This is a genomic window from Pseudomonas sp. B3(2017), assembly GCF_002113595.1.
Classification (GTDB): domain Bacteria; phylum Pseudomonadota; class Gammaproteobacteria; order Pseudomonadales; family Pseudomonadaceae; genus Aquipseudomonas; species Aquipseudomonas ekonensis.
Genome location: NZ_NEIU01000029.1, coordinates 1 through 47,166, shown reverse-complemented (window position 1 = coordinate 47,166; position 47,166 = coordinate 1). Strand labels below are relative to the sequence as shown.

Below are 47,166 nucleotides of genomic sequence, written 5' to 3'. Positions count from 1 at the left end.
GCAGGAACTCACCGACTACAGCGGCGAGATCATGTGGTCGGCCAAGTACCGCGCCTACGGCAACCTCGCCGCCCTCGACGTGGCCGAAATCGACAACCCCCTGCGCTTCCAGGGCCAGTACTTCGACGCGGAGACAGGCCTACACTACAACCGCCATCGCTACTACAATCCGGGGACTGGACGGTTCCTGACGCCGAACCCGATCAAGCTGGCGGGTGGGTTGAATAACTATCGGTATGTGCATAACCCTACTGGCTGGGTGGATCCACTGGGCCAAAGTGAGTGCCCAGGAGGAAAGAACAATGCTTCTGCGTCATCGCGGCCTGAAGAGAAAGCTAAAGTTAAGGATGGAACTCCACCGCCTCCGGTTGCTGACAAAAAATTCAAGCCAGGAGAAGACGTACGTCATTTTGAAAAGCATGGTGAGGAAATAAAACAAACACTAGGCGAAGACAACTATACACTTGAACAGTATGTAGCTGACGCAAATTCAGTAATTCGCAATGGGACATTTGCTCCCGAGCTAAATGCTTACGTCGCAATTCCAGGAGGAACGGGCAGTGCTAAGGGTCTACTTGTTGGCGTCGATAGAGCCACAGGAGAAATCACCACAATGCACCTCAAATCAATTTCATTTTTTGAAAACAAGGCTCCAAGTTTAGGCTGGAAGGCTCAGCCAAAGTCAGCCAAAACAGATACAACTGGGCCTAACCCACAGGTTGGATGGAAGTCTCCATATGGAAAACAAGCCGAGTGATGAAAATGATAGTTAAAAATATCAAGTGGATATCGGAAAGTGCTGAGGAAGCAGAGGTTGAAATTAGCGATGGAGAGTTCACCTGCGTAGCCTTCTCCCAGCCATGCGATAGAACTATTGGAGAGACAATAGATGAACCCTTGCACGTTTTTTCCATGAGGGATGCGATGATCTGCGAGAACGAACCTACTGTGGGAATTTGGAATATAGAAAACTCCGGACTTTCCAGAAGAGTTGTTGCCAAAGTAACAGACACCACCCAACAACTTATTGCCGTCGGAAAAATCAATCTAGTCATTGAAGATCACCTGCCCGGAGGAATAGAGAAAGATGACTTAATTGAGTTTAATTGTGGACGAATTGATCTCTGGTAGACAACCTCGCTAGGTTTTCCAATGACAGTCTAGACATGCACCAACACTAAAAATACAGCCTCAAGCAATTCTGAAGAATCTCTAGGAACATTTAGAATAAAAGACACTGCTGAGTTCATCAGCAAAATTGAGTCCTTTATGTTGTCATCGCTACTACAATCCGGGGACTGGACGGTTTTTGACGCCGGATCCGATCAAGCGGGCGGGTAAACTGGTGCAACGGTTACAAAGACCGCACTAAAAGAAGGCGACAATTCGCACATTTACTTTATAAAAAAATAACATGAAAACACTCTATGCCTGCGAACCTGGAATTAAGCTTTGGGAGCAGCCCTCAAGCCTTGCAACACCTGTATTTGTAACGTTCTCACTTATTGATTCCTCTATTGCGGAGATTTGGGAGACGTGGCTAAAGTTTTCAACTCCACTAGCTTCCGAATGGCCAACACTAATGAAATGGCGGACTGTAGGCTACTCTATAGCATCAGAGAAAGTTCAAGAACTACGCTTACGCAAAGAGATTGAAAAAACGCTAGAAAAAGCAGATCTTCTGGAAAAGAATGACGCCACCAAAATATACTCATACATTCAACTCAACAAAACGCAGAGCATCAGCTTCAACCCAAACGAACTTACACAGCACCGCAACACCATAATAATCCTTACGAAAGAAAATGTAGATATCCGTTCCACATGGGAAAAACTATGCAAAAATGACAACGGCATCACCTCACAAGGCTTACTGGATTTCCTATTAGAGCAGCATGAAACACTTATAGCTCGCTTCATTGAAAGCGACACTCATTCGGCAGCACAAATTATCACACCATCAACCTACAGCAACAAAATAGACGACACTCTTAACAACCTAAGACTAAAGAAAATTGATTCGATCAGAATCCCCGAGGCAATTCAAAGTCTCTAACGCCTTATACCTTCACGCAAAACAAATCTAAGGCAAACCATGAACAGCAAAGCGTATGAAGAATACAACTATTGGCTTGGGCCAAACGAAGACAGCAACTGGAATGAGTATATTACAGAGCAGGTAGCTAAAGGCGTACTGGAAAAATTCAGTACTGACGATTGGAAACAACTAAATGATTCGATTCTCTCAAAAGAAGAATATTGGCAGGAAAGAAGTGCTGCTGCACTTGGGGAGCAGCGTTCGACTTATGCAATTGAAATCTTAAAGAGACTTTTAGACTCTTCATTCATCGAAGTATCAATAGCTGCAGCATCAGAACTGGATTGGGCCGACACTCAAATCGAGAGCAAATACCTTGAAAGAATACAAGAAATTATTAATACACTAACCCGTGAAGACCTCGAATCCTATCCAGAGCTTGAGAGCCTGCTAGAAAAAGCACAGCACTCAAAGCTTTAAACCACAGCCTCAAAAAACATTAGATCAATTTATCCTCATAAAAACTTTGAGAGGAGCCAGCCCTGACTTGAAGTCTATTGAACTTTTATTTTCTCCCACAATCACTGAAGAAAACCGAATTCAACGATAGCTCCAGCGAACCGGTGACCGAGTACCAGCGCGCCGCCGGAGGCAGCCTAGTCAACGTCGGCGACGACCACTGGCTCCTCGCCTATGAATACGACCTGCAGGATCGCCTGATTGCCGCACGCCAGGGTGGGCGAACCCTACGCAACGAATACGACAGCATCGGCAAGCTCAGCTACATCGACCTCAACGGCTCGCGCCTCAACAGTCACCAGTACAGCGCCGATAATGTGGTCGGCCAGGTACCGCGCCTACGGCAACCTCGCCGCCCTCGACGTGGCCGAAATCGACAACCCGCTGTGCTTCCAGCGCAATACTTCGACTCAGAAACGCGCCTACACTACGACCGCCATCGCTACTACAATCCGGGGACTGGACGGTTCCTGACGCCGGATCCGATTAAGCTGGCGGGAAGCTACTACATTATTGACGGACATCATCGAGCGGCAGCAGCAAGGCGAACGCATACGCCCGTTAGCATTAGACTGATCACCGATTTGAAAGAATACGGCAACAAAAACTACGCAGCGATGGACGACATATTAGAATCAGCCAGAAATGTTGGAAATAATAGATTAGAGCGACCAAGAAGATGACAGACAAAGACTTCAGCTCATTAATTGCTAGCTTTCTAGAAAGCGTAGAGTCTTCCCTAAAACTCCTTGAAGATAAATTTGGCTCACGCGAGCTTCAAAAACTATGTCGACAAAATAAAATAGCTCAACGAGGAGAGATCACCGACACAATCAGCTACCAGCTACATGGAAATGGATGCATGGTAGAACATCCAGACTACTGTATCGATTTTGACTTCGCCCCAGATGAAAGAACCGATGGTTTTGACGCATGGCGTCTATATAATTACGCATGCGAATTCCCGGAGAAATACGCCTCCTATACAAACCTCAGAACAATCGAAACCATACTGAAAGAATACGAAGAACAAAAAATAATTCAAAAAATCGAAAACTCAACTTCAAACCTATACTTTTTACAATCAAACAACGCCGTTACAACCACAACACCCACGTCAACCTGATCCGCGAACGCCGCGGTGCCGGCCAGAAATTCGTCACCGTGCATCGCTACGATGCTCTAATGAAGCAAGGATAAGCCCCCCCTGGACTGCCCGCCCACGCAAGATACGATAGAAATCAAAGCCCTATCGTCAAAGTAGAGCAGCCTGTTGCAGGTCGAGTTACAAGTCAAATAGAAGAGATGCTCAAAACATTAACAGCGTAGAAATAAAACTCGAAAAATTTGACACGAATCGACCGCTCACCGCATTCCTCATCAATTAATGTTAACCACCTCAAAAACAACCATGCTTAAAGTTCCGTTTACAGACCTACCCTACAAACCAACTGTTGACTCTTTGTTAGCAGGACTCGACACAGAGTACAAAGATGACAGCTTCAAATCAAAACTATTAAAACTCAACCCAAACAACAGAGCCGACAGAGAAACCATTATCAAGAACTACATAATAAAAGACCAGGAACACCTATCATACAAACATAAATACCTATTGATAAAAGAGCTAGAAAAAGCCATAACTGACAAATACTATGATTTTTCAACATCCTTTGAGTATGATTACGAAACTGACGAATCTTCAGCATCTCCATGGCCCGCAGACGAGATCGACACTCCACGTGGTTTTTTTGAGGATATTTACCAAGTCGCTAAGAAAACCTGGGAAGCAGATCTTTCAAAGGCTGAATCTGAAGACCCTACAACGTGGTAATTCCACAACTAAAAAACCACCCATATCACAAACTCGAGCCACAAACAAAACAGCTAAAGAACATCTTACACACTTAAACATATTAATCTTGCAGCTCCTCTCCTCAACAAACAGGGCTATGACGACCGTGAAACTAACCGACTGGTAGCCAACTGCGCTACCGCTATGACACTCGCTTCTGCAGTTCACCGCCTACGAATACGACCTCAACGGCCAACTTCTGAAGAAAGCAACCATTAGGTATTTTGAGTAACCTGAAATGTGGACATCATCAATATCAAACAAAAGAATGTGGACTTCTACCTTTGGAGAAGACTACTCACCTGCCAGCATGCATATTTCGTATGCAATGCTAGACGGAAACTCCATATGCTTAAAACTGCACAACAAAATAGAACCAATTTCCGCACCAAAGAAATGGCTAGAAAAATATAACGAATACGAATTCAACCTATACATAGTCAGCATAGAAGACTTTAAGGTAGAAAATTTCAACTTCAGCGGCCCCACTACCTTAACAATTACACAAACCGATTCAAGCTACAAGGTCAAACTCGAGTTTGCAAACTCATGCATAGCCGTGTGTAACGCAGAAAACATTACCATAGCAAATATCAAGGCATACCATAACGACGGCGCGATATAATTTAAAGCTCAAGCCAATGACAGACAGATAAGCCATAGCAAATAAATTCTCTTTCAGGACAGACTTAACTAAAATGAAAACCTATGGACTTGACAAAATAGAGAAGCTCGGTGGAACAATCACCTTTGATGACATATCGAAACTCAACAAAACCATTGACATATCACTCATGATCGATGATTTAAAAGAGAACCTATTTCAAGCATCCTTCCCACTCGGCATGACAATTGATATCGGATGGTATCCCGAGTTCAGTGAGTACGGATCGTTCAGAATCACCCTCATTGAAAACTCTAACTGGGAGATACCTATCTACAGCAAGAGAGCAAAAAACTGGGAAGAGCTTGATAAAGCCATTATTGCAGCACTAGAAAAAATCAAGTGAAAAGGACTTCAAATGAAAAAAATCAATCGCATTGAAGCCATTGAAAAAATCACATCAGACGAAATAACACGACTAACCAACGAGGATCGCGAGTCGTATATTTTAGATTGGTGGGGCATAGATGAGAGCAACGAACACTTCAACAGCCTACCCCAAAAGCTAAAGCAGTTAATCATAGACAATGATGACCACCCAAGGGACATAGAGAATAGCTTATATGACCATCTAATCCTCATAGCTCAAAAATCCAGATATAGGGGCACCACCAATGAATACCTCTCAAAAATATTAAATGATATAAAAATTGAGAACTACACTGTTCATGGAGAAACTGAGCAACTGGAAGCCTGCCCTTGCTGTGGGTTTCGCACACTTTCCTCAATTGCAGAGTATGAGATTTGCGCTTTGTGTAACTGGGAAGACAGCGGAGTAACCGATCCGAACACCTACAGCCCCCAACCACATGACTCTCCAAGAAGCAAGAGATGCATTCAGGAGTAAACTCAATACACTCCCGCTAAACAAGTGGATAAAATCTGACCCTTGCCAGACCAGCATCAAGTGTAGTTAACCTGTGCGCTGTATGAATATAAATCAGTGGAGCCTGCTGAGTAGTGGTAACTGTATATAAACGACTATTCCCAGAACCATCAGGTATTCATCATCCACTCTTTCGCCGCAGAGGGCTGGAGACTTCATAGTGTTTAGAAAAACCTTGATGATTGGCTTAAGTATGCTATGGATACACATACCACCTAAAATTCAGAAGAGCAAAACAACTAACCTTTCAGATCCCCTCTGTAAATTTTGCTGGTACAGTATCAACAATGCACCGCCGCTACTACAATGCGGAAAGCTAATACCTAACTACTCACCCCAACTAAAATGCCCAGAATAGCAAAATGAATGAATTTTCCGCCATCGATGGCACGATAAAGAAAATAACAAGTACACCGAGGAAGATTTCCGTTGAGTTTCTTGATTGGAAAGAGCAGCTTTGGATGCTCACTTTTGAGAATGTGGTTAGTTTTCTGAGTTCTAGCGCAGAAGGAGCAGAAATCTCCGAAATAACAATAAACACCTTAGAAACCCTTAAAACAACCACAACAAACGAACCCACGATTAATTTACAAACATACACATTTCTTTGTGCATGGCACCAAATTCCAGCACTCACAGTAATTGCGAGTGGTTTCCACCAAACAAAAATCACACCTGACAGAGACACGCCTTCCAACGCACCTATACTAAGGCAATGAAATTAACGACATGCAAATTATTTTCTTCTGAAAAACCAGTTTATCGAAGTATCAATAGCTGACATTTCCGAACTGGGCTGGAGCGAAGAAAAATTGAAAAAACGACACGCCAGAACAATACAAAAACCATAGATTCCCTGACGGACGACACGAAATGAAGACCCTATCAGTACCACTTTCCATAGAAGCAATGCACCGACTCGATCTTGATGAGTGTTTGCCCGGAGACCTCGAAGAACTCCTCATCTCTGACGAAACACTTTACGAACTTTTTCGATCCGGAGTGTTTGACACAATAAACATCACCCTTGAAAAATCCATTGACGATTATGAAGACGAGTGCATTTCAGGACAGCGCGACCTTATGACCACCTTGCAAATACTGGATAGCGTTTCCCAAAACACAGAATCCGAAGCCATAGAAAAATTAAAGAAACTTACAGCGCTAGCAATAGAAATGGATACCGGCATATTTTTCCACTTCTGAAACTCATGTCGCCAGGTCACTCAAACACCTCCCCCTCCACCAAATACTTCACCACCACCCGATTCCGATAAAGCCGCTCCCTCTCCACCAACGCCCCCACCTGCCCCTTCTCCCGCACCTCCCGCCAGATCTCGTTCTCACGAAACACCCGCCCCCCCTCACGCACAAACCGATGCCCACGCTCAAACACGTGATACCGGAACGCCCGTTCCCGGTCGCACAGCAACTCCCCTTCCAATTGCTGTTCCCCCACGTTCAGCTTCAGCTGAAAGTGCCGGTCCGTGGGGTTGTGCAGCACCAGGTCGATGTAGTTGTAGAAGATGGCGGCGCCGGAGCCGAAGGGCAGGATGCGGCCGTCGTCCGGGAAGGGGTCGAAGCTGTGGTTGGCGCGTTCGGTGACCACCAGGGGGGAATGGATGGCCATCCAGTGGATCAGGTTGCTGAGTTGGCAGATGCCGCCGCCGACGCCTTGGCGGGCTTCGCCGAAGGACAGTTCCATGCCTTCGACGTAGCCGCGCCGGCGGGTCGGGCGGCCGACCAGGCGGCAGAAGGAGAAGTGTTCGCCGGGGGCGATGACGATGCCGTCGATGGACGCGACCGCCAATCTCAGATTGATGACTTTATTGTGCTGCAGGACTAGATCCGAGTCGCCGAGTTTGCGGATCAGTTTCGAGGTGTGCTTGAGGTGGCGAAACGGCAGGCGATCAGCGGTGCGCCGCTGCGCGTAGCTGCGGCTGGAGCAGTGCCAGGCGATGTGGCGGAACAGACGTTTTTGCCACACCCGCAGCCAGTAGAGGACGGGGTGGTAGAGGGACAGTGGTTTCATCCGTGACGCAACGGCATGGGCCGTTTTCTTCCTTGAGCTGAAATGGGGCGGCGCATCTTAACGCACCGCCCTGCCCGGCCGCCAAACGCCGTAACATCTGCGGCGCCCGCCGGCGTCGCAAAATTAAGTTTGAACTAAGGTTGCCCCGCTACCTTGCGCTCCAGAAGGCGGCGCCCATGAACGAATCGGCCGTCGCCCACCCTGCCATTGCCTTTCAAATGGGTCGTCATGATGAGCGCGTTGGATTTGCCCGCCGGACAGCATTCGGATTTCAGCCTTGTACTGGTGAACTACAAGACCCCGGACATCACCCGGATGTGCCTGGAGCTTCTGCGCCAGCACGTCGTTGAACATCGGATTCCGGTGTGGGTGGTCGATAACGACTCCGCGGACGAAAGCCTCGATTACTTGCGTTCGCTCGACTGGATCAACTTGATCGAACGCCCTGCCGTGCCGTCTGAGCCAGGCCATATCGCCCACGGCAAGGCACTTGATCTCGCCTTGGCGCAAGTGCAGACCGACTATCTGTTCCTGTTGCACACCGACACTTTTGTCTACGACCCCGCCATCTTCCCGTTGATGATGCGCGAGTGCACCAAGTTGCCGGAGATGGCGGCAGTCGGTTGCGTCGAGCAGATCGACCGGGGTGCGCTCAGGGATGCGTGGCGTTTATCGTCGCGTTACTTAAAGCATTACTTACGCCGGGCCAAACAACGCATCGGTTTGCCTTCCAGAGAACCCAAGCCCTACCGGGAAACGCACTTGAAGAGTTTCTGCACCTTGTGGAATGCGCGTTTGATCAAAGCCAACGCACTGCACTTCTCAATGGATGACCGGGTGCCTGGATATACCCTGCAAGACCGCATGGTCGGTTTGGGATACGGGGTGAAGTTTCTGTCGCCGCGCACGGTCTTCCGCTATCTGGATCATATCCAGGCCGGCACGGTGGCGGCTTCGGGCCGTTACGGCAACGGCCACCGGCGCACCAGGATGTATCACAGCGCGCTGAGTCGGTTTGAGTTGCGACAAGGCTTGGGGACAGCCAAAAGTTGAGGCCAATAAAAAGGGCGACTGTTCAGTCGCCCTTTTTTGTATACAAAATCCTGACGGTCAATGCCGGTCGAGGTGTTCGCCCAGTGTAATGGCCTGGCAATCCTTGCACCGGTAAAGAGCCCTGACACTGGGCGAACGGGAAGGATTTTAATGGAATTTGGCGGATATGTCGTGCTGATTGAACATGAATTTTATGTACGAAAAAGTTAACGGAGTTAAATCGTCGATATTTACCGGAAAACTTGCCTAACTCACCGGTTGGAACATTTTCATATGACTGTTCTCATACCATTACTTGTACAAGAACAGTCATCTTGTAGAGTCAATACTCAACTTTCATGTTCGGTGGTCACTTTTAATACATCGGTGTAAGTGACCACGACGCTTTGCCCGACTTTGAGGTTTTTAAGTTTGGCCCGGATCTCAGGCTTTTCGACACTGAGGGTTTTCGACTGGCCGGACGGGTTTTCCAGGGTGACCTGATTTTTCGCCAAATCAATTTTGGTGATTTTCAGTTCCACCTGCACCTGCCGGAACGCCTCGCCGCCGGGGTTGGGGGTGCCCGGGGCGTTGCGCAGTTCGCCGGTGCGCTCGGTGGCGCCAGGCAGACCTTTATCCACATCGGTGTCCAGATAAGCGGCGACGGAATGGGTGACTTCGAGGTTCACCTGATCGCCGACCTTGAGGTTGCCAAGGTTTTTCGCGTTGTCGCTGAGCTGGATGTGGACCTCGCGGCCTTCGGCGCCTTCCAGGACCACCTGATGCTTGGCCGCATCGACCGCCAGCACTTTGGTGGTGACCTGATCGGCCTCGACCGTAGCGGACAGCGGGATATCGGCGGCGTGCGCCGTCAGGCCGGCGGTGGACAGGACGGCAGCGAGGGCCATGGCTTGGGTGAGTGCGTGGAGCTTCATAGGCGGTACGTTCCCTGTGATGGATGGCAGCGCCCGGCGTCGGGCGTGGGGTTGAGCATAGACGCTGTCCCTGCCGACGCCATCGCCGGCAGGCTGGCTCCCACAGGTTCCGGGGCGCTCGCCTGTGTGATGTTTTCCCCTGCGCAGCCTCAATACCCGGTCATTTCAAGGTAACCCTGCCCGCCGTGGCTGCCGCTCAGGCGCACCGGGCCTTCCCAGTACGGGATGCGCAGGTTCATCCAGGCGTTGGGGTTGAGGGCGTCGAGGGTGAGGTCGAAGCGCTTGTCGGGTATGGCCACCGTCCAACGCACCGGCATCGCCCGGCCGGCGACCTTCGCCGTGTCTTTGGGGGTCAGGACGATCTGCGCGGCGGACAGCGTCTGCGGCTGGCCGTCGGCGCCGATCCACGTTCCGGTGAGGTACGGCGCGCCGTCCTTCTGGCGCATGCGGTACAGCATCACCTGCTCGCCGCTGTCCAGGTGCAGGGAGAACCAGTCCCAGCCGGTCTGGTCGGCGGTCAGGGGCTGGCTGCTCCATTCGCGGTCGAGCCAGGCCGGGCCGCTGACGGTGTAGCGCTGGCCGTCGATCTGCAGCGTGCCTTCGGCCCGGAAGAACGGCTGGCTGTAGTAGTACGACGCCTGGCCTTGCTCAGACTTGCGGCTATAACCGTGATCGCCCTGCAACACCAACGGACGATCCGTGGTGAGGTGCAACCGGTAGCTGAAGGATTGGTCCTGGGCGCTGAGCTGCAGGTCGTTCAACGCCTCCCCCGCTTGCTCGGCGAAACGCCACTCGTCGATCCACGCTTCGAACGGCGCCAGGCGCACCCCGGCCTGCCCGGTGCCGCCGCGGGCGTAGCGCTCGGCGGCATGGTGGACGTTGGCGGACGTCACCGCCGCATGGCCGAGCCAGATGGTCTGGTTGGCCCAACCCGGCTGCGGCGCAGCGGCGTTCAGGGCGCTGCGGAACAAGGTCCATTGCACGCCGAATTCGTTGCCCTGGCCGTCCTTGAGGTTGGCGGTGACGTACCACCATTCGATGCGAAACCCTTCGTGGGGGCCATGATCCACCGGGAAGCTGAACACTCGCCCCGGCACCACCGGCGTGAACCCCTGCGCCTGGTTGCCAAGGCCAGCGAAGCCCTTTTGCTCCGGCGCGGGCTCGCCGCAGCCGGCGAGCAGCGACACCACGAACAGCAGAACCGCCACCTCAATCCTCATGGGCAAAGGTCCTCAGCAGGTCCGCCGGTTGCGTGCGGTACAACGCGTACAACGGCCACGCCGATGCCAAGAGCGTCGCCAGTAGCGCCAGCCCCGTCAGTTGCAGCAACTGCAGCGGAAACACCCGCAGCGGCAGGCGCCAGCCGAACGCCTGCACGTTGATCACCGCGTCCAGGCACCACGCCAGCCCGATGCCCAGCGGCAACGCCACCAGCAGCGTCAACACCGCCAGCAGCCAGGTCTGGCCGAGGTTGAGCAGCATCAGCCCGCGCCGCGTCACGCCCAGCGCCCACAGCGGTGCGAGCTGGCCGAGGCGGCTCTGGCTCTGGGTCAGCAGGCTGATGAACAGCGCCACCCCGGCCACCGCCAGCGTCAAGCTGTTGAGCGCCGCCGTCGCGGCGAAGGTGCGCTCAAAGACCTGCACCGACCAACCTTTCAGCCGCGCCTGATCGACGATGCGGGAATCGTCGAGCCGGAACCGCGCCTGCAAGGCGTCGAGCAACGCCGGAATCTTCGCCGGATCGATCCGCAGGTTGAAGCGGTTCGGCGTCAGTTGCGGCCAGTTGCGCAGCAAGTGAGCGCTGTTGACCAGCACATGGCCCTTGGGGTTGCCGTAGTCGGCATAGATGCCCACCACCCTCGGCGACCACGGCCCGCCCGACGTCGGGATCGTCAGGCGATCCCCCGGGCGCACCTTGAGGCGGCGGGCCAGCTGCTCGCTGAGCATCACCGCGTCGTCCGCCGCCAGCGATGCCCAGGGATCGTCGCCCCTGGCCTCCAGCAACGGCCAATGCTGGCGGTAGTGCGGATGGTCGATCACGCCGAACACCTCCGTCGGCCAGCCTTGCAGCGTCACCGCCACCTGCCAGTTGGGCAGCACTGCCGTCACCTCCGCTCGCTGGCGCAGCCAACTGTAGAGCTCCCGGGACTGGGCCGGATTGGTCGGGCTCAAGTACAGCTCGGCTGTCAGGCGCTGTTCGAGCCAGTCGTTGAACGTTTGGCGGAACCCGGCGGTCATGCTGCCGGCGCCGATGTTCGCGGCCATGGCCAACAGCAAGGCCATCAGGGCCAGGCTCAGCGCCGGCAACTGCTGCCGGCAATCGGCGACGAACCATTGGCCCAGCACCGAACGGCTGCGCGCGGACAAACCGTTGAGCAGCGCACTGAGCAACACCGGCAGCGCCAACGCGGCGCCGAGCAGCAGACCGGCCAACACCACGAAGCCGCTGGCCAGGCTGTCGCCCCACAGCAATGCGCCGAGCGCCACCGCCCCCAGCACGAACGCCACCCGGCCCTGACGCCGCAGCCAGCGCGCATGCTGCTGATGCCAAGCCTGGGGATCGGCCACCGCCAGCAACGGCAGGCGCGCCGCCCGCAGCAGGCTGCTGGCCCCGGCCAACAGCGCGCCAAGCAGGCTCAGGCCGATCCCGCTGAACCACCACCAGGGGCTCAGCCGCAACTGTCCGGCCACTTCCGCCCCGTACAATCCGCGCAGGCTGGCCGCCACATCCGGCAGCAGCACACTCGCCAGCCAATAGCCGCTGACCACGCCCAACACCCCGCCCGCCAGCGCCAACGCGCCCAGTTCGATGACCAGGCCGGCGATCAGCAGCCGCGCGCTGACCCCGCAGGCTCGCAGGGTGCGCAGCAGCCCACGGCGCTGCTCCAACGCCAGGCCGATGGCGGCATGCACGATGAACAGGCCGACGACGAACGACAGGAACCCCAACGCGTCGAGGTTCAGGTGAAAGCTGTCGGTGAGCCGCGCCAGGTTGTTTTCTTCGCCGCTGCCCTTGAGCTGCAGCAGCCCCTTGAAGCCGGCCGGCAGATCGCCCTGGAAACCGGCGGGCAACCACAGGCGCGTCAGTTGCTCGGGCTGGTCGAGGACGGTTTGCGCGACGCCGATGTCCACCAGCAGCACGCCGGGGGCCATGTCCGCTTGGACTTGCAGCGGCGGCAAGGCCCGACCGTTCTCGGCCTGGGGCGTGTCGCCTTCTTGCAGGTTCAGCGCGTGCAGGGTTTCAGGCGCGATCCAGGTGCTTCCCGGCGGGCTGAAGAATTCGACGATGCGCTCGATCGGCATCGCCTGCCCCGCCACGGCGCTGTCCGCCGGCAACGACACCGGCTCGATGCCCATCAGTTGCAGGCGCTGGCTGTCGTGGCCCTTGAGGGTCAGACGGCCCTGCAGCACCGGCGACACCGGCCAGCCCTGGCGGCGCAGGTCGACGAACCATTGCTGCGGGAACGGCGCGCCGTTCGGCGAGGCAAGGCTGGCCTGGGGTTCGCCGCCGATCAGTCGGCTGGCGCGGGCGTAGCTGTCGCGGGCTTGGCTGTTGAGCGCTTCGACGCCGGTCAGCAGCCCGGTGGCCAGCCACAGGCCGGTCAACACACTGAAGAACTGCACCGGGTGGCGCCGCCAATGGCTGAGCAGCGCGGCCAGCGTGTACCGCAGCACCGTCACGTCAAGCGACCGTTGGACAGCACCGCCCGTTCGGCCAGCCGGGCCGCCACGCGTGAGCTGTGGGTGACCATCAGCAAGGTGGTGGGGGTGTCGTCGAGCAGTTCCAGCAGCAGGCGCAGCACCTCGTCGCTGGTGGTTTCGTCGAGGCTGCCGGTGGGCTCGTCGGCCAGCAGCAGGGTCGGCTGCGCCGCCAGCGCCCGGCCCAACGCCACCCGCTGCTGTTGGCCGCCGGACAGTTGCTCCGGATAGCGCAGGAGCAGCCCGCCCAGGCCCAGGCGCTGCACCAGGTGGTTCTGCCAGCGCGGATCATGCCGCCCGGCCAGCCGCGCCTGGAACGCCAGGTTGTCTTCGATCCGCAGGCTGCCGATCAGGTTGTACTGCTGAAACACCAGGCCGATTTCCGTGCGCCGCCAGCGGGCCAGCTGTGCCTCGTTCATCTCGTCGAGCCGGTGGCCGCCGCTGCGGATGCGGCCGCGATCGACCTTGTCGAGCCCGGCGATCAGGTGCAGCAACGTGCTTTTGCCGCTGCCGGACTCGCCCATCAGCGCCAGGCTGGTGCCGGGCCTGAGCGACAGGTCGACGCCTTGCAGCACGGGCAACAGGCCCTGGGGCGTGGGATAACTTTTGAAGACGTCTTGAACTTCGAGCATGCCGGCATCCGGGCGATCCGTGTGGGGCAAGGATAGCGGATCTGCATCCGGCGGCGACCGGGCCGGCCTCATCGCCAGCAGGCTGGCTCCCACAAGGGTTGCGGTTGCCCACCGCTTTTGTGAGCGTCACTGAATCCTGTGGGAGCCAGCCTGCTGGCGATAGGGCCGACACAGCCCCAAAGGCCCTACTGCCCCGCCGCCACGCTGGTGCCCGCCTCCCCCGGCGTCACGATGCTGCCCAGATCGATGTGCTTCCACTCGGGCTTGGCCCCCAGCCGCGCGTTGAAGCGGTAATTGAAGGTGAAGTCATCCGCTGTCGGCACGCTCAGCGGCTTGCCGTAAACCGCTTCGATGCCCGCCAGGTCGTAGCCCATCAACTGCAGCAGCGTCGGGAAAATGTTGTAGTGGCTGGAACGGTCCTTGTTCGCCGCCAGTTGGGCCGGCCAGTCCAGGGTCTGCAGGCGCTCGCCCTGGATCACCACCAGCGGCACCAACCCTTCTTCCTCCGCCGGGTCGCCGCCGCAATGGGTGTTGAGGCCGGGGTTGCCGCGCTCGTGCAGGTCCTGGCCGTGGTCGGAGGTGTAGATCAGCACCGCGTTGTTCAGGTCGGCCTGGGCGAACACCCGCGAAAAGAACTCGCCGACATTCCACAGCACGGTGTTCTTGTAGGCGTTGCGGTACAGCGCCCAGTCGTCCGGCTGGCCGTTGAAGCCGTCGCGTTTGCCGGTGTCGGCGATGTCGGTGAACTGGCCCCGCGGCAACGCCGGACGGTAGGCCATGAACGCATCGGGGTATTTGTCGTGCACTGGGAAGTGCGCGCCGACCTTGTTGATCACCACCAATTGCGGCGTGCCGTCGTTGAGCAGTTCGACCAGTTTGGCGGCCGCCGCCATGTCGCGGTCGCGCACGCTGGTCTGGTCGAACTGGACGAATTCGTCGATGTCCTTTTTCTCGGCGCCGTCCATCAGGTTCTGCAGGTTGCCGCCGGTGCGCTGGGCGTCGATGTACACCGTGCGCAACCCCGCGCCTTTGGCGTACTGCCAGATCGACGGCAGGGTGCTGTTGATCCGCCGGTAGTCGGCGCGGGTGCCGCCGTAGCGCAGGGTGACGTTGGTGTCGGCGCTGCAGTTGGCGATGGACGCGGCGTAGCCGTAGTTGAAGACCGCGACGCCGGGATGCGCCTCCTTGAGGTTGCTGTGCACGCCGAACGGCGCGTTGATGTCCAGGTAGTTGCCGGAAATGCTCTCGTCGATGATCAGCACGATGTCGTGGCCGACCGCCGCCCCATTGCGCGCCAAAGACACCGGCTCCCGCGGCCCGACCGTGTTGTGCAGCGCCTCGTAGGCGAACAGGTTGAGGTAGGCCAACGGCGTGTACATCACCGGCAGCCCCCGGGCGCCCTCCCCGGCACGCACGAACAGCACGGCGCTGAGCAGCATCACCCCGCACAGCGGCGCCGCCACCCGCAACGCATTCGGCAGCGGGAACGGACGCCGTGGCTTGAGGCCGATGCCGAGCAACAGCGGCACGCCGTTCAGCAGGCCGTGCACGATCGCATCCCGGTACTGGTACGCCGCTTCCTGGATGAAGCCGCCGGAGTACACCAGCGACACGAAACCGCTGTAGGTCAGGTAGTCGGCGGTCACCCGCATGTACACATCGAAGAACACCGCCGAGATGAACATCGCCAATGCGAACAAATGGCGAATGAAAGACTGACGTATATAGGCCGTAAGTAGTAATGCGAAAGTAAGCGCCAAAAACATAACGCCAAAAAGAACTACCGCAAAACCGACCCCGATAGCATTTAACCGATCCAGGTAATAATCGGAATAAAGCAGCAGATAGATAATTAAAAGCAGTTCTTTCAAATATCTGAACATGGCATTTCCGGGGGATATCGGCGGGCACCGGTCAATAGTTTGTCGGTCAATTTCTGACACTAGCAGCAGGCCATCAAAGCGCAAGAAGTGCCGGACTTTTGCTCAAAGCGTCAAAAAAACATTGACTCAAAACTGACACACCCAAGTCGTTACAGGCCTTGAATTTTGTGGCCTACGACCGTTTATCGTTTTCTTTGAAATGTGAAAAACATGTCAAGGACGGGACAAACCCAGATACAGCAAGTACTTGATGGCCTTTAGCCCCCAAAACTGGGGGTGTTATACACGTGCAACATGTCATTTTGCTGACATGCTTTTCCAACGCTGCGCTATACCCCTTTTGACAGTTCCAATTCGATCTTCCCCAGCGTCTTGCGAGGCACGCCAATATGGACGTGAGCGTATTCGGTACGGGCTATGTCGGCCTGATTCAAGCAGCGGCATTGGCCGATGTCGGACATCGAGTTTTGTGCATCGATATTGACCCGAACAAAATTAAACAACTTCAACAGGCGGTGCCGCCCATCAGCGAACCGGGCCTGTCGGCGACCCTGGAAGAGAACATCAAGGGCGGTCGCCTGTTGTTCAGCACCCAGGCCAGCGATGCGGTGGAACATGCCGAACTGATCTTCATCGCCGTCGGCACCCCGGCCGACGAAGACGGCTCCGCCGACCTCAGCCATGTGCTCAATGTGGCACGGCAGATCGCCGGTGTGATGGAGGCCGACCGCACGCTGATCATCAAGTCCACGGTGCCGGTCGGCACGGCGGATCAGGTGGCGGCCACCGCCGCCGAAGAGCTGCAGCGGCGCGGCAAGGGCAGCCTCAAGGTGCGGATGGTGTCCAACCCCGAGTTCCTCAAGGAAGGCAGCGCCCTGGCCGACTGCATGCGCCCGGACCGGATCATCATCGGCACCCGCGACGCCCAGGCCCGCGAGCAGATGAGCGAGCTGTACGCACCGTTCTGCCGCAACCACGAAAAACTGATGTTCATGGACAACCGCAGCGCCGAGCTGACCAAGTACGCGGCCAACGCGATGCTCGCCACCCGCATCAGCTTCATGAACGAACTCGCCAACCTCACCGAACGGCTGGGCGCCGACATCGAAGCGGTGCGCAAGGGCATCGGCTCCGACCCGCGCATCGGCTACCACTTCATCTACCCCGGCTGCGGCTTCGGCGGCTCGTGCTTTCCCAAGGACCTGCGCGCCCTGCTGCACACCGCCGAGCACAACGGCATGCCGCTCAAACTGCTGCGCAGCGTCACCGACGTCAACGACCGCCAGCGGCACATCCTGTTCAGCAAGCTCAAGGCGCAGTTCCCCGAAGGCCTGGCCGGCAAGTCCGTCGCCATCTGGGGCCTGGCGTTCAAGCCCAACACCGACGACATGCGCGAAGCGCCCAGCCGCTACCTGATGGAAGCGCTGTGGGCCGAAGGCGCCAGCGTGCAGGCCTACGATCCGGAAGCCATGGCCGAGTGCCGGCGCCTTTACGGCTTCCGCGACGACCTGCACCTGTGCGCCACCCGCGACGACACCCTGGAAGACGCCGATGCCCTGGTGATCTGCACCGAGTGGAAAAACTTCCGCGTGGTGGACTTCGACCTGCTGGCCGAGAAGCTGAGGGCGAAAGTCATCGTCGACGGCCGCAACCTCTACAACCCCGAACACGTGGCGGCGGCCGGCCTGCACTACAGCGGCATCGGCCTGCGCCACATCGCCCCCGAAGGCTTGCAGCCATGAAGGTCCTGGTCACCGGCGCGGCCGGTTTCATCGGTGCCCACTGCGTGCTGCGGCTGATCCGCGACGGGCACGACGTGCTCGGCCTGGACAACTTCAACGGCTACTACGACCCGCAGCTCAAGCACGACCGCGTGCGCTGGGTGCGCCACGAGGCCGGGAATTTTCCCCTGGTGACGACTGACCTGGCCGACGCTCCGGCCATCGAAGCGCTGTTCGCCCGCGAACGGCCGCAGGTGGTGGTGCACCTCGCTGCGCAGGCCGGGGTGCGCTACTCGCTGGAGAACCCGCGGGCGTACCTGGACAGCAACCTGGAAGGTTTCCTGAACATTCTGGAAAGCTGCCGGCGCCACCCGGTCGAGCACCTGATCTACGCCTCCTCCAGCTCGGTGTACGGCGCCAACCAGCACACGCCCTACTCGGTGCAGGACGGCGTCAACCACCCGCTGTCGCTGTACGCCGCCACCAAGAAGGCCAACGAACTGATGGCCCACAGCTACAGCCACCTGTTCGGCATCGCCTGCACCGGTCTGCGCTTTTTCACCGTTTACGGTCCCTGGGGCCGGCCGGACATGTCGCCGATCCAGTTCGCCCGGGCGATCAGCGAAGGGCTGCCGCTGAAGCTGTTCAACTACGGCCGGCACCAGCGCGACTTCACCTACATCGACGACATCGTCGAGAGCATCGCCCGCCTGATCGACCGCGCGCCCCACGCCAACGGCGCCTGGGACCGCGAGCAACCCGACCCCGCCAGCAGCATGGCGCCCTGGCGCCTGTTCAACATCGGCGGCCAGCACCCGGTGGAGCTCAAGACCTACCTGGCGCTGCTGGAGAAGCATCTCGGCCAGAAGGCCGTGGTCGAGCTCTTGCCCCTGCAACCGGGCGACGTGCTCAACACCTGCGCCGAGGCCAGCGACCTGGCCCGGGCCACCGGGTTCCAGCCCCGGATAGAGCTGGATGAGGGACTGGGGCGCTTCATCGCCTGGTTCCGCGAGTACTACCCCACAGCCTATCGCCCACGCGCCGCGCGCGGCTGATCATCCGCGGAGGAATCCATGACTGGACATGAGAAAGGTGTGCCGATCCAACAGCTCTACCGCGACAAGCGCATGGATCCGGAACAGCGAATGCGCCTGGACAGCGCGATCCACCGCCAGGGGCGCGGCTGGGTCACCGGCCGCGAGGGCGGACGGCCCTGGACGCTGTCGCGCACCAACCGCGTGGTCGCCTGCCTCGGCGCCCTGGTCATCCTGCTGCTGATTTCCCCGCTGCTGCTGGGCCTGGCCCTGACCATCAAACTCACCAGCCCAGGGCCTGTGATGTTCGTCCAGAAGCGCACCGGCTACCGCGGCCGCAAGTTCGGCATGTACAAGTTCCGCACCATGGTGGCCAACGCCGAAGAGCTCAAGGAGTCGCTGCGCCACCTGAACAAGCACGGCGCCGACGCCATCGACTTCAAGATCGACAAGGATCCGCGCATCACCGGCATCGGCGGCTTCCTGCGCCGCAGCAGCCTCGACGAGCTGCCCAACCTGTTCAATGTGGTGACCGGCGACATGCGCCTGGTCGGCCCCCGTCCGACCTCCTTCAACGCCTACCGCTACAAGGACAGCCACCTGGCGCGCCTGAGCATCTACCCCGGCATGACCGGCCTGTGGCAGATCTCCGGGCGCAGCGACGTCGACTTCGACCAACGTGTGGAGATGGATCTGAGCTACATCGCCGAGCAGAGCCTTTTGCTTGACCTGAAGATCCTGGTGAAAACCCCCTTCAAAGTATTCAGCGGCCACGGAGCAAGCTAATGGACGGTTCAACCAACAAAAGCCTGAGCATTGCCAGCCCCAGCGAGTCGAACCTGACCTCGACCGTGCTGGACCTGGATCTGCGGATCCTGTTCCTGACCGCCGCCAACCCCGGTGCGGGCACCACCACCAGCGCCCTGGCGCTGGCCAGCCAACTGGCGCAGATGAGCAGCGGCCTGGTGCTGCTGGTGGACGCCAGCCAGTCGGCGACCAATCTCACCCAGCAACTGAACCTGGGCAAGGAGCGCGGCCTGCGCGAACTGCTGTTCAACGAAGAGAACCCGCCGCTGCTGCAGGACTGCGTGGTGCAGGTGTCGAGCCTGCCGTTCCACGTCCTGCCCAACGGCCGGCCGATCCGCACCATGGAGCGCCTGACCCCCGAGCGCCTCGGCCCGCTGCTCGATCAGTTGGGCAGCCAGTACCGCTTCGTGGTGATCGACGGCGACGCGGTGTACTCGGCCGCCGACACCCTGGTGCTGGGCACCCAGGCCGACGGCGTGGTGTTTGTGGTGCGGGCCGAAGACACCCGCTGGGAAGTGGCCCAGGCCGCCGTGCAGCGGCTGACCCAGGCCGGGGCGAAAGTGGTCGGCAGCGTGTTCAACCGCCGCAAGTACTACATGCCCAAATGGCTGTACAAAAACCTGTGAGCCACTGCGAGGGATGACGCCATGAACGCAAAAATGCTTGTGCTGCTGTTGCTCCCGCTCGCCGGCTGCTCCAGCACCTCCGACACCCTGACCATGCCGGTGAACATCCTCACCGCGCCGCCGGCCAACGCCCAGGCCACCGACATGCCCAAGGTCGAGCAGACCCTGCGCCCGCAAGATGTGCTGGACGTGATCTTCCACATCAGCACCAGCGGCTCGGACGCCTACCGCATCCAGTCCGGTGACCAGATCGGCCTGAACTTCACCGCCGCCAGCCAGCTCAACGGCAACCAACTGGTGCTGCCCGACGGCACCATCGAACTGCCGGGCGCCAACACCCAGGTGAAAATCGCCGGCCTGACCAGCGACGAGGCCCGCCAGGAAATCCAGCGCGCCTACAACCGCAAGGCGCTGTTCCAGCCCAACCGCAACCAGTTGACGGTGCAGGTCATCAGCCCGCTGACCAACGAGCAGAACCTCAAGAGCGCCCTCAACCACCCGGCCACCGGCATGAGCCGCGAGATCACCGTGGGCACCGACGGCTACGCCAGCTTCCCGGAGATCGGCGCCGTGCCGCTGCAAGGCATGACCGTCAACCAACTGGAGACCTTCCTCAACCAGAAGTACGCGCAACTGCCGGGCCGGATGACCGTGGACGTGCTGCTCAAGTCCACCGCCGGCAACGAGATCTACGTGCTGGGCGAAGTCGGCCAGCCGGGTTCCTACCCGATCCGCCGGCCGGTCTCGGTGCTTGAGGCCCTGACCCTGGCCCGCGGCACCAACGTCAAGGCGCGCCTGGACTCGGTGATGATCATGCGCCGCAACGGCAACCAGGTGCAGGCCGTGCGCTACGACGTCGAGAAGGCGCTGGCCGGCGACGCGTCGCAGATCGCCTACCTGCAGCCCGACGACATGCTCTACGTGCCCAAGACCAAACTGGCCAGCGCCGGCGAACTCGCCCGGCAACTGGCCGACGTGGTGCTGTTCCAGGGCGTGGGGTTCAGCTTCGGCTACCGCGTCGACAACAAAAACAGCAACAACTGACCCTCGGGTGACCGGCCATGAATCCAAAGGAAAACTACCTGCATGAGTTCTTCAGGATCTTCTTCGCCAACAAGCGGCTGGTGAAGCGTGTCTTCCTGATCTTCGCGGTGATCGCCCTGGCGCTGCCCCTGGTGCTCAAACAGAGTTTCGACATCACGGCCCAAGTGATCGTGCAGTCCAAGAAGCTCTCCCAGGGCGACGCCTCCACATCGCTGACCGTGGACAACGCCACGTTCATTCCGCCGTCGCTGGCGGACATGGAGACCGAGAGCAACATCCTGCGCTCCCCGGCGCTGATCCGTCAGACCATCGGCGAACTGCGGGACAAGGGCGAGTACACCCCGTCGCCGGGGATGTTCAACCGCCTGGTGAGCGAGCCGTTCAAGCGCTACGTCAGCTCGCCGCTGCGCGAACATGTGATCAACCCGCTGCGCGGCCTGCTCGGGCTTGAGACCGATCCGGTGCGCGACACCGCGCTCGACGCGCTCACCCAGCAAGCCATCGATAGCCTGAAGATCGAGACCCTGCCCGGCTCCAACGTGATCTCGGTCATCTACAGCTTCCCGGATCCGCACCAAGGCACGACCTTCGTCGCCGCCCTGCTGCAGAACTATCTGGTCAGCCGTCAGGCCTTGCAGTCGATCGACCTGCCGCAATCGTTCTACGAGTCCAAGAAGCACCTGTACCAGGTGCGCCTGGACGGCCTCGAAGGCACCCGCCAGGCGTTGCTGGAAAGCGTCGGCTCGTCGGACCCGAAGGAGGAAATCACCTTCCGCCTCAACGCGATCAACACCGAAGAGCAAGCGCTGAACCTCTACCAGGACCGCCTGCTGCAAAGCCAGCGCTGGCTCGAATACCTCAAGACCGCCCTGGCCGCCGCCAGCAGCAACAAGCTGGATGACTACTCGTTCCCCTACACCTTCACCACCACTGTGGACAACGTGGCGTTCGAGGATCGCGAGATCAAACAGCTGGGCGAGCAACTGACCACCCAGGTCAGCCGCTACATGAACGACCTGGCGGTGTTCCGCCCCGGCAGCGAACCGATGCTGCTGACCCGCGAGCAGATCGCCCGCACCCGCGCGCAGTTCCTCAAGATCGTCAGCAACCGCATCCAGGAGCGCACCAACGACCTGGCGGTGGTCACTCAGGTCATCAATCAGAAGACCGAGCGCATCGCCCAGTTCAAGGAACGCATCCGCCAGTTGCAGCAGACCCAGAGCAAGCTGCGCCAGATGGACACCGAGATCGACGCGCTGCACGCTGCGTTCTCGACCTACGCCCAGCGCTTCGCCGAAAGCAGCACCACCCGCTCGCTCAACGACGACCTGTCCAACGCCCGGGTGCTCAGCCCGCCGTTCGAGCCGACCGAGCCGGCCTTCCCCAAGCCGCTGCTGATCATTCCGTTCGGCCTGTTCACCGGCCTGCTGCTGGCGATCGCCCTGGTCTATGTGCGTGAGTTCTTCGACCACCGCTTCAAGCACCCTGCACAGATCAGCCACGAACTGGGCGTGCCGGTGCTGCTGGTGATCAACGACCAGAACGCGCTGCCGGGCAACCCGCACAAGAACTGGACCGTGCCGAGCTTCCTGCATTGGGTGCGCAATTGAACGCGCCGTCCTCAGCCAACACCGCCCTGCCGATCATTCACTTGCTCAGCAGCGGCGGGTTCTACGGCGCCGAGCGGATGCTGCTCGACCACTGCGTGGCCACGCCGGGTCGGCATCAGGTGATGTTCCTCGACGCGCCGCCGGAGCTGATCACGCGCTTTCGCCAGGCCGGGGTCGATGCGCAGGGCTGCGCGGGTTTCACCGCCCTGCTGCGGCACCTGCGCCAGCGGCGCGGCGAATACCCGCTGATCAACACCCACAACTTCAAGGGGCTGCTGTTCGGCTGGCTCGCCGCGACCCTGCTGCGCCTGCCGCTGGTGATCACCCAGCACGGCTTCACCCCGCGCAGCCGCAAGCAGAAGTTCTACACCTGGCTGAGCCTGCAACTGTGCCGCACCGCCTCGGTGAACCGGGTGGTGTGCGTGGCCGAAAGCATCGCGGCCCTGCACCGTCAGGCCAGCGTGCGCGCCGAGAAGCTGCAGGTGATCCCCAACGGCCTGCCGGCGGCAGAGGCCGCCGGCAAGGCACGGGCCGGCCGCCAGCGCCAGCTCGCCGGCTACGTGGGTCGGTTGAGCAGCGAGAAAGGCCCGGACCTGTTCCTCGACGCGCTGATCCCGCTGTGCCTGCACCACCCGCAGCTCGACGCGGTGATGCTCGGCGAAGGCCCGGAACGTGAGGCGCTGCAAGCGCGGATCGACGCCGCCGGCCTGCACCAGCGCATCCGTCTGCCGGGCTATCAGACCGACATGCGCCGCTGGTGGCGGCTGCTCGACGCGCTGGTAATCAGCTCACGCACCGAAGGCACGCCGATGATCCTGCTGGAGGCGATGCAGAGCGGCGTGCCGGTGGTGGCGTTCGGCGTCGGCGGGATCCCCGATGTGCTGGAGCACCGGCACAACGGCCTGATGGCGGCCCCCACCGACACCGCCGCCCTCGCCCGCCAGCTCGACAGCCTGCTGACCGACCCGGTGCTGGCCCGGCAGCTGCGCGACAACGCACGGCGCACGCAACAGGACCGCTACGACCTCAAGGCCCTGGCCGAACGCTGGTCGCAGCTGTACATCCGCACGGCACGGGAGGCACGCGCATGATTGTCCCGCTCTCGATCGTCAGTCTGCTCGGCCTGGTCTGCGTCGCCCTGCTGGCCAGCCCTTATCCGTACTTGGCGCCGGGCGCGGTGCTCGGCCTGGTGGGCGTGGCGGTGCTGTACCGCAAGCCGGCCTGGGGCCTGCTCGGCATCGCCGCGCTGGTGCCGTTCGAGGGTTTCTTCAAGGACAGTTCGCTGTCGGGCAGCAAGCTGCTCGGCGCGTCCCTGGCGCTGATCCTGATGCTGCAACTGGCGCTGCACCAGCTGCCGTCCGAGCGTCTGCGCAGCAATGTCTGGCGGTTCCTGATCGGCTTCATGGCCCTGTACCTGCTGAGCCTGCTCGACACCGACGACATGGGCATGTCCCTGGGGCACCTGCGCGAGCTGAGCGTCGGCCTGATCCTGTTCGTCATCACCCTGCTGATCGGCCGCGAGCTGAACCTGGACCTGTTCGCCCGACTGGTGACCCTGAGCGTCAGCGCCACGTGCGCCATGGCGATGTTCTCCACGAAGTTCCAGGACCAGGGCCGCGCCGCCGGCCTGCTCGAAGACCCCAACGCTTTCGCCCTGCTGATCGCGTTCGCCGTGCCCTTGGGCCTGCTGCTGGTGATCCGCAGCCCGAACCTGCTGCACCGGCTGTTCTGGGGCGGCTGCTGCCTGCTGTTGCTGGGCGGCATGACCAAGACCGAATCCCGTTCCGGGCTGGTGGTGCTGGCCCTGAGTCTGGTGATCGGTTGCTGGCATTACCGTGCGCAGCTGTCGCGCATCCGCCCGCGTCACCTGGGCTTCGCCATGCTCGGCGCGGCCATCGTGATTCCGCTGGCGATCTACGCGATGCCCGCCGGCTACCTGGCGCGCATCCAGTCCTTGAGCGTGCTCAGCGCCGGGGCCCGCGGCCACGACGACGAATCCCTGGGCCGGCGCGCCTCGTACATCGTGGTCGGCGGCCAGATGATCCGCGAGAACCCATTGCTCGGCTCCGGCCCCGGCACGTTCCCGCTGCACTACGCCACCACCGGCTACGCCAAGGCGTTTTCCGCCAACCGCAAGATCGGCGACCTCTACCGCCGTGCGCACAACACTTACCTTGAGATCTTCAGTGAACTGGGGATCCCGGCGGGCCTGCTGTTCGTCGGCATGCTCGCCCAGGGCCTGTACAACCTGATCCGCGCGCGGCGCGCGTGGATGCAGCGGCGCGACTGGGAGCAGGCTGACCTGATGACCCACCTGGGGATGAGTTTCCTGTCGCTGACCCTGTTCCTGATGTTCCTCAGCGCACCGAACCAGAAGTACGTGTGGATCATGCTGGCGCTCGCCAGCGTCCTGCGCCTGAAAGCCGAACAGGCGCCGCCGAGGGAGGCCCGCCCATGACCCGGATCAGCATCGTCATTCCCATGTTCAACGAGGCGCGGCACATCGGCCGCACGCTGCTGGCGGCACAGAAGGCCGCGCAGGCGGCCGGCGTCGAGTGCGAGCTGATCGTGGTCGACAATGGCTCCACCGATGACGGCCCGCAGATCGCCCGGCGGTTCGGCGCCCAGGTGCTGGTGCTGCCGGGGCTGATGATCGGCGCCCTGCGCAACCGCGGCACCGCCCGCGCCACCGGCGAATGGCTGGCGTTCATCGACGCCGACATCGAAATGCCCGAAGACTGGCTCGGCCCGCTGTTCGCCACCGAAGCCGTGGGCACCGCCGACGTGTTCGGGCTGGACCTGCACACGCCCGCCGCCGCGCCGTGGTACGCCGTGGCCTGGCAGCGCCGCACCCTGCGTCCGCAGACCCACATCGCCCATGCCGTGGACTGGCTGCCCAGCGCCAACCTGCTGATGCGCCGGCGCTGGTTCGACAAGGTCGGCGGGTTCGACGAGAACCTGCGCACCGGCGAAGACAAGGAATTCACCCTGCGCCTGAACGAACAAGGTGCGCGGCTGCTGTCGGTCAACGAAAGCGTGGCCCTGCACTGGGGCTACGAAATGAACTGGCGCGAGTGGATGGGCAAGGAAATGTGGCGCCAGGGCAGCCACCTGCAATTGCTGCGCACCCACGGCATGAGCCTGCGCCTGCTGCGCTTCCCGTTGCTGTCGCTGGTCGCGTGGCTGCTGGATCTGTTGGCGGTGTCCGCCCTGCTCAACGGCTTTCCCCATCACGCGGCGATCATGGTGATGCTGACCACCCTGCCGGCGCTGGCGCTCAGCGTGCGCCAGAGCAGCCGCCACCGCCACATCGGCCTGACCCTGCAACTGTGGGGGCTGCACTGGGTGCGCCTGCACCTGGCCGGGGCCGCGTTCATTCTCAGTCTGTGTCATTGGACCGCCAGGAGGCCTGCCCGTGGCTGAATTCATTTTCTGGACCTGCCTGCTGCTGCCGGTGTACGCCTACCTCGGCTATCCGCTGCTGCTGACCCTGCTCGCGCCGCTGTTCCCGGCCTGGCGCCACACCCCGGCGCCGCCGCTGAACGTCAGCGTGGTGATCGCCGCCCACAACGAGGCGCGGCACATCGAGCACAAGCTGCGCACCCTGCTGGCCCAGGACTACCGGCCGGCCACGCTGCAGATCATCCTGGCCAGCGACGGCTCCACCGACGACACCGTGGCCCGCGCCCGTACGGTCGACGACCCGCGCATCACCGTGCTCGACCTGCCGCGCCAGGGCAAGGCCGCCACCCTCAACGCCGGCGTGGCGCAGAGCAACGGCGACATCCTGGTGTTCACCGACGCCGACAACCAATGGTCGCTCGACACCCTCGGCCACCTGCTCGCGCCGCTGAACGACCCGCAGGTCGGCGCCTGCGCGGGGCACATGGTGATTCCGGTCACCGGCGGCGGCCTGAGCGTCGGCGACAGCCTCTACCGGCATTACGAAGGCTGGCTGCGCCGGGTCGAGAACCGCACCGGCTGCATGGTCTCGGCCGACGGCGCGCTGCTGGCCCTGCGCCGCGAGCTGTTTGAGAACGTGCCGGCGGAGGTCAACGACGACTTCTTCCTCAGCACCTGCGCACCGGCGAAGTTCAAGCGCATCGTCTACGTGCCCGAGGCCCAGGTGATCGACCACGGCGTGGACGATGCGGACAAACAGTTCCGCCGCCGCCAGCGCGTCACCGTCGGCGGCCTGCAGAGCCTGGCCCAGCGCCGCGAGCTGCTCAACCCGCTCAAGCACGGCCTGTACGCGCTGGCCCTGATCAGCCACAAGCTGATCCGCCGCCTGGCGCCGGTCCTGCTGCTGCCGTTGCTGCTGAGCAATTTCTGGCTGTGGGACGACCACGGTTTCTATCGCCTGAGCCTGCTGGCGCAGCTGCTCGGCTATGCCGCCGCCGTCGCCGGCCTGCTGGATTCGCAACACCGCCTCCCCAAACCGTTCCGCCTCGCGGCGTTCCTGCTGGTGACCCTGGCAGGCATGAGCATCGGCCTGTGGCAGTTCTTGCGCGGCCAACGCTACGCCCAGTGGAACCCTGAACAAAACCGATAAGAGAGAGGGCACAGCCATGGCGATCAAACAACTGATAAAACGCACCAGTGGCTGGCTGTACCTCAATTCGTCCGTGGGACGAAACCAACTGCACGGCGCCGGGGTGATCCTGATGCTCCACCGGGTGCTGGCCAACGACCGCGCCGCCGACCTGCCGCACCGCAACGAACTGTGCGTGGGGCCCAAGGCGTTCGAGCACCTGTTGGTGTGGCTTCGGCGCCATTTCGATTGCGTGCCGCTGATGGAGATCCTGCAGCCCAACGCGCTGCGCACCGAGCGCCCGCAAGTGGCGCTGACCTTCGACGACGGCTGGCGCGACAACGCGGTCAACGCCTTCGCGCTTTTGCAGAAGCACCAGGTGCCGGCCAGCGTGTTCCTGTCCACCGACTTCATCGGCAGCCGCCAGCGCTTCTGGTGGGAAAGCGTCGGCGAAACCCTGTGGGGCAGTCACGGCGAGAAGCCGCGCCAGCACCTGATCGAATGCCTGCATGCCATCGGCCATCCGCTGCCGGTGCTGGTGGACGACATCGACGTGAACCGGCGCAGCCTGTCGTTGCTGCATTACCTGCAAGACCTCAAGACCCTCGACCCGGCCATCCTCGAACGCCTGACCGACGAGTGCCCGCAAGAGGCGCTGCCCCAGGCGCTGGACTGGCACCAGGTGCGCGCGATGGAGGCGTCCGGGCTGGTGCGCTTCGGCCCCCACGGCGCCAGCCACGCCATCCTCACCGGCCTGGACGACGTGCGCCTGAACGAAGAGATCAGCCGCAGCCGCACCGCCCTGCACAACGGCTGCAACCGGCCGTTGCCGGTGTACTGCTACCCCAACGGCGACAACGATGCGCGGGTGCGCGAACACATCGCCAACCACGACTTCCCGTTTGCCCTGGGCACCGGCACCGGCATCTACCGCGGCACGGGCGATCCGCTGAACCTGCCGCGCTTCGGCGTCAGCCAGCGCACCGCGCGCAATCCTGAGCTGCTGTCGTGGCGGATCTTCCGTGGGGCGCGGCCATGAGCCGAGGCAACTACCTGCGCCACCTGGCCCTGAGCATGGGCACCAAACTGGCGATGATCGGCCTGCGCCTTTTGCGCAACGTGCTGCTGGCGCGGATCCTGGGCCCCAGCGAGCGCGGGCTGTTCGCACTGCTCAGTACCCTGCCGGACCTGATCAGCGCGGCCACCAGCGGCGGGCTCAATTCGGCGGTGGGCTATCAAGCGGCCAAACAGCGGCCGATGGGCCTTTTGCTCAGTCAGGTGCTGGTGTTCGGTTGCCTGCTGGCGGGGCTGCTGACCTTGCTGGTGGTGGCGCTGGTGCGCGAATTCGGCGCTGATCTGGACGTGACGGTGCAGTTGGGCCTGCTGGCTTGGCTGTTGCTGCTGGCGGTGCCGCTGACGGTGCTCAAGAGCGGCCTGCTGACCCTGCACAACGCCTCCGGCGGCGTGGTGGCGTTCAACGCCTTGCGCCTGGTGGAATCGCTGGCGCCGCTGCTGCTGTTCCTGGCGCTGTTCTGGATGTGGAAGGAATCGGCGCTGGAAGCGGCGCTGATCAGTTGGCTGACCGGCATAAGCCTGGTGGTGCTGGCCGGCTGGGTGTGGCTTGGTCGCGCGCAGCCCGTGCGCCTGCAATGGGACCGCGCCAGCCAGAACGAACTGCTGCGCTACAGCGCCCGCAGCCATCCGGACCTGTTGTTCCAGCAGGTGATCCTGCGCTCGGACTACCTGTTCATCGGCGCCCTGCTCGGCAGCGCCGCGCTGGGCCATTACGCCATGGCCAGCGCCGCCGCCGAACTGCTGCTGATCGTCCCGGAAGCGGTGACCACGCCGCTGATGAAACGCCTGCTGCAGCAGGACGAAGGCATGGATCGGCTCACCCCGCTGGCCCTGCGCCTGACCGCCACGGTGATGCTCGGCGCCTGCCTGACAATGGCGCTGATCGGCCAGTGGCTGATCGTCACCCTGTTCGGCGCCGCCTACCAGCCGGCCTACCCGGCCCTCTTGGCGCTGTTGCCGGGCCTGCTGGGGCTGTGCTACGCGAGCATCCTGCGCCTGGACCTGCTGGGCAAGAACCGCCCCGGCACGGTGTCGCTGCTGATGGGCCTGGGCGCGTTGCTCAACCTGGCGCTGAACCTGCTGCTGATCCCCGCCTACGGCATCGTCGGCGCGGCGGCGGCCTCGTCCATCGCCTACCTGGCGGTGACGGTGGCGATGCTGGTGCTGTACTGCCGGCTGAGCGGCGTGCCGTTCTGGAAGACCCTGATCATCCTGCCCAGCGACGTCGCGCCGATGTGGCTGATGCTGCACAGGAAAACCGCATGAGAAGCCTGGCCCTGCTGCTCGGCCTCGGCCTGTCGCTGGACGCCTTCGCGGCGGCGATGCGCTGGGGCGACATCCGCGACGGCAGCCTGTACCTGCAGGCGGACCGCCCGGACACGCTGACCGTGCGCTGGGCGCCGGCCTGGCAGGCCGACGCCAACGAAGAGCACCTGTACCTGCTCGACGGCCAGGGCAAGCTGCAAGGCGAGCGGCTGATCGCCGCCAGCGAAACCCGCGGCAGCCAGAGCTGGCCCCTGGCGCCGGGCGCGGCCAGTTACCGGTTGGAGATCCCCGGCTACAGTTTCCGCAATTACCGGGTCGAGCACGACGAGCGCACCGTTGCGCTGTTCGCCCCGGCCAAGGTGCATTTCTGCGCCGAGACCCGGGACGGCGACACCCTGTACTTCAAGGTCGCGCCGGGCGAACGCGCGGTGCTGGCGGGCAAGTTCCACGGCGGCGTCGACGCCCTGCAGGCGCAGCGGGTCGGCGACGGGCAGGCCCTCACACTGAAACTGGTGCCCTACCCGGCCTATTGGCAGTTCGACCAGGTGAGCCTGCCGGTCAGCGAGCGCGAACAGGTCTGGCGCCTGCGCCTGCAAGGCAGCGGCAAGGCGGCGTTCTGGCTCGACGGCACGGCCAACCTGTTCGCGCAGGCGCCCGAGCAGCTCAAGCCGCTGCGCGAAGACGACGGCCAGACCCGCCTCACCCTGCACGACAAAGTCCTGGGCCGCACGCCGGACCTGGGCGTCGCCCTGCCCTACGTGCTGCCGCCGCCCGCCAGCCATGCCGTGCTCGATGCGCTGAAGCCGGCGGCGGCCAGTTATTACAGCTTCGTCGACGTGACGACGAAGAACCCGCATTTCGAAGACGCGTTCCGCCAGGCCTATCAGGAACGCTTCGGCATCCGCCAAGACATCACCCTGCTCGCCGGCAGCCAACGCCAGGCCGACCTGCGCGCCGACACGCAAAGCAACGGCGGCCTCGACGCCTGGCTCGCCGGCACCCGTGCGCTGGGGGGCAAGGGCACCCACTACATCGGTTTTGCCGACGAGCCGAACCTCAACTACGCCAGCTACGAGCAGTACCGGGCGATCTTCGCCAGCATGGCCCGCCAGGTGCGCAGCGACCCGGCCAACGCCGCAGCCGGCGTGCGCATCGCGATGCCGGCCAGCGCGAGGCTGGTCAACGGACCGTTCGCCGACCACGCGGCGGACAAGCGCGGCCTCGACTGGGCGCGCCGTCTGCTGGACGAATCCGCCGCCCAGGTCGATGCCCTGGCCTGGCACGAATGGATGGTCCGCGACCTGCTCGCCACCCGCACCTACCGCGACAGCGTGCAGCGGGCCGCGCAACTGGTGGGGCTGGACGCCCACGGCGCGCCGCGCAAGGCGCTGCTGCTGGATCAGACCAACCTGTCCAGCGGCTCCAGCCTGAGCCCCTACGACCAGGACACCCACTACGCTTCGCTGTGGTGGGCGTCGGTGGTGATCAACGCCTCCCAGGACGGCCTGCTGACGATGCTCAACTGGTTCCAGGCCGCCGACGAGCCGCAGTACCCCAAAGGCATGATCCGGGTGCTGGGCGATGACCGTTTCGAACTCAAGCCGGTGGGCCTGGCCCAGCAGTTCATCCGCCAGCACTGGCTGCACCAGGTGCTGTGGCTGGACAACGACGCCTTCGAGGTCGATGCGCTGGCGATGGCCGGCGACGACCAACGCTCGCTGCTGGGCGTGAACAAAGGCACGCGCCTGCAACGGGTGGACCTGGGCGGCGCCAAGTGCCCGCTGAACAACGGCGCCCTGCGCTACTTCGGCGCCGACAACCGCAGCCGCGACGCACCCTTTCGCTGCCAGGACGGCCGCGTGCGCTTCGACCTGCCGGGACAGACCCTGTTCGCCCTGCGCTGGAGCGCCTCATGACCGCCCTTGTGATGTTCTGCCGCGCAGGCCTTCGGCCACGCCCTGCACCGTCATCAGGAGTGAACACCATGAATGCCCTGAAAAAACTCAGCGAGCGGATCCACCAGAAAGGCCTCAAGGCCACCTTCAAGACCCTGTGGAAGCGCTACGTGTTCTTCCACTGGGAACTGCTGTGGATGGAGCGCGACCTGGTCAGCCCGGTGCCGCCCCACAGCCTCAAGCCCTACCCTGCGCTGCGGGTGGTGAAGATCACCCCGACCAACACCGGTGCCTTCGCCCGCTACTTCGGCGACCGTGTCGGCACCATGGCGGAACTGGCCGCCGAAGGCCACACCGGGCACATGCACCTGGACGACCAGGGCGATGCCGTGGCGTTCATCTGGGGCTGCGCGCACAACTACTACGACCGCCATTACTACGGCTGCGAATTCCCGGTCAAACCCGGCGAGTTCTTCGAGTTCGGCGGCGAACTGACCCGCGCCTACTGGGGCACCGAACTGTCGGTGGATCTGCAGCTGGAGCTGTGGAAAGCCATGGCCGCCCAGGGCTGCGACAAAGTGGTGGACGTCTGCGAGTTCCACAACATCCCGGCGCTCAAGCTGCACCTGCGCATGGGCTACACCGAGCAGGGCCGGATCATGAACGTCTACGGCCTGTTCGGCCGCTGGCGCTTCTACCGCGAAACCCGCTACAGCGGCTCGCGCCTGGATGCGCTGCGCAAGCCTTCCCGTCCACCTGTCACCGCACCGGCGACCTGACCCTATGGCGCAATTCGAATGGCGCACCTCGCTGTGCGCACCCGACTTCCCGGCCGCGCAATACGAAGCGCTGCGCCTGCGGGTGACGGACCACACGCCGTTCAACAGCCTGGCTTGGCTGTGCGCGGCCGAACAGGCGCTGGGCGAGGACGAACGCCTGCACATTCTGCTGGGCTGGGAAGCGGACGAATTGCGCCTGTGCCTGCCCCTGGTGGCCGGGCGCGAACGGTTCGGCGGCTGGCCCTTCCGGGTCGTGCATCACCTGGGGCATCCGCTGGCCGACCGCCTCGCGCTGCTTTCGCAACTGGACGCCGCCGGCATGCGCCGGGCGCTGGCGCTGATCCGCCGGCGGATGCCCCACGCGCTGCTGCAACTCAACGAACTCACGGAGCCGGTGGGCGAGCCGAGCGCCCTCACCCACTGGATGGCCGTCAGCTCTACCGGCGAGCGGCGGCTGAGCTGCCGGGTGCCGGTGCACCTGATCAGCGACGCTGACCGCCAGGAAGTCTCCGGCGATCCGCGCTACAAGCTGCGCCGGGCGCGCAAACGGATCGCCGCCTGCGGCGCGGTGGTGCGGCGCATCGTGCCCGACGCCGACAGCATGGGCCCGCTGCTGCAGGCCATCGGCGAAGTCGAAGCGGTGAGCTGGAAAGGCGACGAAGGCGTCGGCATCTTCGCCACCGAGCGCAGCCGCCGCTGGATGCACAGCGCCTTCACCGCCCTCGCCGCCCAAGGCCGGGTGCGGGTGGTGACGCTGGAACTGGACGGGCGCTGCCTCAGCTACCGCCTGGGCCTGCTCGAACAGGGCCGGCTCTATGACTACAACCTCGCTTTCCTGCCGCAGCACGCGGACCTCGGCAGCGGCCGGGTGCTGCTGGAGGAATGGATCCGCTGGGGACTGGACGAGCACTGGCACTGGATCGACGCTTCACGGGTGAGCCTGGAGAACTCCAGCCACCAACTGCACGAACGCATGACCGGGCAACTGGAGCATTGGCGCTGGAGCTTCTACTCCTGGCGCCCCAGTGGCCTGCTGCTGGGCCTGGCGCTGCGGCTCTGGCAGCGGCTCAAGCCGGCGCTGCAGCGATGGCGGGCGCAGCGGGCGACGCCTGACGCCAAGCCTGCGCCGCACACCACCCCAACGACCACGGAGGGCGAACATGCCACGCCAAGTCATAGTCAACGCTGACGATTTCGGCCTCAGCCCGAACGAAAACTCGGTGATCTTCGGCGCCTTCAAGGCCGGGGTCATCAGCTCCGCCACCGCCATGGCCAACATGCCGGCCTTCGAGGCGGCCTGCGCCCTGGCCCGCCATCCGTTGCTCGAAGGCAGGGTCGGCCTGCACTTCAACCTGACCTACGGACGGCCCCTGAGCCAGGCCATCCTGGCCCGCCGCACCTTCTGCGACAGCCACGGCGTGTTCGACCTCAACCTGCCGCGCCACAGCCTGTGGCTGGGCCGTGAGGACCGCGAGGCGGTGCAGCAGGAATTGCAGGCGCAATGGCAGCGCTGCGTCGATCACGGCCTGCGTCCCAGCCATCTGGACTCCCACCAGCACGTGCACAACATCTGGCCGATCGGCGAGATCGTCGCCCGCTTCGCTGCCCGCCAAGGCGTGCCGGTGCGCCTGGCGCGCAACCTGGGGCAGAACCTCAACCTGCCCAAGCGCCTGTTCAAGGGCCTGCTCAACCGTCGCCTGCAAAACCTGGCCGGCGCCACGGCGGACTACGTCTGCACCCCGGTGGATCTGCGCGAGGCGCCCGCGCCGACCGACGGCGTGCTGGAGATCGTCGCCCACCCGACGCAGTTGACCGGCGACTTCGGCGACGCCTACCTGCAACCGGGCGAGTCCCTGAGCCGCGTTCTAGAGCGACGTCTGACGGGGGTTCCACGGATTTCCTACGCCGACCTGAACAAGGAACTGCTGCGCGGCACCGCTGTGCCTGAATGACTTACATACCTTGCAATACATTCGAAGATGGCACTTCGCAATGACTTTGCAGGCGTGATCTATACCCACAAAAAGCGTCATCCACCGCACCGGGCCTAGGCCACGGAGGGCAACATGAGCGTCATCGAAAAGCTGCGCGAGCGCATCAGACAAAAGGGCCTGGGCCGCACCTTCACCACCCTGTGGAAACGCTATGTGTTCTTCCACTGGGAACTGCTGTGGATGGAACGCGACCTGGTCAGCCCGGTGCCGCCGCACAAGCTGCGCCCCTACGAAGGCCTGCGCCGGGTGGACATCACGCCGGAGAACGCCACGGCGTTCGCCAAGCATTTCGGCGACCGCGTGCAGACCATGGCCGAACTGGCCGCCGAGGGCCATACCGGGCACATGTACCTCGACGCCGACGGCCACGCGGTGGCGTTCATCTGGGGCAGCGTGCGCGACTACCATGACCGCCACTACTACGGCTGCGAATTTCCGGTCAAACCCGGCGAGTTCTTCGAATTCGGCGGTGAAATGACCCGGGCGTACTTCGGCAGCAGCCTGTCGGTGGACGTCCAGGTCGCCCTCTGGGAAGCCATGGCCGCCCAGGGCTGCCACAAGGTGGTGGACGTCTGCGAGACCCACAACATCCCGGCGCTCAAGCTGCACATCCGCATGGGTTACCACGAACAGGGCCGCGTGACCCACGTCTACGGCCTGTTCGGCCGCTGGCGCCTGTTCCGCGAGACCCGCTACCAAGGGTCGAGGCTGGAGCCCCTGCGCAAGCCGGGCCGGCCGGTGGTGACGGCGGCGGCGCGGGCTTGACCGAGGCCTCCTACGACTCAAAGAAGCACTGCCTACATGAATTGATGAATGCTCAACGCATTGTGGCGAATGGGCTGACTGCCTGACCGTATCCATCTGGATACAGTCAGGCCATGACCTATCTCATCAAGCAAACACCGACTTTTGCGACATGGCACGCCTCAATCCGGGATCTCCGGGCCAAGATTGCTGTTGCCCGTCGCATTGATCGCGCCTCAGCAGGTAATCTAGGCGACATCAAGTCAGTAGGAGACGGCGTGTCCGAAATGCGTGTAGATGTCGGCTCCGGCTATCGGGTGTATTTCACCCTTCGAGATCGCATCTGCATCATTCTGCTGGCAGGAGGAGACAAATCATCGCAAGGCGCGGACATCAAGCGTGCCAAGAGAATGGCAAAGGAGGTTTGACCGTGAGTCAGGCTTTGACGGTTTTTGATATGGCATCACTGTTGAACAGTGACGAGGCCATCAGCGAATACCTTTCACAGGTGCTGGCTGACGGTGACAACGAAGAGTTTCTTCGCGCCATCGGTCATGTGGTCAAGGCGCGGGGCATGACCCAAGTCGCCAGGGATTCGGGAATGGGCCGTGAAAGCCTGCACAGAGCTTTCGCGCCTGGCGCAAAACCTCGATTCGATACGGTGCTCAGGGTCATTCATGCCCTTGGCATTGATCTGTGCGCCCAGCCGGGGCATGTGATCGATCACACCACTCACTGAATATCGGCTGGGGTTAGGGTGACCGCACATTTTGCGGGCACCTCGACTCACGAAGGGGCTACTGTCTTGATCTTGCCCCGCAGCGCCTTGACTGACGCCATCGCCAGCAGGCTGACTCCCACAAGATCTTGTGGAAGCGGGCTTGCCCCGGGCGGCGATCCGAAGAAGGAGCCGGGACATTCAGCGCTTTTCCGCCACCAAGGTGAAGCACATCGGCATCTGCGCCGTCTGCCCTTCGTAGCGGTCGTACAGTTCTTCGCGGTTGGAGTGCGGGTATTCCTTGAAGTGCGCGATGTTCAGCCCTGCGCCGATGGCGCCGCTGAAGATCGCGCCCAGGGTGTGCACGAACCAGTAGGACGGCGCGGCCTTCTGTTCGACCTTGCCGGCGTAGACGATCGGTTCTTCCTGCACGAACGGCGCTTCACGGAAGTAGGACGCGGCGAGGCGGTACGGATCTTCGGCCTCGGGGTCGAGCATTTCCAGGAACGGGTGGGTTTCGTAGATCACCAGGCGTGCGCCGGGCTTGAGCACCCGGGCGACATGACGCAAGAACGCGCCGATGTCGGGCATCCAGTTGAGGACGCCGATGGTGATCAGCGCCACGTCGAAGCGGCCGTCCAGCTCGGCCGGCAAGCGGTGGATGTCGGCTTCGATGAATTGCGCGTCGTGCGGTGAACGCGCGTTCAGCTCACGGGCCTGTTCGAGAAACGCCACCGACTGGTCGATCCCCGTGACCCGCTGCGCGCCCAACGCGAACAGCGACAGGCTTTCCCGGCCGTTGTTGCAGCCCAGTTGCACCACGTCCTTGCCGTCGACGCCGACCTGTTCCAGCAAGCCGCGCAGGGTGTCGTCCAGGCAGGAGAAGTCCGCTTGGGCGACGTCGGCCAGCAGGGCTTGCCAATCGGGCGTGTCGCGGTGGTGGCGGGCAGAATCGTTCCAGGCCTGACGGTTGCTGGCGACGGCGTCTTGAGGGTTCGGCACTTCCATGGCGCTCTCCGGGTGGTGCTCGTGATTGAGCGGCCCGAGTCTAGATCAGCCTGACGGCGCCAGTTGTTGGGAACATGTAACCGGCGGCGCGGCTATAGTTAACAGCCTTGGGGAAAACCGTTTCCACAGGTGCCGCCATGCGAACGCTCACTTGGTCGCTGTTGCCGGGCTGTCTGCTCGCCGCCGCTCAGGCCCAGGCGCTGGACAGCAACTTCAATTACTACGGGGCGGACCAGCCCTTCGCCCACCCCGCGCCGCCGTCGCTGTCGGCTGCGCCGCCGCGGACCTTCGACGACACGTCGCCGCAGGACTTCATCGTCATCCCGGACCGCCACGTGTTCCACGACTCGCAATTGCCGACGGTGGCCGACGCCACGGTGCGGGTGTTCGTGCGCACCTACGATGCCGAGCGCGGCATCTACGTCAACGACGAGGTGCTGGATCCCACTTGCCTGCTGGAGTGCCTCAGCCCTCAGACACAGTGATGGCCTCTGTGGAGGGCGGAGGGTCAGGCAGCAGAGCTGCCGGATGTGCCGGCCTCATCGCTTGCAGGCAAGCTCCTACAGGTTTTGGTGGTGTACATGAATCTTGCGAACACCCGGGATACCTGTGGGAGCCAGCCTGCTGGCGATGGCGGTGGGTCAGGCAGCAGAGATGCCGGATGTGCCGGCCTCATCGCTGGCAAGCCAGCTCCCACAGGTTTTGGTGGTGTACATGAATCTTGCGGGCACCGGGGATCCCCTGTGGGAGCCAGCCTGCTGGCGATGGCGGTGGGGCAGGCAGCAGAGATGCCGGATGTGCCGGCCTCATCGCTGGCAAGCCAGCTCCCACAGGTTTTAGCGGTGTGCCTAGATCCTGCAAACACCCGGGATACCTGTGGGAGCCAGCCTGCTGGCGATGGCGGCAACGCGGATCCTGCGTTCACCACTGACGCTTGTCAGGCCGGGCCAGGCCCAGCTTTTCGATGCGGTAGCGCAGCATGTCGCGGCTCAGGCCCAGCAGGCGGGCGGATTTGGTGACGTTCCAGTCGGTCTTGTCGAGCATCTTGCGCACCATGTCGCGTTCGACCTCCGGCAGGTTCATCGATTCGGTGTTGCTCGCCGGGCGCGGCTCGAAGTGCGGCATCTCGTGCTGGTGCAGCGCCGGCTCGTCCACCAGGCTCATGCACACGTTCAACTGGTGGGCGGCGATGGTGTCGGCCGGCGCCAGCAGCACGGTCTGCTCCAGCATGTTGCGCAGCTCGCGCACGTTGCCGGGCCAGGTGTAGCCGAGCAGCAGTTCTTCGGCCTGCTGGCTGAAATGCAGGTTCGGCTTGCCGTAGCGCTTGCCGTGGCTGGCAAGGAAGTGCCGGGCCAGCAGCAGGACATCGTCGCCCCGGGCATACAGGCGCGGCACCTTGATCGAAATGATCCGCAGGCGGAAGAACAGGTCCCGGCGGAACTTGCCCTGCTGCACCATCTGCTCAAGGTTGCAGTTGGTGGCGCTGATCACCCGCAGGTTGACCTTGCGCTCCTTGACCGAGCCGACCCGACGGATCGTGCGATCCTCCAACAACTTGAGCAGCTTGGCCTGGAGCACCAGATCCATTTCGCCGATCTCGTCGAGAAACAGCGTGCCGCCGTCCGCCGCTTCCACCAGCCCGACCCGGCGGTCCTTGGCGTCGGTGAACGCGCCCTTCTCGTGGCCGAACAGCTCCGATTCCACCAGGTTGGAGGGAATCGACGCACAGTTGAACTCAATGAACGGGCCCTTGCTGCGCGAGCCGTCGAAATGCAGCGCGCGGGCCACCAGTTCCTTGCCGGTGCCGGTCTCGCCCTCCACCAGCACCGGCGGCAGGTCGCCGCCGGTCATGCGCCGCTCGGCTTCGAGCAACTGGCCGAGGGTGTGCTTGAGGTGGTGCATCGGCGCCGACTCGCCGATAAGCGCCTGCACCCCGGACTTCTGCGCCTCGCGCTCCTGGTAGAACGACAGCGTGCGCTCCATCCGTTCGGTGGCCAGGGCCTTGTCCAGCAACAGTTTGAGCTCCGGCAACGCGACCGGTTTGGTGACGTAATGAAAGGCGCCCTCCTTCATCGCCACCACCGCATCTTCGACGTTGCCGTAGCCGGTCATCATGATCACTTTCAGATCCGGCGCGCTGATGCGCAGCTTCTGGATCAGATCGTGACCGCTCATGCCCGGCAGCGAATTGTCGGTCAGCACGACGTCCGGCATGAAGCTGCCCAAGTGCTCCAGCGCGTCTTCGGCCGAATGGCAGACCGTCACCTCGAAGTCCTTGCGCTCCAGGTAGGTCTGAATATTCTCGGCCAACAGTTCGTCATCCTCGACCAGCAGAATGCTGTGTTCCATATTCCCCTCCCGATGCCACTTTGAAGTTGAGACTGACGCGGGTTCCCTCCTGCTCTTTGCTGGTCAGGACGACCGAGCCCTGAAAACGCTCCATGATTCGCTTGACCAGCGCCAGGCCGACCCCGAGGCCGCCCTGCTTGGTGGTGAAAAACGGCTTGAACACCAGCAACTGCTGCTGGGTGCTCATGCCTTTGCCGGTGTCGGCCAGGGTCATGCGCACGCAGTCGGCCTGGGGCGCGTCGATGTCGATGCTCAGCACGCCGCCCTTGGGCATCGCCTCCAGGGCATTGGCGAACAGGCTATTGAGAATTTGCGTCAGCAGCACCCTTTGGCTGACGACCGGCGGGCAGCCGTCGGGCGTGAACCGCACCTCGACCCCGTTGCGCCGGATCAGCGCCTCGAACGCGCCGAGGGTGTCCTCGACCGCCGGCAGCAGGTCCACCGCCTCGCCGTCGTCGTGCATCGGCCGCAGCGACACCAGCAATTCGCGCACCCAGCGCGACATGCGGTCGACCTGGCTGATGATGTCGCCGATGTTGCGCTGCGCCCCTTGGCTGGCGACCTCCTGAGCGAGTTCGGCGCTGGAGCGGATGGTCGCCAGCGGATTGCGCAGGCTGTGGGCCACCGCCGAGGACATCTCGCCCAGGGCGACAAAGGTCTCGTTGCTGATCAACTGCTGTTGCTGGGTCTGCAGCAGGGCTGCGGCCCGGCGCACGATCCAGAACAGCCCCAGGTAGATCGCCGTCCCGCCCAACAGGGTCGCGACCCAGATCGAGGCGAAGCCGCGGTCGATGCGCTCCACCAGGTCCGCCGGCTCCTTGTAGATCTCGACCATGGCCACGACCTTGCTTTTGTCGGCGTTGAACATCGGGATGTAATTCTCGATGAACAGGTACTTGGGTTCCCGGGACAGCTTCTGCTCGGGCTTCTCGTCGTCGATCTTGTGGTAGCTGGACGACACCGGCACCTGCATCTCGAAGGACTCGTCCAGTTCGTCGTCATCCTCGAACTTCACCCCGATCAGGTCCGGGTTGGTCGACCAGATCACCGTGCGGTCCAAGGCGTAGACCGTGGCCAGCAGGCCGTCCGGCAGGTGTTCGACGTGGTCGAGGAACTCCGCCCGGGCGGCGACGTGGGCCACCGGGTCGACATCCGGATAGTTCTCGTCCTGGCGCGGGTCGAGCATCTCGCCCATGGTGCGTTGCGCGCTGATGCCGGCGTGGCGCATTTCGGCGTCGCCGATGGCCTGGACGAACTGCGCGGTGAGCAGCGCATCGCGCTCCACGCTTTCGGTGACCACGAACCGCGTGGAGACATAGCCCAGGCCCAGCGCCACCGCCGCGATGATGAAAAAACTGGCCAGCGAGAACCAGCGCAGCAGATTGAACTGTCCGCCCCAGAACCTGCCGGCGGCGGCCGTTTCCTTCGGCGCCGATGTTGTCTGTTCTTCCAGTCGCTGCATGGGGATGCCCTGGTGGTGTTGTATCAGGCCGGTTACAGCCGCCGTCACGACTGAGTGTAGGTGGCAATGGCTGCGGTACACGATCCGTTGATGCTATTTGGCCGCTATTGCATCCGGCTCACCGTTTCGCTGGCGGGGCCCGTGCCAATCGGCGCCGCGGCGCCGTCGGCCAGCGGTTGCGCAGAAGGATGCTGACGCTCGGTCTCGTCGCGCAGGAACTCGATGACCGATTGCGCCGACGCCTCGTCCAGGCGCAGGTTGGGCATCGGTATGCGTTCGTACTGTTCGAACAGCTGCACCGCGATCGGATCCTTTTCCGCCAGCATGCGGTCCGGTTCGCGGATCCAGCGGTTGAGCCACGCGGCGTCGCGCTGGCGGGTCACGCCGATCAGATCCGGGCCGATGCTGCGCATGCCGATGCCCTGGCCGTCCAGCGGGCCGAGGCTGTGGCACGAGGCGCAGCGGGTGCGGAACAGCTCCTCGCCGTTGCTCGGCGGACGGATTTGCGGGGCTTCGGCGTAGCTTTGCTCGGTGCTGGGCTCTTTCCAGTTGTGCAAGGTGTTGGCCAGTTGATCGGCGAGGATCCACGGGTTCTCGAACGGCGAGGCCTTCATCCAGCGTCCGGTGCTCTGGTTGCCGACGATCAGGCTCAGGTTGTGGTCCTTGTTGCGGCCATTGTCGACGCCTTCGATGAACAACCCCAATTTTTTGCGCAGGTCGGTCACGTCTTCGAATTCGCCGGTGAGGAATTGCCAGCCCGGCCCCACCTTGAACCGCTGGGCGTACGCCTTGAGCACTGCCGGCGTGTCGCTCAGCGGGTCGATGCTGATCGAGTAGAAGAAGATGTCCTGCCCGACCCGGTCCCCCAGCAGTTTCTGCACCTGGCGCAGGCGTGCGGTCTCCAGCGGGCAGGAATCGCTGCACGAGGTAAAGATGAAGTTGATCACCACCACCTTGCCTTTGATCAGGTCGTCGAAAAAACGCACCTGCCGACCGTCCTGGTCGGTCAGCAGGGTGTTGGGGAAATAGTCGCCGCCCCACGGGGTGGCGGCTTCGCTGGCCGGGGCCGGCGGCGCGGTGCCGGCTCCGGTGTCCGCCTGGTGCGCCACCAGCGCCTGCGCGCCGAGCAGGCAGGCCACCAGGGCCAGCACCCGATGCATGCCCCAGGCCTGGGAGCGCAGTGTCGACCGTTTCATCTTCGCTCCCTCCCGGTTCATGGCTTGACCACCACTTGCGGGCCGAAGCCGTCACCGCTGCGGAAGGTCGGCAGCGCGGCGGAGTTGACGTAGCGCACCCCGTCCCAGCTCGGCAGCGGCGTCGGCATCAGCTGCAGTTGCCCCGGTTTCTCAAGGTCCCAGCGCAGCAGCATCGAGTTGTCTTCGTGCTGGGTGTTGTGGCAGTGCTCCATGTAGGTGCCGGCGAACTCGCGGAAGTTGATCGCCATCTCCACACTGTCCAGCCCGTCGGCTTCGGAGCCGATGCGGTAGACGTCCTTGCGCGCCCATTTTTCCCACTCAGGCGGAGCCTTGCCGCCACGGCTGAGGATGATCCCCTCCTCGAAGTGCACGTGCACCGGATGGCTCCAGCCCTTGCCGCCGGCCTTGATGTTCCACACTTCCAGGGTGCCGATGCCGCTGACGCCGGCATCGGTCGGGCCGCTGGCCAGTTTGGTCGACGCATTGAGACGACGCGGATCCATGTGGAAGCCGAAGCCGCCGTCGGTCTTGATCGTCCACGGCGCCTCGTCGGTGCCGTCGGAGCGGCCGAAGGTGAAGGTGCGGTGCAGGGCCTTGGCCAGCAGGGCCTTGTCGGCGGCGTTGTCGCGGTGGATCTTCAGCGGGATCATCGTCAGCCCTTCGGCCTTGCCAGGCTTGGCCGGTTCATAGGCCGCCGGATCCATGGCCAGGTCCTGGCCGCTGTAGGACTTGACGTTGAGCTGCAAGACCTTGCCCACCGCCGGGTCGCCCCGGTCCCACTGCGGGCCCTTGCTGGTCTGCTTGATCACCGCCAGGTATTTCTCCGACAGCACGTCGGCCAGCGAGATGACCTCTTTGGGCCCCTTGCCGTCGTCCTGGGCCTGCAGGTTGACCACGAACAGCTTGTCGCCGGGCTTGATGCCGTTCTTCGCGAAGTTGACGATGATGTCGAACCGTTCGGCGATGCCCTGGGTCGGCAGGATCGCGTTGTGGTTCTGCTTGTCGCCGTCGGCGTCCAGGTCCATGGAGCCGTCGAACGGCACGCTGTGCTCCATGATGTTGCCGTCGTTGGCGATCATGTGGAACGGCACGCGGCTGTAGGACACGCCCGAGTTCTTCGGCCCCTGGAACTCGCCGCCGGAGCCTTTGACCTCACGCACGATGGCCAGCTTGAAGTAGCGCGACACCGAACCGTTGAGGATCCGGAACCGGTAGCTGCGCGCCCGCACGTCGAGGATCGGCCGCCATTGCCAGTTGACCAGCACCTGATCGCCGATGAAGCCGTCGGTGTTGAACGGGTTGAACCACAACTGGCCTTCCTGGTCCCAGGCCTTGTCGGCGAACACCAGGTTGATGTCGTAGTCGCGGTTGCCCCACGGCAAGGCGCTGCCGCTGGGCAGGCGCAGGTTGACGCCGTCGTTCACCGACTCGTTGCCCCGGTCGATGGCGCTGTAGTAGTTCATCATCGCCGCGTTGCCCTTGTAGACGTTCTGCGCGGTGAAATCGAGCATGTGGTCGTGGAACCAGTGGGTGCTCATGGTTTCCCGGTAGTCGCCGCGGATCTTGATGGTGCCGTGGTCGCAGGTCTTGAGGCCTGGCGTCATGTCGTTGACCCACAGGGTTTCGCCCGGGGCGCAGGGGAACGCGGCGCGCGGATCCTGGGCCTTGGTGTTGATGCTGTCGTAGCCGGCGAGCTGGATCGGCCAGCGGTAGTCGTAGAACTGGCCGGGGAAGAAGAACGCGTTGGCGTAGCCGTCGCTCTCCGCCGGGGCGTGGCCGTTGTGTTCGTGGGTGGTGATGGTGTGCAGGCCGAAGCCGCGGTTGGCCGACGGGTCGATCGGCAGGCCGTTGTAGTGACGCATCAGCACCGGCTGGCCGTAGCGCACCATCAGCAGTTTGGGCGGCAAGGTGCCGTCGAAGGTCCACACCGAGTTGTGGTTCTGCGCCGGCATGGCCGGGTGGAACCGCGCGTCGACGCCCTTGGCGGTGCCGTCGGTCGCCGGCACGCCGGCCACGTTGTGGTACAGCCCGCCCGGCCCGAATTCGCCGACCGCGTAGCCGTGCATCTGCCGGCCGTCACGCAGCCCGCCGTTCAGGCGCGCGCCGGTCTGCACGGTCTTGTAGGCCACCTGCGGGTAGAACTCGTTCCAGCGCTGATGGGCCCAGCCTTTTCCCGGCGGACGGCCCTCGGCGGAGGAGCCGATGTGGCGGTTGAGGAACAGTTCGATCTGCGCCTGCCACGGATTGCGGTCCACCACGTTGGCGAACTGGCTGGGGAACGGCGTCAGCCCGGGCTGACGCAAGAACGCATCCAGCGCGGTGCCGGGCGGTGCGCTGCGGGCGACGCTGTTCGGATCCTGCGCCGGCGCAGGTCCAATGGCCGCCGGCGGAAAGCCCAACGGCCCGGCAGGGGTGGTCGGGTCGAGTTTTTCCGGGCCGAACTCTTCGAACAGGGTCAACTGCTGGGTGAACGGCTGGGCGCCGTACAGCGGGCTCGGCTTGCCGTTGGTGGGGTAGTTGAAACTGGTCTGCACCCGCGGCGGCAAGATGTTCTCGGTGCGGGTCGAGTCGCGCGTGCCTTTGACGCCGTTGGGCAGGTCGAAGGAATCGACGTTGGCCTCGGGCATGGTCAGGATGGCGTTCAGCGCCGTCGGCTCGTCCGCCGGCTCGTCGTAGTAGGCGGAAGGGTCGGAGGTCTCCGGCTGGCTTTCGTCGTCGATGGGGCTGGCCCGGACGGCCATGGTGCCGAGGGTCAATGCCAGAAAGACGCTCAGCGGCGTCAGCAGAAATGGCTTGCAGGGGTAACGCGTTGTTCTGTCCATCACCAGCCGCCTCGTCAAAAGGAAGGGGTGATGGTGTTTTGCAATTACCTCGCCAAAGTATTAATTCCTTTTTAAACAACGAGTTAGAGACGCCGTTGAATTCCCCACTCCCCGGTGACCGGGGCCTGACACCCAGTGATGGGGAAAGTTCAGATTGTTTTTTGCGGTCATTGGATGAGCTGGAACGCCAGACAGACAGTGGTACCCTCGCCCTCGCGGCTGTCCAGGGTCACGCCGCCGCCGAAACGCTCCATGATCCGTTTCACCAGCACCAGGCCCACGCCGAGACCGCCCTGCTTGGTGGTGAAGAACGGCCGGAACGCCATGCTGCGCTGCTCCTCGTTCATGCCCTTGCCGGTGTCGCTGAGCATCACCGTCACCCTGCGGCCGTCGCCGGTCTCCAGGCTGACGGTCAGCGTGCCGCCCTTGTCCATCGCCTCCAGAGCATTGGCCAACAGGCTGTTGAGGATCTGCGTCAGCTGCACCGGTTGGCTGAGCACCATCGGCGTCTCCTGCGGGTGGAACACCACATGGACGCCGGCCTTGGCGATCTGCTGCTCGAACGCCATGAGGCTATCGTGCAGCGCCGCCACCAAGTTCACCGGCTCCGGGTCATCGTTGAGCGGGCGCAGCGATTGCAGCAGCTCGCGCACCCATTTGGACATGCGGTCGACCTGGCCGATGATGTCCTTGATGTTCTTGTGCGCAGGCCCCGCATCGAATTCCAGCGCCAGCTCGGCGCTGGAACGGATGGTCGCCAACGGGTTGCGCAGGCTGTGGGCCACTGCCGAGGACATCTCCCCCAGCGCGACGAAGGTTTCGTTGGCGATCAGTTGCTTTTGCTGCGCCGCCAGCAGGATCGCCGCCCGCCGCACGATCCAGAACAGCCCCAGGTAGATCAGACCGCCGCCGAGCGCGGTGGCCAGCCAGATCAGCACCAGCCCGCGCTCCATGCGGCTGATCAGGTCCTTGGGTTCCTTGTAGATTTCCACCATCGCCGTCACATGCTCGCCCTCGGCATCGAACAGCGGGATGTAGTTCTCGATGAAGATGTACTCCGGCGGCACGACGAACTTCTGCTCTTCGCGGCCCTTGTCCACGTCGTGGTAGCTGGCGGACACCGGGATCTTCTCGTCGAAGGCCCGGTCCAGGTCTTCGTCGGCATGGATGCGCGTGCCGATCAGGGCCGGGTTGGTCGACCAGATCACCTGCCGGTCGGGGGCGTAGATGTTGGCCAGGATCACGTCCGGCAAGTGCGCGACGTGGTCGAGGAATTCGTCGCGGGCATTGGCCCGGGCGGCGGGATCGACATCGGGAAAATCGTTGTCATGGCGCGAGTCGAGCAGATCGCCCATGGTGCGGATGTTGGGGATCGAGACATGCCGCACTTCCGCCGAGGCGATGGCCTGGATGAACTGCGCGGTCAGCAGCGCATCGCGCTGTACGCTTTCATCGATCACGAAACGCGTCGACACCGCCCCCAGCGCCACGGCCACCGTGCCGATCACGGCCATGCTGATCAGCGAAAACCAGCGCAACAGGTTGAACGGCTGCTTGCGCGAGCTCAGGCGAAGGCTGCCCTCCTCGGTCGGAAGCGATGGTGACTGCATGTTCATGGCGGCGACTTCCCGATACGTCCCTATAGGTTTATAGCCCACGGTTGGGGGATTGCCCGAAAGCGGGTGCCCACCGCAAACCGCGACCAATGGGGCATTCACCGACAGTCGGCCTTGCGCCATTCACTGTGGGAGCCGGCTTGCCGGCGATGAGGCCGGCACACCCGGCATCCTCATCGCCTGACGCGCCGCCATCGCTTGCAGGCAAGCTCCTACACAGTTCGGCGGTGTTCGCGGAACTGGCAGACCACCGCAAATCCTGTGGGAGCCATCGCAGAACTGGCAGACCACCGCCAATCCTGTGGGAGCTAGCTTGCTAGCGATGAGGCCGGCACACCCGGCATCCTCATCGCCTGACCCACCGCCATCGCTGGCAAGCCAGCTCCCACAGGGTTCGATGGTGTTCGCAGAATTGGCAGACCACCGCAAACCTGTGGGAGCCAGCCTGCTGGCGATGAGGCCGGTACAGCCACCATCTTCATCGCCTGACGCGCCGCCATCGCTTGCAGGCAAGCTCCTACACAGTTCGGCGGTGTTCGCGGAACTGGCAGACCACCGCAAAACCTGTGGGAGCCATCGCAGAACTGGCAGACCACCGCCAATCCTGTGGGAGCTAGCTTGCTAGCGATGAGGCCGGCACTGCCGACACCCTCATCACCTGCCCCACCGCATCCCCGCCGCGCACTGCCCCCACC

44 protein-coding genes and 2 pseudogenes are annotated in these 47,166 nt (G+C 62.4%); 34 read left to right on the top strand and 12 right to left on the bottom strand.

The features are described 5' to 3' along the window. From CAG33_RS28870 to CAG33_RS26805, 13 genes and pseudogenes are all read left to right on the top strand, one after another. Positions 1 to 757, top strand: a 757-nt coding sequence (locus tag CAG33_RS28870; RefSeq protein WP_256576759.1) for an RHS repeat-associated core domain-containing protein, incomplete at its 5' end; no start/stop codon positions are given. Then, positions 757 to 1,131: a hypothetical protein gene (locus CAG33_RS28415; RefSeq protein WP_139833052.1), complete on the top strand. Its 375-nt coding sequence runs from the start codon at positions 757 to 759 to the stop codon at positions 1,129 to 1,131. The genes CAG33_RS28870 and CAG33_RS28415, both read left to right, overlap by 1 nt. A gap of 145 nt (positions 1,132 to 1,276) precedes the next feature. Continuing rightward, positions 1,277 to 1,345 (top strand): annotated as a pseudogene (locus CAG33_RS29190) (RHS repeat-associated core domain-containing protein); the annotation flags it as partial. A 69-nt stretch (positions 1,346 to 1,414) separates the two neighbouring features. Then, a complete protein-coding gene (locus CAG33_RS28405; RefSeq protein ID WP_139833051.1) occupies positions 1,415 to 2,056 on the top strand; it encodes a hypothetical protein in 642 nt (213 codons plus the stop codon). Positions 2,057 to 2,095: 39 nt separating this feature from the next. After that, positions 2,096 to 2,518, top strand: a complete 423-nt coding sequence (locus CAG33_RS26835; RefSeq protein ID WP_085641177.1) for a hypothetical protein — start codon at positions 2,096 to 2,098, stop codon at positions 2,516 to 2,518. A gap of 351 nt (positions 2,519 to 2,869) precedes the next feature. Next, a pseudogene (locus CAG33_RS29185) lies at positions 2,870 to 3,057 on the top strand (RHS repeat-associated core domain-containing protein); the annotation flags it as partial. Positions 3,058 to 3,236: 179 nt separating this feature from the next. Then, entirely contained in the window at positions 3,237 to 3,683 is a 447-nt protein-coding gene (locus tag CAG33_RS26825) for a hypothetical protein (RefSeq protein WP_085641175.1), read from the top strand. Between the two features lie 285 nt (positions 3,684 to 3,968). Further along, complete coding sequence (locus tag CAG33_RS28400) at positions 3,969 to 4,391, top strand: hypothetical protein (RefSeq protein ID WP_139833050.1); 423 nt, start codon at positions 3,969 to 3,971, stop codon at positions 4,389 to 4,391. Positions 4,392 to 4,650: 259 nt separating this feature from the next. Then, a complete protein-coding gene (locus CAG33_RS29180; RefSeq protein WP_085641173.1) occupies positions 4,651 to 5,037 on the top strand; it encodes an Imm50 family immunity protein in 387 nt (128 codons plus the stop codon). Between the two features lie 73 nt (positions 5,038 to 5,110). Next, the gene (locus tag CAG33_RS26815; RefSeq protein ID WP_085641171.1) at positions 5,111 to 5,422 is read left to right on the top strand and encodes a hypothetical protein; all 312 of its coding nucleotides are present in this window, start codon (positions 5,111 to 5,113) and stop codon (positions 5,420 to 5,422) included. A 12-nt stretch (positions 5,423 to 5,434) separates the two neighbouring features. Beyond that, complete coding sequence (locus tag CAG33_RS26810) at positions 5,435 to 5,923, top strand: CPCC family cysteine-rich protein (protein WP_085641169.1); 489 nt, start codon at positions 5,435 to 5,437, stop codon at positions 5,921 to 5,923. 401 nt (positions 5,924 to 6,324) lie between these two features. Then, complete coding sequence (locus CAG33_RS28395) at positions 6,325 to 6,681, top strand: hypothetical protein (protein ID WP_139833049.1); 357 nt, start codon at positions 6,325 to 6,327, stop codon at positions 6,679 to 6,681. A 154-nt stretch (positions 6,682 to 6,835) separates the two neighbouring features. After that, entirely contained in the window at positions 6,836 to 7,168 is a 333-nt protein-coding gene (locus CAG33_RS26805) for a hypothetical protein (RefSeq protein ID WP_139833048.1), read from the top strand. Between the two features lie 16 nt (positions 7,169 to 7,184). Here the strand turns inward: CAG33_RS26805 and CAG33_RS26800 are convergent, their stop codons facing one another. Continuing rightward, on the bottom strand, positions 7,185 to 7,994 hold the full coding sequence (locus tag CAG33_RS26800; protein ID WP_085641165.1) for a VanW family protein: 810 nt from the start codon (positions 7,992 to 7,994) through the stop codon (positions 7,185 to 7,187). A 231-nt stretch (positions 7,995 to 8,225) separates the two neighbouring features. Here CAG33_RS26800 and CAG33_RS26795 point away from each other — a divergent pair, with 231 nt between their 5' ends. Next, positions 8,226 to 9,047: a glycosyltransferase gene (locus CAG33_RS26795; protein WP_085641179.1), complete on the top strand. Its 822-nt coding sequence runs from the start codon at positions 8,226 to 8,228 to the stop codon at positions 9,045 to 9,047. Between the two features lie 329 nt (positions 9,048 to 9,376). On the opposite strand, the gene CAG33_RS26790 is transcribed toward CAG33_RS26795, so the two are convergent. The 5 genes from CAG33_RS26790 to CAG33_RS26770 all read right to left on the bottom strand — a co-directional run bounded on the left by CAG33_RS26790 (position 9,377) and on the right by CAG33_RS26770 (position 16,175). After that, positions 9,377 to 9,961, bottom strand: coding sequence for a hypothetical protein (locus CAG33_RS26790; RefSeq protein ID WP_085641163.1), 585 nt, complete (start codon positions 9,959 to 9,961; stop codon positions 9,377 to 9,379). Positions 9,962 to 10,110: 149 nt separating this feature from the next. Continuing rightward, positions 10,111 to 11,181, bottom strand: a complete 1,071-nt coding sequence (locus CAG33_RS26785; protein ID WP_085641161.1) for a lipocalin-like domain-containing protein — start codon at positions 11,179 to 11,181, stop codon at positions 10,111 to 10,113. Then, positions 11,171 to 13,642: an FtsX-like permease family protein gene (locus CAG33_RS26780; RefSeq protein ID WP_085641159.1), complete on the bottom strand. Its 2,472-nt coding sequence runs from the start codon at positions 13,640 to 13,642 to the stop codon at positions 11,171 to 11,173. Before CAG33_RS26780 ends, CAG33_RS26785 begins: the two co-directional genes overlap by 11 nt. Next, the gene (locus CAG33_RS26775) at positions 13,639 to 14,292 is read right to left on the bottom strand and encodes an ABC transporter ATP-binding protein (RefSeq protein ID WP_085641157.1); all 654 of its coding nucleotides are present in this window, start codon (positions 14,290 to 14,292) and stop codon (positions 13,639 to 13,641) included. Before CAG33_RS26775 ends, CAG33_RS26780 begins: the two co-directional genes overlap by 4 nt. Positions 14,293 to 14,477: 185 nt before the next feature. Then, on the bottom strand, positions 14,478 to 16,175 hold the full coding sequence (locus tag CAG33_RS26770; protein ID WP_085641155.1) for a sulfatase-like hydrolase/transferase: 1,698 nt from the start codon (positions 16,173 to 16,175) through the stop codon (positions 14,478 to 14,480). A gap of 389 nt (positions 16,176 to 16,564) precedes the next feature. On the opposite strand from CAG33_RS26770, the gene CAG33_RS26765 reads away from it, so the two are divergent. The 19 genes from CAG33_RS26765 (at position 16,565) to CAG33_RS26675 (ending at position 36,039) form a co-directional block, all read left to right on the top strand. Beyond that, positions 16,565 to 17,917, top strand: a complete 1,353-nt coding sequence (locus CAG33_RS26765) for a UDP-glucose/GDP-mannose dehydrogenase family protein (protein ID WP_085586751.1) — start codon at positions 16,565 to 16,567, stop codon at positions 17,915 to 17,917. Continuing rightward, positions 17,914 to 18,951, top strand: coding sequence for an NAD-dependent epimerase (locus CAG33_RS26760; protein WP_085641153.1), 1,038 nt, complete (start codon positions 17,914 to 17,916; stop codon positions 18,949 to 18,951). The genes CAG33_RS26765 and CAG33_RS26760 overlap by 4 nt, the downstream gene beginning before the upstream one ends. Before the next feature lie 18 nt (positions 18,952 to 18,969). Beyond that, positions 18,970 to 19,716 (top strand): sugar transferase, encoded by a 747-nt coding sequence (locus CAG33_RS26755; RefSeq protein ID WP_085586749.1) that lies wholly within the window; start codon positions 18,970 to 18,972, stop codon positions 19,714 to 19,716. Then, the gene (locus CAG33_RS26750) at positions 19,716 to 20,363 is read left to right on the top strand and encodes a CpsD/CapB family tyrosine-protein kinase (protein WP_085586748.1); all 648 of its coding nucleotides are present in this window, start codon (positions 19,716 to 19,718) and stop codon (positions 20,361 to 20,363) included. Before CAG33_RS26755 ends, CAG33_RS26750 begins: the two co-directional genes overlap by 1 nt. 21 nt (positions 20,364 to 20,384) lie before the next feature. Next, positions 20,385 to 21,407 carry a polysaccharide biosynthesis/export family protein gene (locus CAG33_RS26745; RefSeq protein WP_085586747.1) on the top strand — a complete coding sequence of 341 codons (1,023 nt, stop codon included), beginning with the start codon at positions 20,385 to 20,387 and terminating at the stop codon, positions 21,405 to 21,407. A gap of 17 nt (positions 21,408 to 21,424) precedes the next feature. Further along, complete coding sequence (locus CAG33_RS26740) at positions 21,425 to 23,017, top strand: Wzz/FepE/Etk N-terminal domain-containing protein (RefSeq protein ID WP_085586746.1); 1,593 nt, start codon at positions 21,425 to 21,427, stop codon at positions 23,015 to 23,017. Then, entirely contained in the window at positions 23,014 to 24,108 is a 1,095-nt protein-coding gene (locus tag CAG33_RS26735; RefSeq protein WP_085586745.1) for a glycosyltransferase family 4 protein, read from the top strand. Before CAG33_RS26740 ends, CAG33_RS26735 begins: the two co-directional genes overlap by 4 nt. Continuing rightward, on the top strand, positions 24,105 to 25,475 hold the full coding sequence (locus CAG33_RS26730; RefSeq protein ID WP_085586744.1) for an O-antigen ligase: 1,371 nt from the start codon (positions 24,105 to 24,107) through the stop codon (positions 25,473 to 25,475). Before CAG33_RS26735 ends, CAG33_RS26730 begins: the two co-directional genes overlap by 4 nt. After that, the gene (locus CAG33_RS26725) at positions 25,472 to 26,440 is read left to right on the top strand and encodes a glycosyltransferase family 2 protein (RefSeq protein ID WP_085641151.1); all 969 of its coding nucleotides are present in this window, start codon (positions 25,472 to 25,474) and stop codon (positions 26,438 to 26,440) included. Before CAG33_RS26730 ends, CAG33_RS26725 begins: the two co-directional genes overlap by 4 nt. After that, positions 26,433 to 27,569: a glycosyltransferase gene (locus CAG33_RS26720; protein WP_085641148.1), complete on the top strand. Its 1,137-nt coding sequence runs from the start codon at positions 26,433 to 26,435 to the stop codon at positions 27,567 to 27,569. The genes CAG33_RS26725 and CAG33_RS26720 overlap by 8 nt, the downstream gene beginning before the upstream one ends. Before the next feature lie 16 nt (positions 27,570 to 27,585). After that, the gene (locus CAG33_RS26715; RefSeq protein WP_085586741.1) at positions 27,586 to 28,587 is read left to right on the top strand and encodes a polysaccharide deacetylase family protein; all 1,002 of its coding nucleotides are present in this window, start codon (positions 27,586 to 27,588) and stop codon (positions 28,585 to 28,587) included. Next, entirely contained in the window at positions 28,584 to 29,888 is a 1,305-nt protein-coding gene (locus CAG33_RS26710; protein ID WP_085586763.1) for a lipopolysaccharide biosynthesis protein, read from the top strand. Before CAG33_RS26715 ends, CAG33_RS26710 begins: the two co-directional genes overlap by 4 nt. Next, positions 29,885 to 31,804, top strand: coding sequence for a hypothetical protein (locus CAG33_RS26705; RefSeq protein WP_085641146.1), 1,920 nt, complete (start codon positions 29,885 to 29,887; stop codon positions 31,802 to 31,804). The genes CAG33_RS26710 and CAG33_RS26705 overlap by 4 nt, the downstream gene beginning before the upstream one ends. Positions 31,805 to 31,872: 68 nt before the next feature. Beyond that, positions 31,873 to 32,562, top strand: a complete 690-nt coding sequence (locus CAG33_RS26700; RefSeq protein WP_085586739.1) for a GNAT family N-acetyltransferase — start codon at positions 31,873 to 31,875, stop codon at positions 32,560 to 32,562. A gap of 4 nt (positions 32,563 to 32,566) precedes the next feature. Further along, positions 32,567 to 33,751: a GNAT family N-acetyltransferase gene (locus CAG33_RS26695; protein WP_085633998.1), complete on the top strand. Its 1,185-nt coding sequence runs from the start codon at positions 32,567 to 32,569 to the stop codon at positions 33,749 to 33,751. After that, on the top strand, positions 33,723 to 34,514 hold the full coding sequence (locus CAG33_RS26690; protein WP_085633997.1) for a ChbG/HpnK family deacetylase: 792 nt from the start codon (positions 33,723 to 33,725) through the stop codon (positions 34,512 to 34,514). Before CAG33_RS26695 ends, CAG33_RS26690 begins: the two co-directional genes overlap by 29 nt. A 114-nt stretch (positions 34,515 to 34,628) precedes the next feature. Further along, the gene (locus tag CAG33_RS26685; RefSeq protein ID WP_085586736.1) at positions 34,629 to 35,321 is read left to right on the top strand and encodes a GNAT family N-acetyltransferase; all 693 of its coding nucleotides are present in this window, start codon (positions 34,629 to 34,631) and stop codon (positions 35,319 to 35,321) included. Between the two features lie 113 nt (positions 35,322 to 35,434). Further along, the gene (locus CAG33_RS26680; RefSeq protein ID WP_085586735.1) at positions 35,435 to 35,728 is read left to right on the top strand and encodes a type II toxin-antitoxin system RelE/ParE family toxin; all 294 of its coding nucleotides are present in this window, start codon (positions 35,435 to 35,437) and stop codon (positions 35,726 to 35,728) included. A gap of 2 nt (positions 35,729 to 35,730) precedes the next feature. Further along, positions 35,731 to 36,039: an addiction module antidote protein gene (locus tag CAG33_RS26675; protein ID WP_085586734.1), complete on the top strand. Its 309-nt coding sequence runs from the start codon at positions 35,731 to 35,733 to the stop codon at positions 36,037 to 36,039. 180 nt (positions 36,040 to 36,219) lie between these two features. On the opposite strand, the gene CAG33_RS26670 is transcribed toward CAG33_RS26675, so the two are convergent. Then, positions 36,220 to 37,026 (bottom strand): class I SAM-dependent methyltransferase, encoded by an 807-nt coding sequence (locus CAG33_RS26670; protein WP_085633996.1) that lies wholly within the window; start codon positions 37,024 to 37,026, stop codon positions 36,220 to 36,222. Positions 37,027 to 37,163: 137 nt separating this feature from the next. Here CAG33_RS26670 and CAG33_RS26665 point away from each other — a divergent pair, with 137 nt between their 5' ends. Next, entirely contained in the window at positions 37,164 to 37,511 is a 348-nt protein-coding gene (locus CAG33_RS26665; RefSeq protein WP_085633994.1) for a hypothetical protein, read from the top strand. Positions 37,512 to 37,947: 436 nt separating this feature from the next. Here CAG33_RS26665 and CAG33_RS26660 read toward each other — a convergent pair whose 3' ends face one another. The 5 genes from CAG33_RS26660 to CAG33_RS26640 all read right to left on the bottom strand — a co-directional run bounded on the left by CAG33_RS26660 (position 37,948) and on the right by CAG33_RS26640 (position 46,471). After that, on the bottom strand, positions 37,948 to 39,375 hold the full coding sequence (locus CAG33_RS26660; RefSeq protein ID WP_085586731.1) for a sigma-54 dependent transcriptional regulator: 1,428 nt from the start codon (positions 39,373 to 39,375) through the stop codon (positions 37,948 to 37,950). Continuing rightward, positions 39,344 to 40,837, bottom strand: coding sequence for a HAMP domain-containing sensor histidine kinase (locus tag CAG33_RS26655; RefSeq protein WP_085633992.1), 1,494 nt, complete (start codon positions 40,835 to 40,837; stop codon positions 39,344 to 39,346). The genes CAG33_RS26660 and CAG33_RS26655 overlap by 32 nt, the downstream gene beginning before the upstream one ends. Positions 40,838 to 40,941: 104 nt before the next feature. Then, positions 40,942 to 42,033: an SCO family protein gene (locus tag CAG33_RS26650; protein WP_256575596.1), complete on the bottom strand. Its 1,092-nt coding sequence runs from the start codon at positions 42,031 to 42,033 to the stop codon at positions 40,942 to 40,944. Between the two features lie 17 nt (positions 42,034 to 42,050). Further along, positions 42,051 to 44,855 carry a multicopper oxidase domain-containing protein gene (locus CAG33_RS26645; RefSeq protein ID WP_085633990.1) on the bottom strand — a complete coding sequence of 935 codons (2,805 nt, stop codon included), beginning with the start codon at positions 44,853 to 44,855 and terminating at the stop codon, positions 42,051 to 42,053. 167 nt (positions 44,856 to 45,022) lie between these two features. Next, a complete protein-coding gene (locus CAG33_RS26640; RefSeq protein ID WP_085586727.1) occupies positions 45,023 to 46,471 on the bottom strand; it encodes a sensor histidine kinase in 1,449 nt (482 codons plus the stop codon). Between the last annotated feature and the right edge of the window lie 695 nt (positions 46,472 to 47,166).

Bases quoted from the DNA above. Each gene is read 5' to 3' on its own strand.
- CAG33_RS28415 (WP_139833052.1), top strand. From the start codon at position 757: ATGAAAATGATAGTTAAAAATATCAAGTGGATATCGGAAAGTGCTGAG.
- CAG33_RS28405 (WP_139833051.1), top strand. From the start codon at position 1,415: ATGAAAACACTCTATGCCTGCGAACCTGGAATTAAGCTTTGGGAGCAG.
- CAG33_RS26835 (WP_085641177.1), top strand. From the start codon at position 2,096: ATGAACAGCAAAGCGTATGAAGAATACAACTATTGGCTTGGGCCAAAC.
- CAG33_RS26825 (WP_085641175.1), top strand. From the start codon at position 3,237: ATGACAGACAAAGACTTCAGCTCATTAATTGCTAGCTTTCTAGAAAGC.
- CAG33_RS28400 (WP_139833050.1), top strand. From the start codon at position 3,969: ATGCTTAAAGTTCCGTTTACAGACCTACCCTACAAACCAACTGTTGAC.
- CAG33_RS29180 (WP_085641173.1), top strand. From the start codon at position 4,651: ATGTGGACATCATCAATATCAAACAAAAGAATGTGGACTTCTACCTTT.
- CAG33_RS26815 (WP_085641171.1), top strand. From the start codon at position 5,111: ATGAAAACCTATGGACTTGACAAAATAGAGAAGCTCGGTGGAACAATC.
- CAG33_RS26810 (WP_085641169.1), top strand. From the start codon at position 5,435: ATGAAAAAAATCAATCGCATTGAAGCCATTGAAAAAATCACATCAGAC.
- CAG33_RS28395 (WP_139833049.1), top strand. From the start codon at position 6,325: ATGAATGAATTTTCCGCCATCGATGGCACGATAAAGAAAATAACAAGT.
- CAG33_RS26805 (WP_139833048.1), top strand. From the start codon at position 6,836: ATGAAGACCCTATCAGTACCACTTTCCATAGAAGCAATGCACCGACTC.
- CAG33_RS26800 (WP_085641165.1), bottom strand. From the start codon at position 7,994: ATGAAACCACTGTCCCTCTACCACCCCGTCCTCTACTGGCTGCGGGTG.
- CAG33_RS26795 (WP_085641179.1), top strand. From the start codon at position 8,226: ATGAGCGCGTTGGATTTGCCCGCCGGACAGCATTCGGATTTCAGCCTT.
- CAG33_RS26790 (WP_085641163.1), bottom strand. From the start codon at position 9,961: ATGAAGCTCCACGCACTCACCCAAGCCATGGCCCTCGCTGCCGTCCTG.
- CAG33_RS26785 (WP_085641161.1), bottom strand. From the start codon at position 11,181: ATGAGGATTGAGGTGGCGGTTCTGCTGTTCGTGGTGTCGCTGCTCGCC.
- CAG33_RS26775 (WP_085641157.1), bottom strand. From the start codon at position 14,292: ATGCTCGAAGTTCAAGACGTCTTCAAAAGTTATCCCACGCCCCAGGGC.
- CAG33_RS26770 (WP_085641155.1), bottom strand. From the start codon at position 16,175: ATGTTCAGATATTTGAAAGAACTGCTTTTAATTATCTATCTGCTGCTT.
- CAG33_RS26765 (WP_085586751.1), top strand. From the start codon at position 16,565: ATGGACGTGAGCGTATTCGGTACGGGCTATGTCGGCCTGATTCAAGCA.
- CAG33_RS26760 (WP_085641153.1), top strand. From the start codon at position 17,914: ATGAAGGTCCTGGTCACCGGCGCGGCCGGTTTCATCGGTGCCCACTGC.
- CAG33_RS26755 (WP_085586749.1), top strand. From the start codon at position 18,970: ATGACTGGACATGAGAAAGGTGTGCCGATCCAACAGCTCTACCGCGAC.
- CAG33_RS26750 (WP_085586748.1), top strand. From the start codon at position 19,716: ATGGACGGTTCAACCAACAAAAGCCTGAGCATTGCCAGCCCCAGCGAG.
- CAG33_RS26745 (WP_085586747.1), top strand. From the start codon at position 20,385: ATGAACGCAAAAATGCTTGTGCTGCTGTTGCTCCCGCTCGCCGGCTGC.
- CAG33_RS26740 (WP_085586746.1), top strand. From the start codon at position 21,425: ATGAATCCAAAGGAAAACTACCTGCATGAGTTCTTCAGGATCTTCTTC.
- CAG33_RS26730 (WP_085586744.1), top strand. From the start codon at position 24,105: ATGATTGTCCCGCTCTCGATCGTCAGTCTGCTCGGCCTGGTCTGCGTC.
- CAG33_RS26725 (WP_085641151.1), top strand. From the start codon at position 25,472: ATGACCCGGATCAGCATCGTCATTCCCATGTTCAACGAGGCGCGGCAC.
- CAG33_RS26715 (WP_085586741.1), top strand. From the start codon at position 27,586: ATGGCGATCAAACAACTGATAAAACGCACCAGTGGCTGGCTGTACCTC.
- CAG33_RS26710 (WP_085586763.1), top strand. From the start codon at position 28,584: ATGAGCCGAGGCAACTACCTGCGCCACCTGGCCCTGAGCATGGGCACC.
- CAG33_RS26705 (WP_085641146.1), top strand. From the start codon at position 29,885: ATGAGAAGCCTGGCCCTGCTGCTCGGCCTCGGCCTGTCGCTGGACGCC.
- CAG33_RS26700 (WP_085586739.1), top strand. From the start codon at position 31,873: ATGAATGCCCTGAAAAAACTCAGCGAGCGGATCCACCAGAAAGGCCTC.
- CAG33_RS26695 (WP_085633998.1), top strand. From the start codon at position 32,567: ATGGCGCAATTCGAATGGCGCACCTCGCTGTGCGCACCCGACTTCCCG.
- CAG33_RS26690 (WP_085633997.1), top strand. From the start codon at position 33,723: ATGCCACGCCAAGTCATAGTCAACGCTGACGATTTCGGCCTCAGCCCG.
- CAG33_RS26685 (WP_085586736.1), top strand. From the start codon at position 34,629: ATGAGCGTCATCGAAAAGCTGCGCGAGCGCATCAGACAAAAGGGCCTG.
- CAG33_RS26680 (WP_085586735.1), top strand. From the start codon at position 35,435: ATGACCTATCTCATCAAGCAAACACCGACTTTTGCGACATGGCACGCC.
- CAG33_RS26670 (WP_085633996.1), bottom strand. From the start codon at position 37,026: ATGGAAGTGCCGAACCCTCAAGACGCCGTCGCCAGCAACCGTCAGGCC.
- CAG33_RS26665 (WP_085633994.1), top strand. From the start codon at position 37,164: ATGCGAACGCTCACTTGGTCGCTGTTGCCGGGCTGTCTGCTCGCCGCC.
- CAG33_RS26660 (WP_085586731.1), bottom strand. From the start codon at position 39,375: ATGGAACACAGCATTCTGCTGGTCGAGGATGACGAACTGTTGGCCGAG.
- CAG33_RS26655 (WP_085633992.1), bottom strand. From the start codon at position 40,837: ATGCAGCGACTGGAAGAACAGACAACATCGGCGCCGAAGGAAACGGCC.
- CAG33_RS26650 (WP_256575596.1), bottom strand. From the start codon at position 42,033: ATGAAACGGTCGACACTGCGCTCCCAGGCCTGGGGCATGCATCGGGTG.
- CAG33_RS26645 (WP_085633990.1), bottom strand. From the start codon at position 44,855: ATGGACAGAACAACGCGTTACCCCTGCAAGCCATTTCTGCTGACGCCG.
- CAG33_RS26640 (WP_085586727.1), bottom strand. From the start codon at position 46,471: ATGAACATGCAGTCACCATCGCTTCCGACCGAGGAGGGCAGCCTTCGC.